The 54,766-nt window shown below is 66.9% G+C and carries 53 protein-coding genes (1 of these 53 cut by a window edge); 24 read left to right on the forward strand and 29 right to left on the reverse strand.

Annotated elements, in window-relative coordinates:
• Positions 1-131: 131 nt before the first annotated feature.
• The gene (locus TBU01S_RS07925) at positions 132-1,544 is read right to left on the reverse strand and encodes a nicotinate-nucleotide adenylyltransferase (protein WP_068636104.1); all 1,413 of its coding nucleotides are present in this window, start codon (positions 1,542-1,544) and stop codon (positions 132-134) included.
• 298 nt (positions 1,545-1,842) lie between these two features.
• On the opposite strand from TBU01S_RS07925, the gene dinB reads away from it, so the two are divergent.
• Positions 1,843-2,910, forward strand: a complete 1,068-nt coding sequence (gene dinB, locus TBU01S_RS07930) for a DNA polymerase IV (RefSeq protein WP_068636105.1) — start codon at positions 1,843-1,845, stop codon at positions 2,908-2,910.
• A 74-nt stretch (positions 2,911-2,984) separates the two neighbouring features.
• On the opposite strand, the gene TBU01S_RS07935 is transcribed toward dinB, so the two are convergent.
• Complete coding sequence (locus TBU01S_RS07935) at positions 2,985-3,536, reverse strand: cob(I)yrinic acid a,c-diamide adenosyltransferase (RefSeq protein WP_068636106.1); 552 nt, start codon at positions 3,534-3,536, stop codon at positions 2,985-2,987.
• A gap of 165 nt (positions 3,537-3,701) precedes the next feature.
• Here TBU01S_RS07935 and alaS point away from each other — a divergent pair, with 165 nt between their 5' ends.
• A complete protein-coding gene (alaS, locus tag TBU01S_RS07940) occupies positions 3,702-6,335 on the forward strand; it encodes an alanine--tRNA ligase (protein WP_068636107.1) in 2,634 nt (877 codons plus the stop codon).
• A 103-nt stretch (positions 6,336-6,438) separates the two neighbouring features.
• Here alaS and TBU01S_RS07945 read toward each other — a convergent pair whose 3' ends face one another.
• The 3 genes from TBU01S_RS07945 to TBU01S_RS07955 form a co-directional block, all read right to left on the reverse strand.
• Complete coding sequence (locus TBU01S_RS07945; RefSeq protein ID WP_068636108.1) at positions 6,439-7,836, reverse strand: phosphomannomutase/phosphoglucomutase; 1,398 nt, start codon at positions 7,834-7,836, stop codon at positions 6,439-6,441.
• Between the two features lie 210 nt (positions 7,837-8,046).
• Positions 8,047-8,247, reverse strand: coding sequence for a zinc-finger domain-containing protein (locus tag TBU01S_RS07950; RefSeq protein ID WP_068636109.1), 201 nt, complete (start codon positions 8,245-8,247; stop codon positions 8,047-8,049).
• Between the two features lie 25 nt (positions 8,248-8,272).
• The gene (locus TBU01S_RS07955; protein WP_068636110.1) at positions 8,273-9,193 is read right to left on the reverse strand and encodes a branched-chain amino acid transaminase; all 921 of its coding nucleotides are present in this window, start codon (positions 9,191-9,193) and stop codon (positions 8,273-8,275) included.
• Positions 9,194-9,374: 181 nt separating this feature from the next.
• Here TBU01S_RS07955 and TBU01S_RS07960 point away from each other — a divergent pair, with 181 nt between their 5' ends.
• The 3 genes from TBU01S_RS07960 to mnmA are packed head-to-tail and all read left to right on the forward strand — an operon-like array spanning position 9,375 to position 11,625.
• Complete coding sequence (locus TBU01S_RS07960) at positions 9,375-9,827, forward strand: NUDIX hydrolase (RefSeq protein ID WP_068636111.1); 453 nt, start codon at positions 9,375-9,377, stop codon at positions 9,825-9,827.
• A 9-nt stretch (positions 9,828-9,836) separates the two neighbouring features.
• A complete protein-coding gene (locus tag TBU01S_RS07965) occupies positions 9,837-10,511 on the forward strand; it encodes a hypothetical protein (protein ID WP_088178853.1) in 675 nt (224 codons plus the stop codon).
• A 16-nt stretch (positions 10,512-10,527) separates the two neighbouring features.
• The gene (mnmA, locus tag TBU01S_RS07970) at positions 10,528-11,625 is read left to right on the forward strand and encodes a tRNA 2-thiouridine(34) synthase MnmA (RefSeq protein ID WP_068636112.1); all 1,098 of its coding nucleotides are present in this window, start codon (positions 10,528-10,530) and stop codon (positions 11,623-11,625) included.
• 12 nt (positions 11,626-11,637) lie between these two features.
• On the opposite strand, the gene TBU01S_RS07975 is transcribed toward mnmA, so the two are convergent.
• The 4 genes from TBU01S_RS07975 to glnE all read right to left on the reverse strand — a co-directional run bounded on the left by TBU01S_RS07975 (position 11,638) and on the right by glnE (position 17,661).
• Positions 11,638-12,576: a hypothetical protein gene (locus TBU01S_RS07975; protein ID WP_068636113.1), complete on the reverse strand. Its 939-nt coding sequence runs from the start codon at positions 12,574-12,576 to the stop codon at positions 11,638-11,640.
• 157 nt (positions 12,577-12,733) lie between these two features.
• Positions 12,734-13,186 (reverse strand): phosphohistidine phosphatase SixA, encoded by a 453-nt coding sequence (sixA, locus tag TBU01S_RS07980; protein WP_068636209.1) that lies wholly within the window; start codon positions 13,184-13,186, stop codon positions 12,734-12,736.
• Between the two features lie 134 nt (positions 13,187-13,320).
• Positions 13,321-14,862, reverse strand: coding sequence for a CYTH and CHAD domain-containing protein (locus TBU01S_RS07985; protein ID WP_068636114.1), 1,542 nt, complete (start codon positions 14,860-14,862; stop codon positions 13,321-13,323).
• Between the two features lie 93 nt (positions 14,863-14,955).
• Positions 14,956-17,661 carry a bifunctional [glutamate--ammonia ligase]-adenylyl-L-tyrosine phosphorylase/[glutamate--ammonia-ligase] adenylyltransferase gene (glnE, locus tag TBU01S_RS07990; RefSeq protein WP_068636115.1) on the reverse strand — a complete coding sequence of 902 codons (2,706 nt, stop codon included), beginning with the start codon at positions 17,659-17,661 and terminating at the stop codon, positions 14,956-14,958.
• Positions 17,662-17,878: 217 nt separating this feature from the next.
• Here glnE and TBU01S_RS07995 point away from each other — a divergent pair, with 217 nt between their 5' ends.
• The 3 genes from TBU01S_RS07995 to tldD all read left to right on the forward strand — a co-directional run bounded on the left by TBU01S_RS07995 (position 17,879) and on the right by tldD (position 24,281).
• On the forward strand, positions 17,879-21,829 hold the full coding sequence (locus tag TBU01S_RS07995; protein WP_083953517.1) for a YhdP family protein: 3,951 nt from the start codon (positions 17,879-17,881) through the stop codon (positions 21,827-21,829).
• Between the two features lie 72 nt (positions 21,830-21,901).
• Positions 21,902-22,747 carry a carbon-nitrogen hydrolase family protein gene (locus TBU01S_RS08000; RefSeq protein ID WP_068636116.1) on the forward strand — a complete coding sequence of 282 codons (846 nt, stop codon included), beginning with the start codon at positions 21,902-21,904 and terminating at the stop codon, positions 22,745-22,747.
• A gap of 88 nt (positions 22,748-22,835) precedes the next feature.
• Entirely contained in the window at positions 22,836-24,281 is a 1,446-nt protein-coding gene (gene tldD, locus TBU01S_RS08005) for a metalloprotease TldD (protein ID WP_068636117.1), read from the forward strand.
• Positions 24,282-24,348: 67 nt separating this feature from the next.
• Here the strand turns inward: tldD and TBU01S_RS08010 are convergent, their stop codons facing one another.
• The 4 genes from TBU01S_RS08010 to TBU01S_RS08025 are packed head-to-tail and all read right to left on the reverse strand — an operon-like array spanning position 24,349 to position 27,884.
• Positions 24,349-24,534, reverse strand: a complete 186-nt coding sequence (locus TBU01S_RS08010) for a hypothetical protein (protein ID WP_083953518.1) — start codon at positions 24,532-24,534, stop codon at positions 24,349-24,351.
• Positions 24,535-24,554: 20 nt separating this feature from the next.
• On the reverse strand, positions 24,555-25,952 hold the full coding sequence (locus TBU01S_RS08015; protein WP_068636119.1) for a sigma 54-interacting transcriptional regulator: 1,398 nt from the start codon (positions 25,950-25,952) through the stop codon (positions 24,555-24,557).
• Positions 25,949-26,473: a hypothetical protein gene (locus TBU01S_RS08020; RefSeq protein WP_245650874.1), complete on the reverse strand. Its 525-nt coding sequence runs from the start codon at positions 26,471-26,473 to the stop codon at positions 25,949-25,951. Before TBU01S_RS08020 ends, TBU01S_RS08015 begins: the two co-directional genes overlap by 4 nt.
• Positions 26,463-27,884: a sensor histidine kinase gene (locus tag TBU01S_RS08025; protein ID WP_068636120.1), complete on the reverse strand. Its 1,422-nt coding sequence runs from the start codon at positions 27,882-27,884 to the stop codon at positions 26,463-26,465. The genes TBU01S_RS08020 and TBU01S_RS08025 overlap by 11 nt, the downstream gene beginning before the upstream one ends.
• A 347-nt stretch (positions 27,885-28,231) precedes the next feature.
• Here TBU01S_RS08025 and TBU01S_RS08030 point away from each other — a divergent pair, with 347 nt between their 5' ends.
• Positions 28,232-28,819 (forward strand): bactofilin family protein, encoded by a 588-nt coding sequence (locus TBU01S_RS08030; protein WP_068636121.1) that lies wholly within the window; start codon positions 28,232-28,234, stop codon positions 28,817-28,819.
• A gap of 40 nt (positions 28,820-28,859) precedes the next feature.
• Here the strand turns inward: TBU01S_RS08030 and TBU01S_RS08035 are convergent, their stop codons facing one another.
• Together TBU01S_RS08035 and TBU01S_RS08040 are read right to left on the reverse strand one after the other, a co-directional pair.
• Complete coding sequence (locus TBU01S_RS08035; protein WP_068636122.1) at positions 28,860-29,507, reverse strand: lytic transglycosylase domain-containing protein; 648 nt, start codon at positions 29,505-29,507, stop codon at positions 28,860-28,862.
• Positions 29,508-29,510: 3 nt separating this feature from the next.
• Entirely contained in the window at positions 29,511-31,259 is a 1,749-nt protein-coding gene (locus tag TBU01S_RS08040; RefSeq protein WP_068636123.1) for a proline--tRNA ligase, read from the reverse strand.
• Positions 31,260-31,429: 170 nt separating this feature from the next.
• Here TBU01S_RS08040 and TBU01S_RS08045 point away from each other — a divergent pair, with 170 nt between their 5' ends.
• The 3 genes from TBU01S_RS08045 to coq7 are packed head-to-tail and all read left to right on the forward strand — an operon-like array spanning position 31,430 to position 33,180.
• The gene (locus TBU01S_RS08045; RefSeq protein ID WP_068636124.1) at positions 31,430-31,987 is read left to right on the forward strand and encodes an RNA pyrophosphohydrolase; all 558 of its coding nucleotides are present in this window, start codon (positions 31,430-31,432) and stop codon (positions 31,985-31,987) included.
• Between the two features lie 42 nt (positions 31,988-32,029).
• The gene (locus TBU01S_RS08050; RefSeq protein WP_068636125.1) at positions 32,030-32,560 is read left to right on the forward strand and encodes a CNP1-like family protein; all 531 of its coding nucleotides are present in this window, start codon (positions 32,030-32,032) and stop codon (positions 32,558-32,560) included.
• The gene (gene coq7, locus TBU01S_RS08055; protein WP_068636126.1) at positions 32,560-33,180 is read left to right on the forward strand and encodes a 2-polyprenyl-3-methyl-6-methoxy-1,4-benzoquinone monooxygenase; all 621 of its coding nucleotides are present in this window, start codon (positions 32,560-32,562) and stop codon (positions 33,178-33,180) included. The genes TBU01S_RS08050 and coq7 overlap by 1 nt, the downstream gene beginning before the upstream one ends.
• A gap of 138 nt (positions 33,181-33,318) precedes the next feature.
• Here the strand turns inward: coq7 and TBU01S_RS08060 are convergent, their stop codons facing one another.
• Positions 33,319-33,738 (reverse strand): OsmC family protein, encoded by a 420-nt coding sequence (locus tag TBU01S_RS08060; protein ID WP_068636127.1) that lies wholly within the window; start codon positions 33,736-33,738, stop codon positions 33,319-33,321.
• Between the two features lie 592 nt (positions 33,739-34,330).
• Here TBU01S_RS08060 and rplM point away from each other — a divergent pair.
• The 4 genes from rplM to erpA all read left to right on the forward strand — a co-directional run bounded on the left by rplM (position 34,331) and on the right by erpA (position 36,839).
• Complete coding sequence (gene rplM, locus TBU01S_RS08065; protein WP_068636128.1) at positions 34,331-34,759, forward strand: 50S ribosomal protein L13; 429 nt, start codon at positions 34,331-34,333, stop codon at positions 34,757-34,759.
• Positions 34,760-34,772: 13 nt separating this feature from the next.
• Positions 34,773-35,165: a 30S ribosomal protein S9 gene (rpsI, locus tag TBU01S_RS08070; RefSeq protein ID WP_068636129.1), complete on the forward strand. Its 393-nt coding sequence runs from the start codon at positions 34,773-34,775 to the stop codon at positions 35,163-35,165.
• A 193-nt stretch (positions 35,166-35,358) separates the two neighbouring features.
• On the forward strand, positions 35,359-36,396 hold the full coding sequence (gene argC, locus TBU01S_RS08075) for an N-acetyl-gamma-glutamyl-phosphate reductase (RefSeq protein ID WP_068636130.1): 1,038 nt from the start codon (positions 35,359-35,361) through the stop codon (positions 36,394-36,396).
• Between the two features lie 92 nt (positions 36,397-36,488).
• Positions 36,489-36,839 carry an iron-sulfur cluster insertion protein ErpA gene (gene erpA / locus TBU01S_RS08080; RefSeq protein WP_068636131.1) on the forward strand — a complete coding sequence of 117 codons (351 nt, stop codon included), beginning with the start codon at positions 36,489-36,491 and terminating at the stop codon, positions 36,837-36,839.
• A 130-nt stretch (positions 36,840-36,969) separates the two neighbouring features.
• Here the strand turns inward: erpA and TBU01S_RS08085 are convergent, their stop codons facing one another.
• Entirely contained in the window at positions 36,970-38,262 is a 1,293-nt protein-coding gene (locus tag TBU01S_RS08085; RefSeq protein ID WP_369404199.1) for a peptidoglycan DD-metalloendopeptidase family protein, read from the reverse strand.
• 123 nt (positions 38,263-38,385) lie between these two features.
• Between TBU01S_RS08085 and tyrS the strand changes: the two genes are divergently transcribed.
• A complete protein-coding gene (gene tyrS, locus TBU01S_RS08090; RefSeq protein ID WP_068636133.1) occupies positions 38,386-39,585 on the forward strand; it encodes a tyrosine--tRNA ligase in 1,200 nt (399 codons plus the stop codon).
• Positions 39,586-39,616: 31 nt separating this feature from the next.
• Positions 39,617-40,429, forward strand: a complete 813-nt coding sequence (gene murI, locus TBU01S_RS08095) for a glutamate racemase (protein ID WP_068636134.1) — start codon at positions 39,617-39,619, stop codon at positions 40,427-40,429.
• 66 nt (positions 40,430-40,495) lie between these two features.
• Here murI and TBU01S_RS08100 read toward each other — a convergent pair whose 3' ends face one another.
• From TBU01S_RS08100 to TBU01S_RS08120, 5 genes are all read right to left on the reverse strand, one after another.
• Complete coding sequence (locus TBU01S_RS08100; protein WP_068636135.1) at positions 40,496-41,350, reverse strand: sulfurtransferase; 855 nt, start codon at positions 41,348-41,350, stop codon at positions 40,496-40,498.
• The gene (locus TBU01S_RS08105) at positions 41,347-41,709 is read right to left on the reverse strand and encodes a SpoIIAA family protein (RefSeq protein ID WP_068636136.1); all 363 of its coding nucleotides are present in this window, start codon (positions 41,707-41,709) and stop codon (positions 41,347-41,349) included. Before TBU01S_RS08105 ends, TBU01S_RS08100 begins: the two co-directional genes overlap by 4 nt.
• 91 nt (positions 41,710-41,800) lie before the next feature.
• Positions 41,801-42,643 carry a DMT family transporter gene (locus TBU01S_RS08110; protein WP_068636137.1) on the reverse strand — a complete coding sequence of 281 codons (843 nt, stop codon included), beginning with the start codon at positions 42,641-42,643 and terminating at the stop codon, positions 41,801-41,803.
• 87 nt (positions 42,644-42,730) lie between these two features.
• A complete protein-coding gene (locus TBU01S_RS08115; RefSeq protein ID WP_068636138.1) occupies positions 42,731-44,068 on the reverse strand; it encodes an ATP-binding protein in 1,338 nt (445 codons plus the stop codon).
• Positions 44,065-44,820 carry a response regulator gene (locus tag TBU01S_RS08120; protein WP_068636139.1) on the reverse strand — a complete coding sequence of 252 codons (756 nt, stop codon included), beginning with the start codon at positions 44,818-44,820 and terminating at the stop codon, positions 44,065-44,067. Before TBU01S_RS08120 ends, TBU01S_RS08115 begins: the two co-directional genes overlap by 4 nt.
• 204 nt (positions 44,821-45,024) lie before the next feature.
• Here TBU01S_RS08120 and TBU01S_RS08125 point away from each other — a divergent pair, with 204 nt between their 5' ends.
• Positions 45,025-45,567, forward strand: coding sequence for a Spy/CpxP family protein refolding chaperone (locus TBU01S_RS08125; RefSeq protein ID WP_068636140.1), 543 nt, complete (start codon positions 45,025-45,027; stop codon positions 45,565-45,567).
• 73 nt (positions 45,568-45,640) lie between these two features.
• Here TBU01S_RS08125 and aceA read toward each other — a convergent pair whose 3' ends face one another.
• From aceA to clpS, 4 genes are all read right to left on the reverse strand, one after another.
• Positions 45,641-46,954, reverse strand: a complete 1,314-nt coding sequence (gene aceA, locus TBU01S_RS08130) for an isocitrate lyase (RefSeq protein WP_068636141.1) — start codon at positions 46,952-46,954, stop codon at positions 45,641-45,643.
• A gap of 327 nt (positions 46,955-47,281) precedes the next feature.
• Positions 47,282-47,761, reverse strand: a complete 480-nt coding sequence (rraA, locus tag TBU01S_RS08135) for a ribonuclease E activity regulator RraA (RefSeq protein WP_068636142.1) — start codon at positions 47,759-47,761, stop codon at positions 47,282-47,284.
• 182 nt (positions 47,762-47,943) lie between these two features.
• On the reverse strand, positions 47,944-50,223 hold the full coding sequence (clpA, locus tag TBU01S_RS08140; RefSeq protein WP_068636143.1) for an ATP-dependent Clp protease ATP-binding subunit ClpA: 2,280 nt from the start codon (positions 50,221-50,223) through the stop codon (positions 47,944-47,946).
• Positions 50,224-50,532, reverse strand: a complete 309-nt coding sequence (gene clpS / locus TBU01S_RS08145; protein WP_068636212.1) for an ATP-dependent Clp protease adapter ClpS — start codon at positions 50,530-50,532, stop codon at positions 50,224-50,226. It lies immediately after the preceding gene.
• Positions 50,533-50,582: 50 nt separating this feature from the next.
• Here clpS and TBU01S_RS23810 point away from each other — a divergent pair, with 50 nt between their 5' ends.
• Together TBU01S_RS23810 and TBU01S_RS08150 are read left to right on the forward strand one after the other, a co-directional pair.
• Complete coding sequence (locus TBU01S_RS23810) at positions 50,583-50,810, forward strand: hypothetical protein (protein WP_157659112.1); 228 nt, start codon at positions 50,583-50,585, stop codon at positions 50,808-50,810.
• A gap of 163 nt (positions 50,811-50,973) precedes the next feature.
• A complete protein-coding gene (locus TBU01S_RS08150) occupies positions 50,974-51,177 on the forward strand; it encodes a cold-shock protein (RefSeq protein ID WP_002924494.1) in 204 nt (67 codons plus the stop codon).
• Between the two features lie 207 nt (positions 51,178-51,384).
• Here TBU01S_RS08150 and rpmG read toward each other — a convergent pair whose 3' ends face one another.
• From rpmG to radC, 3 genes are all read right to left on the reverse strand, one after another.
• Positions 51,385-51,552, reverse strand: coding sequence for a 50S ribosomal protein L33 (rpmG, locus tag TBU01S_RS08155; RefSeq protein WP_068636144.1), 168 nt, complete (start codon positions 51,550-51,552; stop codon positions 51,385-51,387).
• 25 nt (positions 51,553-51,577) lie between these two features.
• A complete protein-coding gene (gene rpmB / locus TBU01S_RS08160; protein WP_068636145.1) occupies positions 51,578-51,814 on the reverse strand; it encodes a 50S ribosomal protein L28 in 237 nt (78 codons plus the stop codon).
• 122 nt (positions 51,815-51,936) lie between these two features.
• A complete protein-coding gene (gene radC / locus TBU01S_RS08165; protein WP_068636146.1) occupies positions 51,937-52,614 on the reverse strand; it encodes a RadC family protein in 678 nt (225 codons plus the stop codon).
• 126 nt (positions 52,615-52,740) lie between these two features.
• On the opposite strand from radC, the gene coaBC reads away from it, so the two are divergent.
• The 3 genes in view from coaBC to TBU01S_RS08180 are tightly spaced (at most 52 nt apart) and all read left to right on the forward strand, a layout consistent with a single transcriptional unit that may run on beyond the window.
• The gene (gene coaBC / locus TBU01S_RS08170; protein WP_068636147.1) at positions 52,741-53,937 is read left to right on the forward strand and encodes a bifunctional phosphopantothenoylcysteine decarboxylase/phosphopantothenate--cysteine ligase CoaBC; all 1,197 of its coding nucleotides are present in this window, start codon (positions 52,741-52,743) and stop codon (positions 53,935-53,937) included.
• 52 nt (positions 53,938-53,989) lie between these two features.
• Positions 53,990-54,439, forward strand: coding sequence for a dUTP diphosphatase (gene dut / locus TBU01S_RS08175; RefSeq protein WP_068636148.1), 450 nt, complete (start codon positions 53,990-53,992; stop codon positions 54,437-54,439).
• Positions 54,439-54,766, forward strand: partial view of an NUDIX hydrolase gene (locus TBU01S_RS08180; protein WP_068636149.1) — the 5' portion only. Its footprint extends 137 nt past the window's final position; the window shows 328 of its 465 coding nt (coding positions 1-328); it begins with the start codon at positions 54,439-54,441; the stop codon falls past the right edge of the window. The genes dut and TBU01S_RS08180 overlap by 1 nt, the downstream gene beginning before the upstream one ends.

A 54,766-nucleotide genomic window follows, 5' to 3' on the forward strand; every position in this document is an offset into this window, starting at 1 on the left:
TGCCCCAGGGCGGCGAGGGGCCGATTTACCAGGGGATGTGACGGCGGAGCCCCATCGCCGGCTGCGCGCTTCCGGTTCGAGCATTGCAGTCCCCGGCTGGCCGTCTGTGCCTCTAGTCGATGGCGTCCGGCCTATGCGGTGTCGTAACCCAGCAGGCGCCCGTCGATGATGCGCTGCGCCACCGGTTCGGGCACGTCCTGCTCCCAGGCGCCGCGGCCGCGGCGCAGGCCCGCCAGCACTTCGGTGGAGTCGATGTGCAGATGGCTGTCGTCGAGCGGCTGCACGGCGAGCAGCTTGTCGTTGTCCATCAGGTGGGCGAGCAGGTGGCGGAGCTTGGCCGGCACCTGCACGTTGTCCAGCGTCACCAGTTCCGCGCCGCCGCCCCTGGGGCGCGAGGGATATACATAGACGTGGGTGTTGTCCGGGAACAGTTTGCCGAAGGCTTCGAGGATGCCGCCCTCGAGGCCTTCGTAGTATTTTTCGTCGAACAGGGAATCGAAGTCGCGCACCGACAGCACGATGCCGATCGGCTTCTGCGTGTAGCGCCGCAGGTAGGCGCGCAGGCGGAAGAAACGCACGTAGTCGGAAATCATGACCGTGTAGCCCTGCGAGGCGAGCAGCTCGATGCGGGCGAGGAAGTCGGTGCCGTCGATCCTGTCGCCGCTGATCAGCGAATTCATCGTGATCTCGGCCAGCGACACGATCTCGTCCTCGTCCACCGCGGCGAGCTGGCTGAACTGCTTGAGGCCAGCGGTCGTCATGTCCACGTTGACGCAGGTCACCGGCTTGAAGCTGCCGCGGATCACCATCACCGGCTTGCGATGGAACAGTTCGCCCGGCACCACCATCTCGCCCGCCGGGTTGAACACCACCGCCCGCGTCAGCCAGCTGCGGATCAGGTGCAGATTCATCAGCCGGTTGTCGACTTCCTCGAAATAGGGGCCGGAGAAATGGATCAGATCGACCTCGATGCGCTCCGAGCCCAGCGCGTCGGCCAGACCCTCGACCACCCATTCGGGATGGTGGTGATGGAAGAAGGCGCCGTGGATCAGGTTGACGCCGAGGATGCCGAGCGCCTCGGCCTGCTGCGCATTGTCATTGTCGAGCATGCGCACGTGCAGGATCACGTCGCTGGGCGCCGCGCCCGGATGCAGTTGCAGGCGGATGCCGACCCAGCCGTGGCATTCGTTCTTCTGCTTGAAGCTGCGCGCGGTGACGGTGGCGGCATAGGCGAAGAACGTGGTGTTCTTCGGCCGCAGATGGGCCAGCCGCGCCACCACCTGGTCGAACTCCTTTTCCAGCATCTGCAGCAGCCGTGCACGGCTGACGTAGCGGTCCACATGGCCGTAGATGTCGTCGCTCACCGCCATGTCGTAGGCCGACATGGTCTTGGCGATGGTACCTGCCGCCGCGCCGACCTGGAAAAAACGGCGCGCGACTTCCTGCCCGGCGCCGATCTCGACGATGGAGCCGTATTTGTACTTGTCGAGGTTGAGCTGCAGGGCCTTCTGATCGGTGGAGAGGGCGGTGTCGCGCGTATGCATGGACGAGGATCCGACGTGAGTGGGTGAGGCATGCCGGATGTATCGGGGGCGGCCCGGCCAGGCGGCCGTCCTGCCCGTGCGGCATCCGGAACGTGCCTGTCATTGTCTCGCATCGCGCACCCGGGCGCCAGAACCGGGCAGGTCCGGCGGACAGCGACCCGCCATCGCAGCGCATCTTGCCCGCCGGCGAAGCCGTCTGCTGGAAGGGCCGTCCGATTGCGTTGAATGGGTGAGGGCGGAAGTGCCCGTATACTTGCGGGCAGATTCCATTTTTCCCGAGCTGCGGGTTTCGGCCGAGATGCGCAAGATCATCCACTGCGATTGCGACTGCTTCTACGCCTCGGTCGAGATGCGCGACGACCCGTCGCTGCGCGGCCGGCCGCTCGCGGTCGGCGGGCGGCCGGAGACGCGCGGCGTGATCGCCACCTGCAACTACGAGGCGCGCGCCTTCGGCGTGCGCTCGGCGATGCCCACCGCGCGGGCGCTGCAACTGTGCCCGCAATTGCTGCTGCTGCCGCCCGACTTCGAGCGCTACCGCGTGGCGTCGCGGCAGATCCTCGCCATCTATCGCGACTACACGGCGCTGGTCGAGCCGCTGTCGCTGGACGAGGCCTATCTCGACGTCAGCGGCGTCGACCGCTGCAAGGGCTCGGCGACCTTGATGGCCGACGAGATTCGCGCCCGCATCCGTGCCGAAGTCGGCATCACCGCGTCGGCGGGCATCGCCCCCAGCAAGTTCGTCGCCAAGGTGGCGAGCGACTGGAACAAGCCGGACGGGCAGTTCGTGGTGCGGCCCGATGATGTCGATGCCTTCGTCGCCGCGCTGCCGGTGAAGAAGATCTTCGGCGTCGGCAAGGTGACGGCGGCGCGGCTGCAGCGGCTGGGCGTGCAGACCTGCGGCGACCTGCGCGCCTGGAGCCTGGCCGAGCTTGCGCAGGCCTTCGGCAGCTTCGGCGCCAGCCTCTACCGCCTGTGCCGCGGCATCGACGAGCGGCCGGTATGCCCCGACCGTATCCGCAAGTCGCTGTCGATCGAGACCACCTACGTCACCGATCTGCCCGACCTGGCGGCCTGCCGGGCCGAACTGCGGGTGCTGATCGAGGCTTTCCGCGAGCGCTTCGGCCGTGCACGCGAAACGCGGCCGGTGCATAAGGCGGTGGTCAAGATCAGGTTCTCGGATTTCACCCGGACCACCGCCGAGTGCGTCTGCGAGGCGCCGGACGAGCAGGTATGGCTGGCGCTGCTCGACGAGGCCCATGCGCGCAAGTCGCGGCCGGTGCGGCTGCTGGGCATCGGCGTGCGCTTTGCCGAGGACGAGGGCGCGGTGGCCGGGGCCGGGCAGATTTCGCTGGATTTCGCGGATTGAGCGCTCTCTCGCGACAAGAAAGCGCTCGATCCTGCGCATCGGCGAATGGCTCGATGCGGCCGGCCGGTACTGGTTCAGGCGTTCTTGCGCTTCTGCCACAGCACGTCGCCGCGCCCGCCGGCGCGGTTCAGCACGCGGCCGAGCACGAACAACAGGTCGGACAGGCGGTTGAGATACTGGCGCGGGCCGTCGTTGATCGTTTCTTCCAGCGCCACCGCCACCAGCGCGCGTTCGGCGCGGCGGCACACGGTACGGGCGTGGTGGGCCAGTGCAGCCGCGCGGGTGCCGCCGGGCAGGATGAAGTCCTTCAGCGCTTCGAGCGGCTCGTTGAAGCGGTCCAGCTCGTTTTCGAGATGGGTCACCTGCCTGTCGGTGATCATGCTCATGCCCGGGATGCACACTTCCCCGCCGAGGTCGAACAAGTCGTGCTGCACGTCGGTCAGCAGCGCGCGCACGTCCTCCGGCAGTTCCTCGCACAGCAGCAGGCCGACGACCGAGTTGGTCTCGTCGATTTCGCCCAGCGCGTGGATGCGCAGGCTGTCCTTGGAAACGCGCCTGCCGTCGCCCAGGCCGGTGGTGCCGGCGTCGCCGGTGCGGGTGTAGATCTTGGAAAGGCGGTTGCCCATGGCGTGTCGTGCCTCGCTATCGGTTGTGGTTAAGGTTGACGTTCGCGTCAATTATAGGCGAAGGCCCCGGCCGTGCGGGCCGGCTCATGGCCGGTTTAAGCTCATGATAAACTTGCACATTCGCCCGCAGCACGGGTCTATCGTCCAGAAAACACGCCAATCTCCATGAAAGCCGCCGAAATCCGCGAAAAATTCCTCAAGTTCTTCGAATCGAAAGGCCACCAGATCGTGCCTTCGTCTTCGCTGGTGCCGCACGACGATCCGACGCTGCTGTTCACCAATGCCGGCATGAACCAGTTCAAGGATGTTTTCCTCGGCTTCGACAAGCGCCCCTACAGCCGCGCCACCACCTCGCAGAAATGCGTGCGCGCCGGCGGCAAGCACAACGACCTGGAAAACGTCGGCTACACCGCGCGCCACCACACCTTCTTCGAGATGCTGGGCAACTTCAGCTTCGGCGACTACTTCAAGCGCGACGCCATTACTTACGCCTGGGAACTGCTGACCGAAGTCTTCAAGCTGCCGCAGGAAAAGCTGTGGGTCACGGTGTATGCCGAGGACGACGAAGCCTACGACATCTGGACCAAGGAAGTCGGCGTACCTTCTGATCGCGTGATCCGCATCGGCGACAACAAGGGCGCGCGCTACGCCTCGGACAACTTCTGGATGATGGGCGACACCGGCCCCTGCGGCCCTTGCACCGAGATCTTCTACGACCACGGCCCGGACATCTGGGGCGGCCCGCCGGGATCGGCCGAAGAGGACGGCGACCGCTACATCGAGATCTGGAACAACGTGTTCATGCAGTTCAACCGCGACGAGCAGGGCGTGATGCATCCGCTGCCCAAGCCCTCGGTGGACACCGGCATGGGCCTGGAGCGTGTTTCGGCGGTGCTGCAGGGCGTGCATGCCAACTACGAGATCGACCTGTTCCAGGCGCTGATCAAGGCCGCTTACCGTGAGGTGGGGGGCGAGACCTCCGGCGCCGACATGGATTCGCCGTCGCTGAAAGTGCTGGCCGACCACATCCGTGCCTGTGCCTTCCTGATCGCCGACGGCGTCATCCCGGGCAACGAAGGCCGCGGCTACGTGCTGCGCCGAATCATCCGCCGCGCCATCCGCCACGGCTACAAGCTCGGCGCGCGCGCCGCCTTCTTCCACCGCATGGTGCCCGACCTGGTGGCCGAGATGGGCGCCGCCTATCCCGAGCTGAAGGACGGCGAGCGCCGCATCACCGACGTGCTTCGCCAGGAAGAGGAACGCTTCTTCGCCACCATCGAAAACGGCATGGCCATCGTCGAAGCCGAACTCGCCGCGATGGAAAAGGCCGGCAACAAGGTCTTCGACGGCGACACCGCCTTCAAGCTGCACGACACCTACGGCTTCCCGCTCGACCTCACCGCCGACATCTGCCGCGAGCGCGAAGTGACGGTGGATGCCGCAGCCTTCGACGCCGCGATGGCGCGCCAGAAGGAGCAGGCGCGTGCCGCCGGCAAGTTCAAGATGGCGGCCAACCTCGACTACGACGGCCCCGCGACCGCCTTCCACGGCTACGACCGCCTGGAAGAAAAGGGCAACATCCTCGCGCTGTACAAGGATGGCGCCGCGGTCAATGAACTGCTCGAAGGCGACATGGGCGTGGTCGTGCTCGACCACACGCCCTTCTACGCCGAATCCGGCGGCCAGGCCGGCGACCGCGGCGAACTGCGCGCCGCCGGCGGCATCTTCGGCGTCGAGGACACGCAGAAGATCCAGGCCGCGGTGTTCGGCCACCATGGCGTGGTGCGCACCGGCAAGCTGTCGGTCGGGCAGGGCGTCGCCGCGCGCGTCGATGGCGCCGCCCGCGCCGCCACCGCGCGCAACCACTCCGTCACCCACATCATGCACAAGGCGCTGCGCCAGGTGCTCGGCGCCCACGTGCAGCAGAAAGGCTCGCTGGTCGACCCGGACAAGACCCGCTTCGACTTCGCCCATACCGCGCCGATGACGGCCGAGGAAATCCGCGAGGTCGAGGAAATCGTCAACCGCGAAATCCTCGCCAATACCGCGACCCAGGCCGAAGTGATGGCGCTGGAAGCCGCGCAGCAGTCCGGCGCGATGATGCTGTTCGGCGAGAAGTACGCCGACGAAGTGCGCGTGCTGTCGATCGGCAGTTCCAAGGAACTGTGCGGCGGCACCCACGTCGCGCGCACCGGTGACATCGGCCTGTTCAAGATCGTCGCCGAAGGCGGCGTCGCCGCCGGCATCCGCCGCGTCGAAGCGATCACTGGCGAGAACGCGCTGCACTACGCCCAGGAGCAGGAACGCCGCGTGCAGGGCATGTCGGCGCTGCTCAAGGTGCAGCCCGACGAGGTCGCCGAGCGCGTCGCCGGCATCCTCGACAACGTGCGCGCGCTGGAAAAGGAACTCGCCCGCCTCAAGGGCAAGCTCGCCGCCAGCCAGGGCGACGACCTGGTGAGCCAGGCGGTCGAAGTCGGCGGCATCAAGGTGCTGGCCGCCACGCTCGACGGCGCTGACGTGCCCACGCTGCGCGACACCATGGACAAGCTCAAGGACAAGCTCAAGACCGCCGCCATCGTGCTGGCCTCGGTGGCCGACGGCAAGGTCTCGCTGATCGCCGGCGTCACCGCCGACAGCACTTCCAGGGTCAAGGCCGGCGAACTGGTCAACTTCGTCGCCCAGCAGATCGGCGGCAAGGGCGGCGGCCGCCCCGACATGGCCCAGGCCGGCGGCACCCAGCCGGAAAACCTGCAGGCCGCCCTGGCGGGGGTCAGGGAGTGGGTGAGCGGCAAGCTCTGAGGCAGCGCCGGCTTTGCCGGTGTTCTGATGCACGAACGGCCGGAAAGGGGGATGCCCTTTCCGGCCGTTTTTCCATTCTGCCCGTCGCTGTACTGAACCGACCTCAGAACGGCAGTGCCACTCCCGGCCACACGCCTTCGATGGCGCGGCGGAAGTCGGCCTGGATGCGCGCGAGCGCTTCGGCGCTGTCGGCCTCGAAGCGCAGCACGACCACCGGCGTGGTGTTGGACGGCCGCGCCAGGCCGAAGCCGTCGGCGTATTCGACGCGCACGCCGTCGAGGGTGATGACGTCCTGCGCGTCGTCGAAGCGGGCGGCTTCCTTCAGCCGCTTGACCAGTTCGAAAGGCTCGCCTTCGTCCATCTTCAGGTTCAGCTCGGGGGTGCTGATGGAATCCGGCAGCGCCTTCAGCGCGGCGTTGGCGTCGGCGCGGGCGGACAGGATCTCCAGCAGGCGGGCGCCGGAATAGAGGCCGTCGTCGAAGCCGAACCAGCGCTCCTTGAAGAACATGTGGCCGCTCATCTCGCCGGCCAGCGGTGCGCCGGTTTCCTTGAGCTTGGCTTTCACCAGCGCGTGGCCGGTGTTCCACATCGTCGGCTTGCCGCCGCGCTCGCGGATCCAGGGCGCGAGCCTGCGCGTGCATTTGACGTCGAAGATGATCTCGCCGCCGGGCACGCGGCTCAGCACGTCCTCGGCGAACAGCATCAGCTGGCGGTCGGGGTAGATGATCTCGCCGTCCTTGGTCACCACGCCCAGGCGGTCGCCGTCGCCGTCGAAGGCGAAGCCGAGTTCGGCGTCGGTGTCGCGCAGCGCGCGGATCACGTCCTGCAGGTTCTCGGGCTTGGACGGGTCGGGATGGTGGTTGGGAAAGCTGCCATCGACTTCGCAGAACAGTTCGACCGGTTCGCAGCCGAGGCGGCGGAACAGCGCCGGTGCGATGTTGCCGGCGACGCCGTTGCCGCAGTCGATGACGATCTTCATCGGCCGCGCCAGCTTCACGTCGCCGACGATGCGGTCGACGTAGGCGTCGGCGACGTCCGCGGTACGCAGCGCGCCGGGCGCGGCGGCGCGGATGAGGTCGTCGTCGGCGATGCGGGTGCGCAGGGCCTGGATCATGTCGCCGTACAGGGTCTGGCCGCCGAGCACCATCTTCAGGCCGTTGTAGTCGGGCGGGTTGTGGCTGCCGGTGACCGAGACGCAGGAGCCGCAGCCGAGGTGGTGGGCGGCGAAGTAGGTCAGCGGCGTGGGCACGCAGCCGATGTCGATGACGTCCACGCCGGCGGCGCGGATGCCGTCGGCCAGCGCGCCGGCCAGCGCCGGGCCGGACAGGCGGCCGTCGCGGCCGACGGCGATGGCCTGCTGGCCGCGGGTGACGGCTTCGGAGCCGAGCGCGTGGCCGATGGCGCGCACGGCATCCGGCGTCAGCACGGTGTCGACGATGCCGCGGATGTCGTAGGCCTTGAAGATTTCCGGGGCGGGCAGGGCGTGGCGATTCGAGGTCATGGATGAGGCTGCGTGGATTGGACGAAAGCCGGCATTGTATGCCGGATGGGCTTGCCGGGCGGCCGCGGCCATTGCGGCAGGATGTTTCTGCGCCGCCGCAGGGCTGCAAAGGAACGGGGGCCGGATACCTGCCGGTATCGGCCCCCGCGTCATCCAGGCTGTGCGGACAGGACCGCGCGCTGGATGGGATCGGTGACTGGAGCCGGCGGCTCAGTGATGTCCCTTGGGATGTTCGCCGGTGAAGATGTAGTGCGCGCTGCAGTAAGGGCACACGGCTTCGCCGGTCTTCAGCACGTCGAGGAAGACGCGCGGGTGGCGCGCCCAAAGCGGCGCGCCCGGCGGCGGGCAGTGCAGCGGCAGGTCCTTGGCGGTGACTGCGACGGCCTGGGTCTTGTCGGTGTTCTCGACCATGGATGAAGTCCTTTGTGCGTGGATGTCAGACGTAGGCGAGCCAGTGCTCGTATTCCGGCGCGCGGCCATTGACGATGTCGAAGAAGCGGGCCTGGAGCCTGGTCGTGACCGGGCCGCGCCTGCCTTCGCCGATGATGCGGTCGTCGAGTTCGCGGATCGGCGTGACCTCGGCCGCGGTGCCGGTGAAGAAGGCTTCGTCGGCGAGATAGACGTCGTCGCGGGTCAGGCGCTTGGAGCTGAATTCGTAGCCGAATTCGCGCGCGACGGTGATGATCGAGTCGCGGGTGATGCCGGTCAGCGCCGAGGCGATCTCGGGTTCGTAGATCTTGCCGTCCTTGACGATGAACAGGTTCTCGCCCGCGCCTTCGGCGACGAAGCCCTGGTTGTCGAGCAGCAGCGCCTCGTCGTAGCCCATCTTGGTGACTTCGAGGTTGGCGAGGATGGAGTTGGGATAGGTCGCGGCGAGCTTGGCGCGCGGCATCGTCGAGTTGACGTGGTGGCGGGTGTAGGACGAGGTCTTGATGCGGATGCCCTTTTCCAGTCCTTCCTCGCCCAGGTAGGCGCCCCACGGCCAGGCGGCGATGGCCACATGCACGGTGGCGCCGCGGGTGGAGATGCCCATCTTTTCCGAGCCGTAGAAGGCCAGCGGGCGCAGGTAGCAGGATTCGAGCTTGTTGGCGCGCACGACCTCCTTCTGCGCTTCCATGAGTTCATCCTTGGAGTAGGGGATGTCCATCATGTAGATCTTGGCGGAATTGATCAGGCGCTGGGTGTGCTCGGCGAGGCGGAAGATGGCCGTGCCCTTGGCGGTGTTGTATGCGCGGACACCTTCGAAGACGGCCAGACCGTAGTGCAGGGAGTGGGTCAGCACGTGCGTGGTCGCTTCGCGCCACGGAACGAGCTTGCCGTCTTGCCAGATGAAACCGTCGCGATCAGCCATGGACATGATTGGGTTCTCCACCTCAGGAAAGTTGATTCGGCAGCCCGCGTCCGGCGGGCGGAACCCGTGGATTCTAGCGCAAAGGCAGGGTCTGCGAACGCCACTTCATGCGGGTGAAAGCCTTGCGGCGGTGGGGAAAGCCGCCGGCGCGCGCTAGAATGCCGGCCTGTCGTCGAAGGAGCAGGCCTTGATCGATCGCGAGTGGAAACCCAATGTCACCGTCGCCGCCGTCATCGAGCGGGACGGCCGCTTCCTGCTGGTCGAGGAACATACGCCCGACGGACTGCGTTTCAACCAGCCCGCAGGCCATCTGGAGCGCGGTGAATCGCTGCTGGAGGCGGTGGCGCGCGAGGCGCTGGAAGAGACCGCGCACCGTTTCGTGCCCGAGTACCTGGTCGGCATCTATCAATGGACGCGGCCGCAGGGCGACATCACCTATCTGCGCTTCGCCTACGGCGGACGGGTGGAGGGCGAGGAAGCCGGGCGCAGCCTCGACGACGGCATCGTGCGCGCGGTGTGGATGACGGTCGACGAGGTGCGCGCCACCGCCGGCCGCCATCGCAGCCCGCTGATTCTGCAGTGCATCGAGGACTGGCGGGCGGGGCAGCGCCACCCGCTGTCCTTGCTGCGGCACTACTGATCCGGCGGCATGCAGGGCATCTGCCTGGCGATCCTGCTGGCTGTCGCGGGCCTGGCGCAGGCCGGGACGGGCGCGCAGGAAGCGGGCGCGGAAGTCGGCATCTGCTACGGCTACGGCTGCGCGCACGAGGGCGTGGCGCGCTACGGCGCGGCCGATCTGGCGAATCTGGCCGGACGGCTGGACAAGGCGCGGAGCGCGGCTGAGGAGCGCGCCCTGCTCGGCGAGGCGGTGGGCCGCTTGTACCGCCTGGCCGGCCGGCAGTTGCCGGTGGGCGCGGATCGCGGCGGCAATTATCTGGATGGCGGCGTCGAAGGCCGCATGGACTGCATCGACCATTCGACCTCGACCACCCGTTTGCTGAAGCTGCTGGAGTCGCGCGGCGCGCTGCGCTTTCACCGGGTGCTGGAGCCCGAGCGGCGCACCCGCTTCATCTTCCAGCATTTCAGCGCGGTGATCGAGGAATTGACGCCGGCCGAGCGCATCGAGCGGCTGCCGCCGGGTTCGGCGCTGGCGCGCTGCAACTGCACGGAAGACGGAGCGATCGTCGAAGGCCCGGATGGTGCGGAACCGCCCAGTCCGGGCGAACGTTATGCGGTCGACAGCTGGTTCGTCGACAATGGCGAGCCGGCGGTGGTGCTGCCGCTCGCCGAATGGCTCAATGGAGGTGGACCGAATGTCCAGTAAGCAGGATGGAAACGGCATGAAAGTGGTCGTCGGCATGTCCGGCGGCGTGGATTCGTCGGTGACGGCGCTGCTGCTGAAGCAGCAGGGCTACGCGGTGACCGGCCTGTTCATGAAGAACTGGGAGGACGACGACGATTCCGACTACTGTTCGACGCGGCAGGACCTGGTCGACGTGGCTTCGGTCTGCGACGTGATCGGCATCGATCTGGAAGTCGTCAACTTCAGCGCCGAATACAAGGACCGGGTGTTCGTCGACTTCCTGCGCGAGTACGAGGCCGGGCGCACGCCGAATCCGGACGTGCTGTGCAACTCCGAGATCAAGTTCCGCTGCTTCCTCGACCACGCCATGCAGCTGGGCGCCGAGCGCATCGCCACCGGCCACTATGCCCAGGTGCGCGAATGGAACAACGACGGCCGCAGGGAATACCAGTTGCTGAAGGCCGAGGACGGCACCAAGGACCAGAGCTATTTCCTCTATCGCCTGAACCAGCAGCAACTGGCGAAAACCCTGTTTCCGCTCGGCACGCTGTACAAGCGCGAAGTGCGCCGCATCGCCGAGCAGGCGGGCCTGCACGTCGCCGCCAAGAAGGACTCGACCGGCATCTGCTTCATCGGCGAGCGGCCCTTCCGCGAGTTCCTGATGCGCTACCTGCCGACGCAGCCGGGCGAGATCCGCTCGCTCGACGACGATTCCGTGCTCGGCGAGCACCAGGGCCTGATGTACCACACCATCGGCCAGCGCAAGGGGCTGCACATCGGCGGCATCAAGGGCAACCAGGACGAGGCCGGCGAGCACGAGGCCTGGTACGTGGCGAAGAAGGACGTGAAGGCCAACGTGCTGTACGTGGTGCAGGGGCACGAGCACCCGGCGCTGCTGCGCGACCGCCTGGTGGCGACCGACCTCAACTGGATCGCCGGCCGCGATCCGCACACCAACTGGGTCTACACCGCCAAGCCGCGCTACCGCACGCCCGACATGCCGTGCGAGATCGACCGCATCGCCGACGGCTGCGCCGAGATCGCCTTCGCCCAGCCGCAGTGGGCGCTGACGCCGGGGCAGAGCGTGGTGGTCTACGAATCCAAGGTCTGCCTCGGCGGCGGCATCATCGTCTGACGCCGGCGGTGTTCAACAGGACATCGGCCCGGCCAGCCGCGGCCGGCCCCGCTGGTGCGCCCTGGCGGCGAAGGCTTCGCAGCGTTCGATGAACTCGCGTGTGCTCTTGGGCATCGGCACGCGTGCGCGGGTGATGTAGGTGACGAGATCGCGGCCCTGCAGCAGCAGGCTGCGTCCGTCGGTGGCCAGTTGCCGCTCGGCAGCGCTGATGCCGTGCGACAGCCGTGGCGAGAAGGCGGTGAGTTCCTCGGAGGCGACGACGAAGTCCGCCCACACGTCGAAGATGTCCGGGTCGGTACGAAGCGTCTCGCACTTGATCTTGGCGGCGTCGGCGAAGCGGGTGATGGCGGGCAGGATGCCTTCGTACAGCGGGGTGGCGGAAAGGGTGGCCGCCATCGTCTTGGCCAGGAGGTCGATGTCGCGCAGCGTCTGCGCGATCTTGATGACGCGGCTGTCGTAGAAGGCCTCGACCGGAATCGAGAAGGCGCGGAAGGGCTCGCCCCACAGTTCGTCGATGCCTTCTTCGCCGCTGCGGTGCAGCACCAGCTTGCCGAGGCTCAGTGCTTCCTGCAGGCAGAAGCCGCATTCGCGCATCAGCGCGTTGTCGGTCTCGATCTCGATGCCCAGTTCCTGCAGCTCGACCAGCTTGGTGAAGATGTCGGTGGCGCGGTTGAACAGCGCGCCGGCGAGCATCGCGCCCTTGACCCGCTTGCGCGCCGGGTCCTGCTCGGCTTCATAGGCCTTGCGGGCATCGTTCAGGCGCTTGCCGGGAATGTTGATGCCGTGCTCGACGTGGTTGAACAGCCTGCGCGTCAGCGCCTGGATGAGCTGCTTCTTGGTCTTGAGCGAATTGGCCGGCGGATCATAGACCTTGATCCAGTAGCCGTCGCAGAAGATGCGGCGGACACCGTCGATGATGGCGATGGTGCCGTTTTCGGTGGGAGCGTTCATGACCAGCCCGACCTTTTGGCTTGCGGATGGAAAAAACACGGCCTGCCGGGACGGGGGCGTCCGGGCAGGATGCGCAGTCTTGCGCAATGTGCTGCAAAGCACAAGCCTTGTCGCCGTGCGATGTGCTCGCAAGGGGGGGCCGGTCCCCGGGCAGGTGTCAGATGAGGTCGGCCGGGATGACCGCGCGCAGCACGGTCTGGGTCTCGTTCTCGCGCACGCGGTTGGTGAACCACCACAGCGCGCCTTTCTTGATCGTCCAGTCGGCTTCCTGGCCCGACAGCAGCAAGGCGGCGAGGCGGCCGAGCGCAGGCTGGTGGCCGACGACCAGGGCGGCGCCGCTGGAGTCCGGCCAGCCGGTGGCGGCGAGGATGTCGGCGACGTTGCCGTCCGGCCCGAGGCCGTTGACGATCTCGAAGTCGTCGGCAAAGGCGCTGGCGGTCTGGCGGGTGCGCACGGTCGGGCTCACCAGCACGCGCATGCGCTTGGGGTGGTTCTTCGCCAGCCATGCCGCCATGCGGCGGGCCTGCTTGTGGCCGCGCTGGGTCAGCTCTCGCGTGTGGTCGGGCGTACCGTCGGCCGCTTCGGCGTGGCGCCAGAGCAGGAGGTCCATTTGCTTCTCCATCGGATCGGGGGCCTGCATGATGTCCTCGTTCTGTTGCAGGCCGATGACGCGGCCCGGTGTCACGGAGGCCTGGCGGCGCAGCGTTTCGGCGGCTTCGCGGTCCGGCAGGCCGTCTGCGCCGCCTACCATGGCGTCTTGCCCCACAGCACGGGCTCGGCGGTCTGCAGCACGCCGTGCCGCAAGCCGGCGTAGCGCGGCGCATGCCAGCCCAGCACGAAGGCGACGGCGGCCTGCAGCGAGGCGTCGGCCGCGGCCCAGCCGAGCAGACGCGCGCGGGCGATGTCGACGTCCTGCAGGAAACCCAGCATGCCCAGCGCGTCGACCAGGCTCGTGCGGTAGCGTGCGGCGGCCTTGGCGGGGAGCAGGGGGGCGAAGAACTCGATGCCGTAGCGCAGTTGCTTGAGGCCGATGCGCAGCATGTGTAGCTGGGTGGGTTCGAGCGTCGATGCTGCTTCGAACTGGCGGCGTGCCCGCTTGCGCAGGCGCGCCAGGCGCAGGCGGACGAAGGTTCGCAGGTCGGCGGCGTCGACCAGGTTGTTGCCCTGCAGCCGCAGCAGTCCGGCGCTGAGTTCGAGCAGCAGGCGGCCCTGCGTGGCCATGTCGAGTGCCTGTTCCGCCGCCTGGTAGGCCGTGTCGCGGGCCTGCGCGGCGGTCTGCATCAGCCTGGCCATCGATACCTCGTCGGCCAGGCCTTCCGGCGTGACCGGTGCGAGCAGTTCGCCATGGAGGACGTCGAGGTCGCGCGCATCGCCGAAGCGCCTGGCATTGTCGCGCAGACGGGCGTTCCACTGTCCGGCGAATTCGGCCGGCAGGGCCGGAGCGAACAGCTTCAGCAGCGCACGCAAGCGGCGCTGGGCGACGCGGAGCTGGTGGATGAAGTCGGCGTGGGCGGTGTCCGCAGCGCCGGCCGCGCCGGCATCCGGCAGCAGGGCCGCGGCATTGGCCTGCCATTGGCGCACGCAGCCGAAAGCCAGGCGGCGGAAGGCGTCGACCACGTTGTCGCCGGGCCGGAGGTCGGAAGCCTCGGCCCGTGCCGCGCCGGGCGGCGTACCGAGGAACAGGCGGTAGCCGCGCTCGGCCTTGGAAACGTCGGCGGGCATCAGCGGCAGGGCCTGCGCCAGTTCGCAGGCCAGCGCGAACAGATCCTCGGCCTGGCCGTGCTCCAGTTCCAGCTCCAGTTCGCAGATCGGCGCTTGGCGTTCGATGCCTTCGGGCGTCGTCACCCGGACTTCGCCGGTGTCGATCATCAGCAGGATGCTCGTATCGTCACGCGGACTCAGGCGGCGCGTCTCGCGGCGGAAGCGGGTGGTGAACACCGGCACCAGCGCGCCGGCATGGCGGTTCAGCAGTTTCGCGGCGTCCGGAGCATCGACCTGCGAGAAGTCGAAGCTGCCCGAGTAGGGCTGCTCCCATTCGGGGCGCTGCGACAGGCCGCCGCTCGACACCGCGGCGCATTTCACCGTCTGCAGCCAGTCGCGGCCCTGGCGGCGGGTGCGCACGGCCACCTTGTGCGCCTTGAGCTGCAGCCGCGGGGTGTCGTAGTAGGTGTTGTCCAGGGTCACGGTGTTGCCGAGCTTCTCCGCGCCGGCGACCAGCGGATGGCGGCGCAGCGCGGCAAGCGCGCGCTTCGGCAAGGCAAGTTTCAGCTCGATTTCCTGGCTCATGGTGTTTTGTTCGGATGCAGACGTCCGGATTCTAGTCATCCGCCCGGAGGGCGTCATGCATGCTTCGATGACGTTTATGTTTCAAGTCGCCTGTCATTCGCCGAAGACGTGCCGCCACAGCGCGACGACCGGCGCGCGCGCGGCTTCGGCTTCGCCGGGCGGGACGCGCGAGGGCAGTTCGTTGAGCCGCTGGCGGTGCTGCAGGCGGCGCAGTTCGCGATAGCTGTCGGCGCAGGCGGCGGCGAGTTCGGCCAGGATCAGGCCGAGTTCGCCGGCGATGCGCAGCAGCGCGATGTTGCCGAGGTTGCCGGTGAGCCGGGGGTGGGCGTGGGAATGGCCCAGCACCAGGTACTGGATCAGGAACTCGACGTCGATCAGGCCGCCGCGGTCGTGCTTGAGGTCGAAGCGTTCGGGGTCCTTGCCGGCGTGGGCGTCGCGCATCTTGTGGCGCATCGCCAGCACTTCGGCGCGCAGCGTGTCGAGCTCGCGCGGCAGGCGCAGCACCTCGTCGCGGATGCGTTCGAAGGCGTCGCCGATGCGGCGGTCGCCGGCGGAGAAGCGGGCGCGGGTCAGCGCCTGGTGTTCCCACACCCAGGCCGATTCGAGCTGGTACTTGCGGAAGGATTCGAGCGACACCGCGATCATGCCGGCTTCGCCGTTGGGGCGCAGGCGCAGGTCGGTTTCGAACAGCAGGCCCGCGGCGGTCCGGCTCGACAGCCAGGTGTTGGTGCGCTGGGCGAGCCGGGTGTAGACCTCGGCGGCCTCGGGCGCGTCGTCGTCGTAGAGGAAGATGATGTCGAGGTCGGAGGCGTAGCCCAGTTCCTTGCCGCCGAGCTTGCCGTAGCTGATGACGGCGAAGGCCGGCTGCTCGCGATGGCGGATCTTGATCCGGCTCCAGCAGCGCGGCAGCGTCAGGTCGAGCATGATGTCGGCCAGTTCGGAGAGGTGGTCGGCGAGCTTTTCCACCGTCAGCAGGCCGGCGATGTCCTGTGTCAGCAGGCGGAAGACCTGGGCGTGGTGCTGTTCGCGCATCACGTCCATCTGCCGCTCCATGTCGGGTTCCAGCGCTTCCAGTTCGGCATCCAGGCTGGCACGGAAGGCCTGCCAGTCCGGCGTCGCTTCCAGGCTGTGGGTGTCGAGCATTTCGTCGAGCAGGATGGGGTGGCGCGTCAGGTACTGCGCGGCCCAGCGCGATGCGCTCATCAGGTCGGCGACGCGGCGCAGCGCCTGCGGGTATTGCTGCAGCAGTGCGAGGTAGGCGCCGCGGCGGCCGATGGCTTCCATCAGGTCGAGGCAGCGGGCGAGCGTGTCGTCCGGCCCGGAGGTGGCCGCGGCCGCTTCGAGGATGCGCGGGATCAGCGCGTCGAAGCGGCTCTTGATGTTGTTCGGCAACTGGCGGTAGCGCGGGCTGGCGTGGATCGAGGCCAGGCGTTCGGCGGCTTCGCGCGGCCGGCGATAGCCCAGTTCGCCCAGTTCCGGGGCGACGCCGTCCACATCCTCGGCGCCGGCCCAGGTGGCGTCCAGGCTGTGGTCCTCGTCGGAAGGATCGCCGAACACGCTGTCGAAATGCCGGCTGACCGCTGCGCGGTGGGCGTCGAGCGCCGTCAGCAGGGCCCCATGGTCGGCGAAGCCCATCGCCTGCGCGATCAGCGCCTGGTCGTCCTCGCTGGCGGGCAGGTCGTGGGTCTGGGCGTCGTCGAGGTATTGCAGGCGGTGCTCCAGCCGGCGCAGGAAGACGTAGGCGGCCGTCAGCTCGGCCACCGTTTCGGCCGCCAGGATGCCGCGTTCGGCGAGTTGCGCGAGCACGCCCAGCGTCGGGCGGATCTGCAGCGCGGTGTCGCGACCGCCGCGGATGAGCTGGAACACCTGGGCGATGAACTCGATCTCGCGGATGCCGCCGGGGCCGAGCTTGACGTTGTTGGCGCGGTCGCGGCGGGCGACTTCGCGCCGGATCTGCGCGTGCAGCTCGCGCATGGCGTTGATGGCGCCGAAGTCGAGGTATTTGCGGAACACGAAGGGGCGGGCGATGCCGCCCAGCTCGGTCCAGCGCTCGCCCAGCATCACCCGCGCCTTGATCCAGGCGTAGCGCTCCCATTCGCGCCCCTGGGTGACGAAGTAGTTCTCCAGCATGTCGAAGCTGCACACCAGCGGGCCCGAGTCGCCGTTGGGGCGCAGCCGCATGTCGACACGGAAGACCTGGCCGTGTTCGGTGATCTCGGCCAGCGCCCTGATCAACTGCTTGCCCAGGCGCTCGAAGAACTCGTAGTTGCTGATTACCTTGTTGCCGCCGGTGTCGCCGTCCTCGGGGTAGATGAAGATCAGGTCGATGTCGGAGGACACGTTCAGTTCGCGGCCGCCGAGCTTGCCCATGCCGATCACCAGCAGTTCCTGCTCCCAGCCGGTGGGCGACAGCGGCCGGCCGTAGCGTTCGACCAGCGCGGCGCGCAGCACGTCGTGGGCGTGGCGCACGGCGACTTCGGCCAGCGTCGTCATGGTTTCGGTGACTTCGGCCAGCGGCGCGCCGCAGCACAGGTCGCGCACGATCAGGTGGCACAGCACCCAGCTGCGGAGCTGGCGCAGGGCGGGGCGCAGCGCGCTGTCCGGATCGCCGAAGCCCGCTTCGCGGGCGGCGATGAAGGCTTCCATGCGGCGTGCGTCGATCGGGCCGCCGATGCTGGCTGCCAGCGCCTCGCCCAGCCAGGGCTGGCAGTCCAGCATGCGGCTCAGGTAGCGGGAGAAGCGGCGGGCGTCGTGCACCGCCTGTGGCAGTGCCGGCTGGGCGTCGGGGGAGGCGGACATGGCGGTTCCGGTGCCTTGGTCTGATCGTTGATAGAATGTCGGCCCCGCGGCGAATGGCGCTGGCGGGCGCCGGCTGCGCGGGCATGCGTAGTGTATCCGGGCGCCGCCGTCTCCGTGCGTGCCGGCGGGTGCCCGGGAGCGGGGCTGCGCGTGATCCTGCGTGCTGCGGCCGTCCGTTCTTCCCGAATTTCGGCTCGGCAAGCCGTTGCGATGCTGCATGAATCCGCTTTCCGAACCCCTTCCCGAATCGCCCGCGCCGGAGTCGCCTGCGGCGCGGCGCGCCCGGCGTTCGCGCGCGGTGCTGGGCCGGATCGGCAAGGTGCTGGTATTGGGCTGGATCGTCGTCGCCAGCGCGATGCTGTTGCTGAGGCATGTGGTGCTGCCCGCGGTCGGCGAGTTCCACAGCGAGATCGCCGGCATCGCCGGGCGTTCGCTCGGCCTGCCGGTGGCGATCGAGGCGATCGACGGCGACTGGGCCGGCTGGCGTCCGCGCCTGGTGCTGCAGCGTGTCACCCTGTCGGATGCCGAGGGCCGGCCGGCCCTGCATCTGCCCCGGGTCGACGCCACGCTCGCGTGGACCTCCCTGCTGCGCGGACAGGCGCATTTCCACCGGCTGGAGATCACGGCGCCGGAGCTGAGGCTGCGGCGCGATGCGGATGGGCGGGTGTTCGTCGCCGGCCTGCCGGTGGCGGACGGCGGCGGCGATGGCGGCGGGCTGGACTGGCTGCTGGCGCAGCGCCAGATCGTGATCCACGATGCCGTGCTGCGCTGGGATGATCGCCTGCGGGCGGCGCCGGAACTGGTGCTGGAAAACGTCGAGCTGCGCCTCGACCAGCGCTTCGGCCAGCGCCGTTTCGCGCTGCGTGCCCAGCCGCCGCAGGCGCTGGCGTCGACGCTGGACGTGCGCGGCGAACTGCAGCGCCTCGATGCCGATGCGCCGCTTTCGCTGGCCTCGGCCGGGCGGCTCTACGTTTCGCTCGACCGCGCCGACCTGGGGGGCTGGCAGCCGTGGCTGGATTATCCGCTGCCGCTGCAGGGCAACGGCGGCGTGCGCGCGTGGCTGGAGTCGCGGCAGGAGGGGCGCTTCGCATTGCCGAGCGGCCTGGGTCTCGGCCAGGCGGCCGGGCGCGGCTGGGCAGTGACGGCGGATCTGGCGCTGGACGGGGTGCGCACGCAACTCGGCAGCGGCTTGCCCGAGCTGCTGCTGGAACGCCTGGACGGGCGCCTGAGCGTCGAGCGCGTGGCCGACGAGTACCGCCTGAGCACACAGGGCCTGGCGCTGCGTACCGCCGATGGGCTGGCGCTGCCGCCGACCGATCTCGAACTGCAGTTCAGGGGCGAGGCGTCCGGCGAGCAGGGCGGGCGGCTGGCGGCCAACCGGCTCGATTTCGATACCCTGGCCCGCCTGGCCGCGTTCCTGCCGCTCGATGAGGCCGTGCGGGGCCGGCTCGCCGCGTTCGCGCCGCAGGGCCGGCTGGAGGCCTTGAGCTGGCGCTGGGACGGGGCACCGGCCGCGCCGCGGGCCTGGGCCGCGGCGGCACGCTTTGCCGGGCTGGGACTGCTGGCGGGAGAGGGCATGCCGGGCCTCGGCGGCCTGAGCGGCATGTTCGACGGCGACGAGCAGGGCGGTCGCTACCGGCTCGACAGCCGCGACGCCCACCTCGACCTGCCGGAGGTGTTCGAGTCCGGGCGCCTGCGGTTCGATCTGCTGCGTGCCGAGGGCGGCTGGCAGCGGCGTGGCGGGCGGCTCGAGATCACCCTCGATAGCGCCCAGTTCGACAACGCGGATGCGGCCGGCAATGCTTCCGGCGTCTACCGGCCGCAGGCCGGCAGCGCGGGGGAGATCGACCTGCAGGCCCGGCTGACGCGCGCCGAGGGCCGTGCGGTGTGGCGCTATCTGCCGCGCGTGGTGGGGAAGGAGACGCATGACTGGGTGCGTGATGCGATCCGCCGCGCCGACGTGCCGGAAGCCAGCTTGCGGCTGCGCGGCGCGCTCGACGATTTCCCGTTCCGCGACGGCAATGGCGAGTTTCGCGTTGCGATCCGGGTGGTCGATGGCGTGCTCGACTACGCCGATGGCTGGCCGCCGATCGAAGGCATCTTCGGCGAAGTGCGTTTCATCGGGCCGGGAATGCGTATCGAGGCACCGCGTGGCCGCATCTTCGGCGTGGCGCTGAGCGAAGTCGTCGTCGACATGCCCGAGCTGGACACGGCGCTCTCCGATCTGATGACCATCACCGGCAAGGCCGCCGGACCGACTGCCGAGTTCCTGCGTTTCGTCTCTCAGAGCCCGGTGTCGGCCCGCATCGGCGGCTTCACCGACGGCATGCGCGCCGAGGGCAGGGGGACGCTCGACCTGCGCCTGGAGATGCCGCTGGAGAAGGTCGATGAGAGCAGGGTCGCCGGCGAATACCGCTTCGGCGCCAACCGGCTGTGGCTGGTCGAAGGACTGCCGGTGCTCGAAGGCGCGGCGGGCCGGCTGCGCTTCACCGAGGACAGCCTGGCGATGCCCGAAGGGCGGGCGCAGTTCCTCGGCGCGCCCGCCCGCATCACGGCGCGCACGCTGGACGACGGCACCGTCCGCTTCGATGCCAGCGGCGTGGCGAGCGCCGCGGCGCTGGCGGCGGCCGGGAAGCTGCCGCTGGCGCATCTGTCGGGCAGCACGGCATGGAAGGCGCAGGTCGGTGTCGGCACTGGCGGCCTGCATGTGGGCGTGGAGTCGGACCTGACCGGGCTGGCGTCGAGCCTGCCTGCGCCCCTGAACAAGAACGCGGGCGAAAGCTGGCCCCTGAATGTCCGCTTCGATGCGCCGGGCGGAGCCGCGCCCCGGCGCTTGAAGCTGGAACTGGCGGAAGAAAGCGGCATGCCGCTGCGGGCCGAACTGCTCTGGCCGGCCGACGGGCCGATGCGCGGTGGCCTGGCGCTGAATGCCGCACGGACCGCCGTCCCGCGGCTGGCCGAGCGTGGCTTGCGGGTGGAGGGGCGTTTCGACGTGCTCGATGCCGACGCCTGGCGCAGGGTTTTCGATGGCGAAGCCGGCGGCGGCGATGGAACGGGGGAACTGCCCCTGTCGCTGGCCGACCTGTCGCTGCAGATCGGCCGCCTGCAGATTTTCGGCCAGACGCTGAGCGGCTTTGCCCTGCACAGCGTCAGCGATGCGGGGGGCTGGAAGGCCCGCATCGACAGCGACCGCGCCGTGGGCGAGTTCGACTGGCGCGACAGCGGCCCCGGCGCCCTGCGCGCACGCTTCGAGCGGCTGAGCATCGGCCAGGCGCGGGAAACGGAGGACGGCGGCGCCAGCGAGGCGACTGCCGCGAATGTGGAGACGGGGACGCCGCCGCGCCGGCTGCCGGCGCTCGACGTGGTCGCCGAGCAGTTCATGCTGGGCGGCAGGGATCTCGGCCGGCTCGAAGTGTCCGCGCGCAACCGCGCCGGGGTATGGCAGCTCGAGCGTCTCGGGCTGCGCAATGCGGACGGGCAACTGGACGGCAGTGGCGAATGGCGTACCACGGGCCAGCCGTCCACCCGCCTCGACTTCGAACTGCGGGTGGAGGACATCGGCCGCTTCTCGCAGCGGCTCGGCTACGACGACGTGGTGCGGGGCGGCAAGGCCACGCTGGGCGGACAACTGCGCTGGCAGGGCGCGCCGACCCGCATCCACTATCCGACGCTGGCCGGCCGCATGGAGCTGGCGGCGGAGGCGGGCCAGTTCAACAAGCTCGAACCCGGTGTCGGCCGCCTGCTGGGCATTCTCAGCCTGCAGGCCTTGCCGCGCCGGATCACGCTCGATTTCCGCGACGTGTTCTCGGCAGGATTCGCCTTCGATGGCATTTCCGGTAGCATCGACGTGGCCGATGGCGTGATGCGCACCGACGATCTCGAGATTCGCGGACCGGCGGCACGCGTGCGCATGCGGGGTTCGGCCGATGTCGAGGCCGAGACCCAGGACCTGCGCGTGGCGGTGCAGCCCACGCTGTCGGAATCGGTTGCGATCGGCGCCGCCGCGGGTCTGCTGAACCCGGTTGCGGGCGTGGTGACCTATCTGGCGCAGAAGGCGCTCAGCGACCCGATCGAAAGACTCTTTGCCTATGAATATGAAATCACCGGCACCTGGGCCGATCCCGCCGTCCGGCGCCTCGGCGCCGCGCAGCCGGCGCCGGCCGAATGAAATGCCGGACGGCCCGTCCGCGATCTGCCGCCCTTTCCAGCCTTGACCCCACCCGAGATTGCCAGGCACTGCATGAACAAACCGTCTGCTTCTTCCGTACCCGTATCCGCTTCCGGTGGCACGCGCATCGCTGCCATCCAGATGGTGTCCGGCCCCGACGTGGCCGCGAACCTCGAAACCGCCGCCGGCCTGGTGGCCGAGGCTGCCGCCGCCGGCGCACGCCTGGTGGCGCTGCCGGAGTATTTCCCGCTGATCAGCGCCGATGAGCAGGCCAAGGTCGGCATCCGCGAGGCCGATGGCAGCGGGCCCCTGCAGGACTTCCTCGCCGGACTGGCGAGCCGGCACGGCGTCTGGCTGGTGGGCGGCACGGTGCCGCTGGTGGCCGAGGCCGACGACAAGGTGCGCAACAGCACGCTGGTGTATGACGGCAGCGGCCGGCGCGTGGCGCGCTACGACAAGATCCACCTGTTCGGCTTCCGGCGCGGCGGCGAGCGCTACGACGAAGCGGCGACGATCGAGCCGGGTGCCACCGTGTGCAGCTTCGATTCTCCCGTCGGGCGCGTGGGGTTGTCGGTGTGCTACGACCTGCGTTTTCCGGAACTCTTTCGCGCCATGGGCGAGGCCGACCTGATCGTGCTGCCGGCCGCCTTCACCTGCACCACCGGCCGCGCGCACTGGGAAGTGCTGCTGCGTGCCCGTGCGATCGAGAACCAGTGCTACGTGATGGCGCCGGCCCAGGGCGGGCGCCATCCGAGCGGGCGCGTGACCTGGGGCCACAGCATGATCGTCGACCCCTGGGGCGACGTGCTCGCCTGCCGCGGCGAAGGCCCCGGCGTGGTGCTGGCGGAGGTCGATGCCGAGCGTATCGCGAGCGTGCGCGAAAGCCTGCCGGCGCTGCGCCACCGCTGCCTGGGCTGAACGCCCGCCGAACACTCCGAACCCGAATCGGGCGCGATCGTTTGTGCGCCCGGCCAGTCCAACCCGGCAATGCATCCAAGGACCCAGCATGAGCAAGAGCCAGAACCCGCTGAAAATCGCCGACCGCTACCTGTTGTCGCCCCATGGCCTGGGCGAGGCGGAGTTGGAGAAGACCTTCCGCAAGCTGATGCGCCACGACATCGACTTCGCCGACCTGTATTTCCAGTATCAGCGCTCCGAGGCCTGGAGCCTGGAAGAAGGCATCGTCAAGTCGGGCAGCTTCGACATCGAGCAGGGCGTGGGCGTGCGCGCCACCAGTGGCGAGAAGACGGCTTTTGCCTATTCGGACGACATCTCGCTCGATGCGCTGCTGGACGCGGCCACCGCCACCCGCGCGATCGCCGCCGCCGGCGAGCGCCGCAGCGTGGGCATCGTGCCGCACAAGCTCAAGACGCCGCTGTACCGTGCCGACGATCCGCTCGATTCGCTCGACGATACCGCCAAGGTCAGGCTGCTGGAGCGCCTCGAGGGCTTCGCCCGCGCCGAGGACCCGCGCGTCACCCAGGTCATGGCGCACATCGCCGGCAGTTGGGAAGTGGTGATGGTGGCGCGCAGCGACGGCCACCTGGCGGCCGACGTGCGGCCGCTGGTGCGGGTGTCGATCACCGTGATCATGGAGGAGGACGGCCGCCGCGAGCAGGGCAGCGGTGGCGGCGGCGGGCGCTACGACTACGGCTGGTTCAGCGACGAGCGCCTGCACGAGTATGCGCACGCCGCAGTGCATCAGGCGCGCGTCAACCTCGGTGCCGATCCGGCGCCGGCCGGCAGCATGCCGGTGGTGCTGGGGCCGGGCTGGCCCGGCATCCTGCTGCACGAAGCGATCGGCCACGGCCTGGAAGGCGATTTCAATCGCAAGGGCAGTTCGGCCTTTTCCGGCCGCATCGGCCAGCAGGTCGCGGCCAGGGGCGTCACCGTGGTCGATGACGGCACGCTGCCGGACCGCCGCGGCTCGCTGTCGATCGACGACGAAGGCAATCCGACCCGGCGCACGGTGCTGATCGAGGACGGCATCCTCACCGGCTACATGCAGGACATGATGAATGCCCGCCTGATGGGCATGGCGCCGACCGGCAACGGCCGGCGCGAGTCCTTCGCCCATCTGCCGCTGCCGCGCATGACCAACACCTACATGCTGAACGGCGACAAGGACCCGGAAGAGATCATCAAGTCGGTGAAGAAGGGCCTGTATGCGGTGAACTTCGGCGGCGGCCAGGTCGACATCACCTCGGGCAAGTTCGTGTTCTCCACCGCCGAGGCCTATCTGATCGAGGATGGCAAGGTGACTCGCCCGGTCAAGGGGGCGACGCTGATCGGCAACGGCCCGGATGCGCTGACCAAGGTGAAGCTGATCGGCAACGACATGCGGCTCGACCCCGGCGTCGGCACCTGCGGCAAGGACGGCCAGAGCGTGCCGGTGGGCGTCGGCCAGCCGACGCTGCGCATCGACGGGCTGACGGTGGGCGGCACGGCCTGATCCCGATCGTCGGGCGGGGAGAGTGGAGCGCTCGTCCCCGCTCCCCCATGCCCCGGATGAGCCGGGTTCAGCTCTGGACCGGCTTGCCGGTCTTGTCCTTGGTGCCGCCGGCGTCGTGCTTGTCGCCGCTGCAGTTGCTCGGCACGTCGATCTCCATGGTCGGCAGCAGGCTGGTGGCCTGGGCCGGCGTGCAGATGGCATAGGCCAGCGCGGTGGTGGTGATGAGGGTGGCGATGGTCTGGCGCTTGATCATGGCATGCTCCTTTGGTCTGTTCAGCGTTCTGCATCCGGACTGCCGCCGCGGAACAGGTCGGGCGTCAGGCCGTGGCGCTGCAGCAGGCGGTAGAACTCGGTGCGGTTGCGTTCGGCCAGCCGTGCAGCGTCCGAAACGTTACCCGCAGTCAGTTTCAGGAGCTGTATCAGGTAGTTTCGCTCGAAGCGGCGCTTGGCTTCGGCATAGTCGAGGGCCTCGATCGGCTGCACGCGCAGCGCGCGTTCGACCAGGCTGCGCGGAATCAGCGGCGTCGTCGCCAGTGCGCAGACCTGCTCGATGACGTTCTGCAACTGGCGCACGTTGCCGGGCCATCTGGCGATGGCCAGCGCCTCGAGCGCGTCCGGGGCGAAGCCGCTCAGTTCCTTGCCGTATTTCCGTGCCACCTGGCGCAGGAAATGCTCGGCCAGCAGCGGGATGTCCTCGCGGCGTTCGCCGAGCGTGGGCAGTTCCAGACTGACGACGTTGATGCGGTAGTAGAGGTCTTCGCGGAACTGGCCGGTGGCCAGCGCGGCATCGAGGTCGCGATGGGTTGCGGACAGGATGCGCAGATCGACCGGCTCGGCGCGGGTGGCACCGACCGGGCGCACTGCGCGTTCCTGCAGCACGCGCAGCAGCTTGACCTGGAGCGAAGGCGGCATGTCGCCGATCTCGTCGAGGAACAGCGTGCCGCCATGTGCAGCCTGCACCAGGCCGGTGCGGTGGCTGGTGGCACCGGTGAAGGCGCCGCGGAGGTGGCCGAACAGTTCGGATTCGAGCAGGGGTTCCGGGATCGCGCCGCAGTTGATGGCGACGAAAGGCGCGGCGGCACGCGGGCTGGCGCGGTGGATGGCGTGGGCGAGGAGTTCCTTGCCGGTGCCGCTATCGCCGCGGATCAGCACGCTGGCGTCCGATGCGGCAACCAGCCTGGCCTCGTCCAGCAGCGCGTGCATGCGTGTGCTGTGGCTGATGATGTCGGCCCGCCAGCCGTCGTCCGCGGCCTGGCCGGCGGCAGGGGCGGGAGCGCCGAGCTGCAGGGTCTGGGCGATGCGTGCCAGCAGCGCCTGGCTGTCGAAAGGCTTGGTCAGGTAGCCGGCGACGCCGCGTGAGGTGGCTTCGACCGCATCCGGAATCGTGCCGTGGGCGGTGATCAGGATGACGGGCAGGGCCGGGTGCTGCTGGCGGATTTCATCGAACAGGGCGAGGCCGTCGCCGTCGGGCAGGCGCACGTCGCTGAGCACCAGGTCGAAGCGCTCGGCGCCGAGCCGGCTGCGCGCTTCGACGGCGGATGCGGCCGTGGCGACACGATAGCCGCTGGCCTTCAGGCGCATCGACAGCAGCCGCAGCAGGTCGGCGTCGTCGTCGATCAGCAACACATGCTGTGCGCATGACGCCTCGACGGGCGGGGGGCGCCGGCTCACTGCGAACGCGTGCGCGGCGCGGCCGGCACGGGCGGCGCAAGGCTGCGCTCGATTTCGGCCAGTGCATCGAGCTTGCGCTGCAGCGCTTCGTTGCGCTGTTCGCTGTCCTTGAGTGCTCCGGCGCTTTGTTCGAGCTGCTGGCCGAGGCGTTCGTTGAGCCCGGCGAGGCGCTGGCGCTCCTGGATTTGCTCGAGCAGCGCGCGCGCGTATGGATGGAGCGCACGCGATTCGGCGTCTTCGGCGGCCAGCAGCCCCTGCAGCAGGCTTCGGGCGCGCGGCAGGTTGGACTGGCGCGGCCTGGCGGCGCGGATTGCCGCCTGCATGGTCTGCTCGGCGGTGCTGGCCTGCGTTTCGCCATGGTGTGCAGCTCCGCCTTCGGCGCCGTCGAGACGGGGTAGCGCGGCGCAGCTCGACAGCAGCAAGGCGCCCAGCAGCAGGAGCAGGGCGGCAGACGGGGCGCCGGACGGAGCGGCAGCTGCGGTGGCTCGCGGCATCGGGCTCGGACGGAGTTCAGGTCGCATGGGGGAGTTCGACTCGGAAATGGGCGCCGCGTTCGACTGGAAGCGCGGAAACCTTGCCGTGATGCGCGGCAATGAATTCCCGCACGATCGCCAGGCCGATGCCGGTGCCTTTGGAGGTGCGCTCATCGGGATGGCTGCCCTGGAAGAAGGGTTCGAAGATGCGTTCGGATTCTTCCGGCCGAATGCCGGGGCCGTCGTCGATACAGTCGATGAGCACTTTTTCGTCCTGCGCGGATAGCTCGACCCGCACCTTGCTGCCGGTCGGGCTGAAACCGACGGCGTTGGCGATCAGGTTCGACAAGGCGATGCGCAGCTTGCCGGGATCGGCGCGCACGAGCGGGGCATCGCCGACGATGTCGATCGCCACGCCGCGTGCCTGCGCCTGCAACTGCAGCTCGCTGGCGACTTCGCGCACCATCGGCAGCAAGGCGCTCGGCTGCAGGTCGAGGCGACGGGAGTCGAACTGGATGGCGTTGTAGTGCAGCAGCTGTTCGATGCGTTCCTGCAGGGCGCGCGTATTGTGCTCGAGGATGGCCGTGACTTCCTGCTGCTCGGGCGTGAGCCGGCCGAGCACGCCGTCCGCGAGCAGCGAGACGCCCTCGCGCAGCGAGGCGAGCGGTGTCTTGAGTTCATGGGAGACGTGGCGCAGCACGCGGTTCCGGTTTGCTTCCAGTTCGCTCAGGCGCACGCGCAGCCAATCGAGCTGCTTGCCGACCCGGCGCAGATCGGCCGGGCCGCCGATGCGGATGGCCTGGTTGAGGCGATTCTCGCCGAGGTCCGAGATGCTCCGCTCGATGTGGCGCAGAGGGCGAAGCAGCCACCAGCCGGTCAGTGCGGCAAGGACGACGGACAGTGCCAGCGCGCCGAGAATCTGCCAGGTCAGCTGTTCGCGGCGCTGGTCGAGGGTGTCGAGCGACTTGCCGTTGCTGTCAATGATGTGCGTGCGAACGGTCTGGGCCAGGCCATCGTTGAGCCGAGCCAGCTCCGCGAGGGCGGTGGCCGCAGTCCGGCTGCGCAGTTCGAGAGGGATGGCGGTGGTATCGCCCGCCACTGCGGCGTCGGCTGCTGCGGCCTGTTCGCGCCATCGGGAGGCGAGTGGGGCGGCATCGGCCAGTTGGGTCTCGATACGGGCCAGGGCGGCGAGGGCCTCGGCCCGGGCGCCATTGGAGCGTTCGAGGAAGGAGATCTCCTCATGCACCAGATACTGGCGGGCGCCGCGTTCGAAATCGACGGTACGTTCGGCGAGTTGCTGCATGTCGCTGTTGAGCTCGAGCAAGGCGGCTGCGCTGCGGCGGCTGTCGCGGGCGAAGCTTTCGAGGTCGAGCCAGCCGCTGACGGCTGCGGCGCCGAGGATGGCGACGATCGACAGGAAGCTCGCGAGCAGAGTCGAACTGAATGACGGACGCAACATTTTTAGGGCGCTCTGCGGAAAAGTGCGGACTTCATGATTCTAACGAGCCACGAGGTCGCTGGTGCGGGCAAATCGGCTCGGTTCGGGTAATTTCCGGTGCTTGTCGCTCCGATGTGACACTGAAAAATTTTTGAATAACAGCGAGTTGCAATGATATGTCCGAATCGCTGTCGGGATGAGGCGACAAAATCGGCGCCACCATGACGGTACGACCGCGGCATGTCGCCGTGACTTGGCTTTCAAGCATTTGAAATCACTCGGGAAAGAAATGGGTGGCATGAGGCTTGCGAATGCGCTGGAGGTTCAGCAACCGTGTCGGACGGTTGAAGCCAGTTCAAGGAGATGTCATGTTCAACAAGCCGAATCTTTTTCCGAAGCAGACCGAATCCGTTGGCCAGCGCTCCGCGCCGACGCGACCCGCAACGATGGGAAGCAGCGTTTCCCCGTCCAGCGCGGCGGCGTCCTCCGACCCGGTGCAGGAGGTGACCAAGGCGGATTCGGCGAAGTCCGAGTCCGCTGCGCCCGTGGAGACTGCGACGGGCGGCAGCCGCCTGATCGTCGGGCCCGACGTCAAACTGAAGGGCGCCGAGATCCTTGACTGCGATACCCTGGTCGTCGAAGGCCGGGTCGAGGCGACGATGGACAGCCGCGTCATCCGGATTGCCGAGAATGGTTCCTACGAAGGCACGGTCGGCATCGATGTCGCCGAGATCCACGGCCGTTTCGAAGGCGAGCTGACGGCCCGCCAGCAGTTGATCATCCACGCCACCGGCCGGGTCAGCGGCAAGATTCGCTACGGCAAGATCCTGATCGAGGAAGGCGGCGAAGTGTCCGGTGATGTGCAGTCGCTCACCAGGGCGGGAGCCAAGGAAGGGTTGCGCGCGGTCGAGAGCCGCGGCAACGACAGCAAGCCGATTGCGGCAGTGGCCGGTTGATGTCGCAGCGGGGGGGCGTGCCGCCCCCCGCGGATTCGATTTACTCCGTGGGAGTGAGCGTGGTGGAGCTGGCTGCGAGCCGTTGGGCCTGCCAGCTCCATTGCTTTTCCCACGCTGTGCGCACCAGGTTCGGGTAGCCCGGCTTGCCCAGGCTGCCGTTGTAGCGGCCGAGTGCGCGAAAGAGATCGCCTTTCTCGATGTCGAGATAGTGGCGCAGGATCGTGCAGCCGTAGCGCAGGTTGGTGCGAAGGTGGAACAGGTTGTCGTCCGGGCGCTCCATGACCTTGAGCCAGAACGGCATCACCTGCATGTAGCCGCGCGCGCCGGCCGACGAGATCGCGTATTTGCGGAAGTTGCTTTCGACCTGGATCAGGGCGAGCACCAGTTGCGGGTCCAGGCCGGCACGGGTGGCTTCGTAGTGGATGCTGGTCAGCAGTTCGTTGCGGTAGGCGGCGTCCGGAATCCGCTTCTGCAGCCGGCGCGACATTTCGGCCAGCCACTGCGCGCGCTCGCCGGCGTCGGGAATCGGCAACATCGGCGCCACTGCGTCGCTGACCGCTTCGTGCAGTGCCGCGCGCACGCTGGCAGCCAGCGGTTCGTACTGTTGCGCGCCGGCCTGCGCGGCATTGCCGGCCAGCGCGAACAGCAGCGCGGCAGCAGCATGGAGCAGGGCTGGCGGGGGGCGCACGGCTCAGGCCTTGCCGAGCAGGCCCAGGATGTGGGCTGCGATGTCGCCGGCAGCGAGCTTGCCGGCTTCGGCGTCGCGGCGCCCCTGGTATTCCACTAGACCCTCCTTCAGCCCGCGGTCGCCGATGGTGACGCGGTGCGGCACGCCGATCAGTTCCCAGTCGGCGAACATCACGCCGGGGCGTTCGTCGCGGTCGTCGAGAATGACGTCCACGCCCTGCGCCAGCAGGGTGTCGTAGAGCTTCTGCGCTTCGTCGCGCACGGCTTCCGACTTGCCCCAGCCGACCGGGCAGATCACGACTTCGAAAGGTGCGATCGCCACCGGCCAGACGATGCCGCGGGCGTCGTGGTTCTGCTCGATCGCAGCACCCAGGATGCGGGTCACGCCGATGCCGTAGCAGCCCATCTCGAAATGCTTGGGCTTGCCGTCCTCGTCGAGGAAGGTGGCGTTCATCGCCTTGGAATACTTGGTGCCGAGGTAGAAGACGTGGCCGACCTCGATGCCGCGCTGGATGGCCAGCACGCCCTTGCCGTCGGGCGAGGGGTCGCCTTCGACGACGTCGCGGATGTCGGCGACGAGGTCCGGCTCGGGCAGGTCGCGACCCCAGTTGACACCGGTGAAGTGATAGTCGGCTTCGTTGGCGCCGCAGATGAAGTCGGCCATGTCGGCGACCGTGCGGTCGGCGACGATCCTGACCGGCTTCTTCTGCCCGATCGGGCCGAGGTAGCCCGGCTTGCAGCCGAAGTGCTCGAGGATTTCCACCTCGGTGGCGAAGCGGAAGCCGGCCTTCAGGCCTTCCAGCTTGCCGGCCTTGACCTCGTTCAGGGCATGGTCGCCGCGCACCAGCAGCAGCCAGACGGTGACGCCGGCCGGCGCGCCCTTGTCATCGACGTCGTCGGTGGCCAGCACCAGCGACTTGACCGTGGTGGCGAGCGGCACGCCGAGTAGCTCGGCGACGTCCTCGCAGGTGGCCTTGCCGGGGGTCGGAGTTTTCTCCAGGGCTTGCTTTGCTTCGGCGCGGCCCGGCAGCAGCGACACGGCTTCGGCCAGCTCGATGTTGGCGGCGTAGCTGGAGTCCGGGCAGTAGACGATGGCGTCCTCGCCGGTGTCGGCGATGACCTGGAATTCGTGCGAGCGGTCGCCGCCGATGGCGCCGGTGTCGGCGGCGACGGCGCGGTACTGGAGGCCGAGGCGGTCGAAGATGCGCGTGTAGGCGGCGAACATGGCGTCGTAGCTGCGGCCGGCGGCTTCCTCGCTGCGGTCGAAGGAGTAGGCGTCCTTCATCGTGAATTCACGTCCGCGCATGATGCCGAAGCGCGGCCGGCGCTCGTCGCGGAACTTGGTCTGGATCTGGTAGAAGTTGCGCGGCAACTGACGGTAGCTCTTCAGTTCCTGGCGGGCGATGTCGGTGACGACTTCCTCGGACGTCGGCTGCATGGCGAAGTCGCGCTCGTGGCGGTCCTTCAGGCGCAGCAGCTCGGGGCCCATCTTGTCCCAGCGGCCGGTTTCCTGCCACAGCTCGGCGGGCTGCACCAGCGGCATGGTCAGCTCCATCGCGCCGGCGCGGTTCATTTCCTCGCGGATGATCGCCTCGACCTTGCGGATCGAGCGCAGCGCCATCGGCATGTAGCTGTAGATGCCGGCTGCGGCCTTGCGGATCATGCCGGCGCGCAGCATCAGCTTCTGGCTGACGACTTCGGCGTCGGAGGGAGCTTCCTTGAGGGTGAACAGATGGAACTGGCTGGCGCGCATGAGAGTCTTCTGTCTGGAAAGGTGTTGTCGAACGCGCGATTCTAGCGCAAGGCGCCGCCTGCAAAGGCTTGTATCGGGTGTGGCGGGTCGATGCACGCCGATGGTGCGCTTTCAAAGCGCACCCAAGTGTGAAAAAATCGATGTCAATCAACCGAATTTGAAGGTTAGTCATGCTTGATCGTGAAGGCTTTCGCCCGAACGTCGGCATCATTCTGGTAAATGCGCGCAACGAGGTTTTCTGGGGCAAGCGCATCCGCGAACATTCCTGGCAGTTTCCGCAAGGTGGCATCAAGCACGGCGAATCGCCGGAGCAGGCGATGTACCGGGAACTGTTCGAGGAAGTCGGATTGCGTCCGGAGCACGTCAAGATCCTCGGCCGCACGCGGGGCTGGCTGCGCTACGAAGTGCCGCGGCACTGGATACGGCGCGAATGGCGCAACACCTATCGTGGACAGAAGCAGATCTGGTTTCTGTTGCGCTTGGTGGGGCGCGATACCGACGTCTGCCTGCGTGCGAGCTCGCACCCGGAATTCGATGCCTGGCGATGGAGCAACTACTGGGTGCCGCTGGATGCGGTGATCGAGTTCAAGCGGCAGGTGTATCAGATGGCGCTCGTCGAACTGGCGCGCGTGCTGTTCCGGTCGCGCAACTTCGATCTGCCGGAAAGCTACCGCCTGCCCGAACCCGAGCAGCCGGTACCGGTGGTTCTCGGTGCGTCGCAGCGCTGATCGGCGGGCGGCGCCTTGTCATCTCCCTGGAGGCTGCTGGGATTGAATTCACGTGTACGTAGTGCCGTCGGCGCAGGGCTTGCCGCGCTGACCCTGGTTTCCGGCAGCGCCCTGGGCGGTTTGCTGTTCGACGAGGATCCCGACTGGCAGGAGGCCGAGGTGACGATGCCGCCGCCAGTGGACGATTCCCGCCTGCGGGCCTTCTTCGTCAGCAGTGCGTCGCCGAACAGCTTTTTCGTCGATGAAGGCAGCGTCAGCGTCGGTGAAGACCGCGTGGTCCGCTACACCCTGGTGGTGCGCACGCCCGGCGGTGCGGAGAACATCACATATGAAGGGTTGCGCTGCGCGACCGGCGAACGCAGGATCTACGCCAGCGGGCGCCGGAGTGGCGAATGGACGCCGATGAAGAAGAGCGACTGGCAGCCGATCAGCGACAATGCCTACAACCGCCCGCGGGCGGCGCTGGCATACGAGCATTTCTGCGACGGACCGGCTGCGCCGCGCGATCTCGAACATGCGCTGCGCCTGTTGCGCAATCCGCTCGACCCGTCCAGAACCTACGGAGTCCGATAATGATCGACACCGCCATCATCGAATTCGACAAGGCTTTGCGCACGGTCTTCGCGCCGGCGCGCAGCATTCGCGCAGTCCCGGGCGAAGGCCTGCCAGAGGCGGAGCTGGGCGAGGCGGAGCGCCGCCATGCCGCGGCGCTGATGCGGATCAACCATGTGGGCGAGATCTGCGCCCAGGCGCTGTACCAGGGGCAGGCGCTGATGTCGAGGGATCCGTCGCTGCGCGATGCGCTGAGGCAGGCGTCCCAGGAGGAAACCGAGCATCTCGCGTGGACCGAGCGCCGCATTGCCGAGCTCGGCGGTCGCAAGAGCCTGCTCAATCCGCTGTGGTACGGCGGGGCGCTGGGCCTCGGCCTGCTGGCGGGCCGTTTCGGTGACCGATGGAATCTGGGCTTCCTGGCCGAAACCGAACGCCAGGTCGAGAATCATCTGAAGGGGCATCTCGATACCTTGCCGGCAAACGACAAGAAATCGCGCGCGGTCGTCGAGCAGATGAAGATCGATGAGGCCGAGCATGCCGAAATGGCGATCCGGCTGGGTGGGCATGAACTGCCCGCGCCGGTGAAGGGGGCGATGAAGCTCGCCTCCAAGGTGATGACGACGCTGACCTACCGCATCTGAAGAAAACACCGTACCTGTAGGAGCGGCTTCTGCCGCGATCAGGGCTGCAAGGCTGCATTCGCGGTTGAAGCCGCTCCTACGGAAAAGCCGGGCTGTCGGCAGGACTATCCAAATCCAAAGAATGCTTGATTGATACGCTCAGTCGACTTCGACGATCTCGCACTCGTGTGTGATCTCGGCGGTCTTGCCGAGCATGATCGAGGCCGAGCAGTATTTTTCCGCGGACAGGTGGATGGCGCGTTCGACCGCCTCGCGCTTCAACTGGCGTCCGGTGATGGTGTAGATGAAGCGGATGCGGGTGAACACCTTGGGGTCGGCGTCTGCCCGCTCGGCTTCCAGGCGGACGCTGCAGCCGCGTATGTCGTGGCGGCCGCGCTTGAGGATCAGCACCACGTCGAAGGCCGTGCAGCCTCCCGCGCCGGCCAGCATCAGTTCCATCGGCCGCGGTGCCAGATTGCGGCCGCCTGCCTCCGGTGCGCCGTCCATCGTGACGAGGTGGCCGGAGCCGGTTTCGGCGATGAAGCTCATGCCGTCGGACCATCTGATCGTGCATTCCATGTGTTTCTTTCCTGTTCGAGAGCGGTGAGCCGCCGGGGAGGGCCGTGCGCTGCTGGCGCGGATTCTACCGGAGAGCAACCGGGTGAGGGCTTTCAGGGCGTGCGAGCCCGTCAGCGCGGCCGTCGTGCGGAACAATACGGAGCCGTATTCTTGCGGTGCACAAATCATGCTTCGGAAGATGGGGCGAGTACGTCGTCATCGAGAGCATTTGCCGTCTTCGAATTTTGAAAAATTGATTAAAATCAATGGAGTGATGTTTGATAAACCCGTCTTATCAAAAAATCAAAACATTTATAGTGCAATGCACAAAATTCTGCTTGCGGGAGCAGGGTGGAGTCTGGATAATGCACCTCAGTCGGATCGCTGACGCGGCAACAACGACGCGCCGATCCAAATGGTGTCTCCTCCACCCTCCTCCTTTGGTGTGGATTTAACGCAGTCCTCGCGGACTGCGTTTTTTTTCGCCTGCACTGCTCGAATGCCATCGGTGCTTCGTTTAGTGATTGACACGGGAGTAGTGCTCCCATTAAGCTTGCGAGCTTTCCGTTTGACGGCCTGAATGTGTCCGGCCTGACAAAAATCGAGGTTTTACATGAAGACGTTTTCTGCCAAGCCGCACGAGGTCAAGCGCGACTGGTTCGTTGTCGACGGCACGGACAAGGTGCTTGGCCGTCTTGCCGCCGAAGTCGCCCGCCGTCTGCGTGGCAAGCACAAGGCCATTTACACCCCGCACGTTGATACGGGCGACTTCATCGTCGTCGTCAACGTCGAAAAGCTGCGCGTGACCGGCAACAAGGCGCAGGACAAGAAGTACTACCGTCACTCGGGCTACCCGGGCGGTATCTACGAAACCAACTTCACCAAGCTCCAGCAGCGCTTCCCCGAGCGCGTGCTCGAGAAGGCGGTGAAGGGCATGCTGCCGAAGGGCCCGCTGGGCTACGCCATGCTGAAGAAGCTGAAGTGCTACGCGGGTCCGTCGCATCCGCATACCGCTCAGCAGCCGCAAATTCTCGAGATCTGACAGGAGCCGATAAATGGCTGTGACTTACAACTACGGAACCGGCCGCCGCAAGACCGCGGTTGCCCGTGTGTTCATCAAGCCGGGCACCGGCAGCATCGTCGTCAACGGCAAGCCGGTCGACGAGTTCTTCTCGCGTGAAACCGGCCGCATGATCGTGCGCCAGCCGCTGGTGCTGACCGGCAACGAAGGCAAGTTCGACATCATGGTGAATGTCACCGGTGGTGGCGAGTCCGGCCAGGCGGGTGCCGTGCGTCACGGCATCACCCGTGCGCTGGTCGACTACAACGCCGAGCTGAAGGGCGAACTGCGTGCCGCCGGCTTCGTGACCCGCGATGCCCGTGAAGTCGAGCGCAAGAAGGTCGGTCTGCGCAAGGCGCGCCGTGCCAAGCAGTTCTCGAAGCGCTGATCGCTTCTGGCTGCATGCGGAAAGCCGTCCCGAGGGGCGGCTTTTTGCTTTTTGCATTCCCCTGCCGCAGTCGAGGATATCCAGGGTGTTCGTGTGCCGGATACGGAGCTTCGGCTTCATCGCTTCTTCATTGTCCTTGGCCGCCGGGGTGAGATAATCGATGCCACGTCCTGACTCGCAAAAAGGAATCGAGATGATCAAGGTAGGTGTTGTCGGCGGTACCGGTTACACGGGCGTGGAGTTGCTGCGCCTGCTTTCGCGTCATCCGCAGGTGGAATTGACTGCGATCACGTCGCGCGGCGAAGCCGGCATGCCGGTCGCCGAGATGTTTCCGAGCCTGCGCCGCCGCGTCGATCTGAAGTTCGTCGCGCCGCAGGATGCCGCGCTCGAGAAGTGCGACGCGGTGTTCTTCGCCACGCCCAACGGCATTGCGATGAAGCAGGCGGCGGAACTCGTCGCCGCCGGTGTCCGCGTGATCGACCTGGCCGCCGATTTCCGCATTCGTGACGTGGCCGAGTGGCAGAAGTGGTACGGCATGGAGCATGCCGCGCCCGAACTGGTCGCCGAGGCAGTGTATGGCCTGCCCGAAGTGAACCGGGAGCAGATCCGCAAGGCGCGCGTGCTGGCAAACCCGGGCTGCTACCCGACCGCCGTCCAGCTCGGCTTCCTGCCCCTGGTCGAAGCCGGTCTGGTCGACACCGACCATCTGATCGCGGATGCCAAGTCCGGGGTGTCCGGTGCGGGGCGCAAGGCGGAAGTCCATACGCTGTTGCCCGAGGCAGCCGACAGCTTCAAGGCCTACGGCGTGCCGGGGCACCGCCACCTGCCGGAAATCCGCCAGGGTCTGTCGCTTGCGGCGGGGCGGGCGGTGGGCCTGACTTTCGTGCCTCACCTGACGCCGATGATCCGCGGCATCCATGCCACCCTGTATGGCCGGATCAAGCAGGGCGTCGAACTGCCCGACTTGCAGGCCTTGTTCGAGAAACGCTATGCGGGCGAGGCTTTCGTCGACGTGATGCCTGCCGGCAGCCACCCCGAGACGCGCTCCGTGCGCGCGTCGAATCTGTGCCGCATCGCCGTCCATCGTCCGCAGGGCGGAGACACCATCGTCGTGCTGTCGGTCATCGACAACCTCGTCAAGGGGGCTGCCGGGCAGGCGGTGCAGAACCTCAACATCATGTTCGGTTTCGATGAAGAGACCGGGCTGGACATCGTCCCGGTCAGTCCTTGACGGGAACCTCGGGCACGGAGCACGATCCGAACCTTTCAAGTGCAGAGCGGATGGGCCCATCATTCGCCGCATCCCCCTACAGAGGAGAAATCATGAGCGCAGAAGTCGCAACCCCCGACATCCTGGTCTTCACCGACAGCGCGGCCAACAAGGTGCGCGAACTGATCGAGGAAGAGGGCAATCCCGAACTGAAGCTGCGCGTGTTCGTCAGCGGCGGCGGCTGCTCGGGCTTCCAGTACGGCTTCACCTTCGACGAGGAGGTGAATGAGGACGATACGACCTACGAGAAGAATGGCGTGATGCTGCTGATCGACTCGATGAGCTACCAGTACCTGGTCGGCGCCGAGATCGATTACACCGAAGGTCTCGAGGGTTCGCAGTTCGTGATCCGCAACCCGAATGCCAGCAGCACGTGTGGCTGCGGTTCGTCGTTCTCGGCCTGAGCATTCTCCGGTCGCAGGAAAAGAACGGGGGCGCCTTGGCGCCCCCGTCTTGCTTTGCTGAGATCGGTGTCAGAACAGATGGCTGGCGGCTTGTAGCCGACTCGAACGGTGGGCAGCTGCCCACCGTGCTTCAGTCTGCTCTGGCCAGTTCGTAGTTGAGCAGCGCAAAGCGGTTGCGGAGGTCGGCCGTGTCGCGTTTGAACGCAGCCAGCTCCCTGGGGCTCAGCGAGTCCGCCATCGGCAGTGCGACCGTCATCGGGTTCTGGGCGACGTTGTTGATGCGGACTTCGTAGTGCAGGTGGGGGCCGGTCGCCCAGCCGGTCGAGCCGACGTAGCCGATGATGTCGCCCTGGCTGACTTCCTTGCCCTTGCGCATGCCGGTGGCGAAGCGGCTGAGGTGGGCGTAGGCGGTCGAGATGTTGCCGCGGTGCTTCAGGATGACGATGTTGCCGTAACCGCGCTGGGAGGCGGCAAGCTCGACGACGCCATCGGAGGTGGCCTTGATCGGCGTGCCGGTCGGGGCGGCGAAGTCGGTGCCCTTGTGTTCGCGCCAGTTGCGGTTGATCGGGTGCAGGCGGCGGCCGAAGCCCGAGCTGATGCGCGAGAACTCCAGCGGCGAACGCAGGAAGCCTTGCCGCAGGCTGCGGCCGTCGTCGGTGTAGTACTGTTCCTTGCCGCTCGGGCCGCGGTACATCACCACGGCGTGACGCTTGCCCTGGTTGATGAACTCGGCGGCCAGGATGCGGCCGGCACGGACGGCGTTGCCGTCCTGGTAGACCATTTCGTAGACGACGCTGAAGCGGTCGTCCTTGCGCAGGTCGGTATGAAAGTCGATCTCGGTGCCGAAGATATCGGCGAGCTGGGTCGCGACGCTGTCGGGTACGCCTGCGGCATCGGTTGCGCCGTACAGGGAGCTGCGGATCGTGCCCGAGCGCATCTCGACGAGCGTGCTCTGTGCGGCGGCTTCGGCCGCGCGCAGCTGGAGCGTGCCATCGTCCTTGCGCTCGACCACCAGGCGCTGTTCGCCATTGCCGACCGGCAGGCTGAACGAAGCCAGACGGCCATCGGCATGCACCATCGCCATGACCGACCGGCCGGCACGCAACTGCCGGACGGCCTGCTTGCCTTCGTCAGAGGTGCTCAGGAAAGACAGTGCTTCGCTGTCCTCGATGTTCAGGCGGCGGAACAGCGACGGCAAGGAATCACCGGGCTGGATGCGCTCGCTGTGCACGAAAGGCAGGTCGGTTTCGGTGTCGATCGCCACGCGGGGGGTGGGCAGGGTCTCGATCACCGGGCGCACGACGATGCCGGCGTCGTCGTTGCCGGGTGCGACCGCAGTCGCTGCCACGACGCCCATCATGGAGACGCCGACGATGCCTGCAAGCAGCCAGGGGCGGGGACGGGTGAGGAGTTGTGCCGGCAATTCGGCTAGAATTCTGGTCTTTCTCGCCTGCATGAGCTTACCTGGGCCGGGATGGGCAAAAAATTTCTGGAATTCTAGCAAATCTGCCCTTGCATTCGGGAATGTATTTTTGGAGAAATGAGAATGACTGATGTTCAGGCCGCCATGGAGCTGATCAAGCGCGGCTGCGACACATTGCTGATCGAGGCCGAACTGGCCGAGCGACTGAAGACCGGCCGGCCTCTGCGCGTGAAGGTGGGCTTTGACCCGACGGCGCCCGACCTGCATCTGGGCCACACGGTAGTGATCAACAAGATGCGCCATTTCCAGGAACTGGGGCATCACATCATGTTCCTGATCGGCGATTTCACCGGCATGATCGGCGATCCGAGCGGCAAGAACACCACCCGGCCACCCTTGTCGCGCGAACAGATCATGGAGAACGCGAGAACCTACCAGGATCAGGTGTTCAAGATTCTCGACCCCGAGAAGACCGAGATCTGCTTCAATTCCACCTGGATGGAAGGGCTGGGCAGCGCCGGCATGATCCGCCTGGCGGCGCAGCAGACCGTTGCCCGCATGCTCGAGCGCGACGATTTCGCCAAGCGCTACGGCAGCAACCAGCCGATCGCGATCCACGAGTTCCTCTACCCGCTGTGCCAGGGTTACGATTCGGTGGCGATGAAGGTGGACATCGAACTGGGTGGCACCGATCAGCGCTTCAATCTGCTGATGGGGCGCGAACTGCAGAAGCACTACGGCCAGCAACCGCAGTGCGTGCTGATGATGCCGCTGCTCGAAGGCCTGGACGGCGTCAACAAGATGTCGAAGTCGCTCGGCAACTACATCGGCATTTCGGAGGCGCCGAAGGAGATCTTCGGCAAGACGATGTCGGTGTCCGATACCCTGATGTGGCGCTACTACGATCTGCTGTCCTTCCGCTCCACGGCCGAGATCGAGGGCCTGAAGCGCGAAGTCGAGGGCGGCCGCAACCCGCGTGACGTCAAGGTGATGCTGGCGCAGGAACTGGTGGCGCGCTTCCATGGCGCGCAGGCCGCCGAGGAAGCGCAGGCCGACTTCGAGGCGCGTTTCCAGCGCAACGCGATCCCGGACGACATCCCGGAGGTGACGGTGCCCGCCGGCGCCGAAGGCATCGTGCTGTTCCAGGTGCTGAAGCAGGCCGGGCTGACCGGAAGCACGTCCGAGGCGATGCGCATGATCGATCAGGGGGCGGTCCGCATCAACGGCGAGCGCGCCGAAGACAAGGGCCTGCTGCTGCAGGCAGGCGAGAAGGTGGTGCTGCAGGTCGGCAAGCGCAAGTTCGCTTCGGTGGTGCTGGCTTGAACCGCGCCCTGCGCATGAAGGGCGGCGAGGCATGAAAGCTGCCGATGCTGCACGCCCGATCGGCGTGTTCGATTCCGGCGTCGGCGGCCTCACCGTCGTGCGGGCGCTGATGGAGCGCTTGCCGCTGGAGAACATCGTCTATTTCGGCGATACCGCGCGCGTGCCCTACGGCGTCAAGTCGGTGGCGACGATCGAGCAGTTCACCGCGCAGATCACCGATTACCTGCTGCGCTGCGACGTGAAGATGCTGATCATCGCCTGCAACACGATGGCGGCCGTCGCTGCCGACCTCGTCCACCGCCTGGCGCGCGGCGTTCCGGTGCTCGACGTGATCGAGGCGGGCGCGCGCGCCGCGGTGTCGCCCGCAGGCGGGCGGCGCATCGGCGTGATCGGCACGCCGACTACGATCAACAGCAATGCCTATGCCCGGCGCATGCACGAGCTCGATCCGTCGGTGCGGGTGTATTCCCAGGCCTGTCCCCTGTTCGTGCCACTGGTCGAGGAAGGCTGGCTCGATCACCCGGTGACGCGCCTGACGGCGCAGGAGTACCTGCGCCCGGTGCTGGCCGAGGAAGTCGACAGCCTGGTGCTGGGCTGCACCCACTATCCGCTGCTCAAGCCCTTGCTGCGCGACGTTGCGGGGCCGGACGTGAGGCTGATCGATTCGGCGGTGACGACGGCGGAATTCGCCGCACGGCGCCTGCAGCAGGCGGGGCTGGCGCGCGGCGCCGGCGCTGCGGCGCGCTACCGCTTCGTCGTCAGCGACGTGCCGCTGCGCTTCCAGACGATCGGCGAGCGTTTCCTCGGCCGTTCGCTGGGGCAGGTGGAAAAAATCGATTGGTGAGCGCCTGACGCGCGGTCTGCAGCGCGGGAGCGTTCAGGCCGGGCCCCGTTCAGGCTGGGTTGAGCCTTAGGCGGGGCCGGTCGCAACCGGCCGCCGGGGGTCGGCACACCATTCGCTCCACGAGCCGGCGTAGAGCAGCGAGCCGGACAGGCCGGCCGACTCCATCGCCAGCACGTTGACGCAGGCTGTCACGCCGGAGCCGCAGTGGTGTACGACTTGTTGCGGAGGATGATTCCCCAGCAGCGCGCCGAACTCCTCGCGCAGCACGGATGCCTGCTTGAAGCGGCCGTCGGGCTGCAGGTTGTCGCGGAAGAAGCGGTTGATGGCGCCGGGGATGTGGCCGCCCACCGGGTCAAGCATTTCGTTCTCGCCACGGAAGCGGTCCGGGCTGCGGGCGTCGATCAGCAGTATCTGCGGCTGGCCCAGATGACCGAGGACGAAATCCGCATCGACCCGATTCGCCCGCGGGGCCAGGGCATAGGTGGCGGGCTGCGCTTCGGGCTGGGCCGAGTCGAGCGGCAGACCGGCGCTGGACCAGGCTTGCAGGCCACCGTCCAGCACGGCGACGCGGTTATGCCCGAGCCAGCGCAGCAGCCACCATAGCCGTGCGGCGAACATGCCGCAGGCGTCGTCGTAGGCGACCACCTGGGTATGATGGCTGACGCCGCATGCTTCCAGGCGGGCGGCGAGCTTCGCAGGGTCGGGCAGGGGGTGGCGGCCGTTGACGCCCGTCCGGGGCGCCGAGAGGTCGGTTTCCAGATCCAGGAAGAAGGCGCCCGGAATGTGCTGCCCCAGATAGGCGTGCAGGCCGAAATCCGTATTGCACAGATCGAAGCGGCAGTCGAACACGACCCAGTCGGGCGAATGGAGCCGTTGTGCGAGCTCTACCGGGCCGATCAGCGTCGCGTAGGAAGCGTTCACTCGGCAGCCTCGGCCGTCATGTCCAGCCAGCTACGGGCTTCGGTTTCGTCGTCGAATACCTGGACTTCGGCATCGACGAACAGCTGTGACACCCAGGCGCTCCAGGTCAGCCACTGGTCGTCGGTCAGCACGGCGATACGGCGGAAATCATGGGCATGCTGGCGCGAGAACTTGATTTCCTCCCACGCCACGTCGAGCGTGAAGCCCACCATTTCGCGCAGGTCGAAAAACAGGTCGATCGATCCGGCGAACTGGATCTTGTAATTGACCAGTTCCTCGAACTCCTTGTAGTCGGCCAGCGCGAATTCACCGAAAACGGTGATAGCGACCAGGTTGTCGCGGTGCTCGATGCTGATCATTGCGGCCTCCGTCGTCTTGGACTGGTTGCCTACTACTATAGCCTTCGCATCGATCCGGCTCAATCAGTGGGGGGGCGCCTCAGCCGCCGTTTCAGCTGCTGCGGCGCGGGCGCAGCGAGATCATGATCGCGCTGGCGACGATGCAGGCGATGCCGATCCAGCTCATCCAAGGCATGATCTCGTCCCACAACAGGGCGCCGAACAGGCTGGCGAAGACGACGGTGGCGTAGCTGAGGTTGGCCGACAGCATGGTGTGGCCGTAGCTGTAGGAACGGGTCATGGCGAGCTGGGCAAGGCCGCCGAAGACGCCGATGCCGAGCAGGATGACGAGCTCCTGCAGATCGGGCAGGTGCGGGCCGGCATACAGTGCGCCGGCAAGACCGAACAGCATCGTGACCAGCGAGAACCAGAACACCGTGCGCACTTCCGGCTCGCCGGCCTTCCCCAGTTCGCGCACGCTGATGTAGGCGATGCTGGCGATCGCGCCGGAACCGAGGCCGACGGCCGCCCCCAGCCACTGCTCGGCGGCCAGCGTCGGGCGCAGCAGCAGCACGACGCCGGCAAAGCCGATCGCCAGCGAAAGCATGCCGGTCCAGCGCAGCTTCTCGCGGAAGACCAGCGCCAGCAGCAGGGCGACGAAGATCGGCGAGGTGTAGTTGAGCGTCACCGCAGTCGCGAGCGGGAGGCTGCCGATGGCGAAGAAGTAGCAGCTCAGCGCAGTCGACCCGGACACGCTGCGCGACACGTGCATGCGCCAGTGGGGGGTGCGCAGCCGGATGCCCTTGAGCCTGGCGATCACGACCATCATCGCAACGCTGACGATGCCGCGGTAGAACACGACTTCGCCGGTCGAGAACGTGCTCGAGCCGAGCTTGACGCAGACGCCCATGCAGGCGAACAGCAGGCAGGAAACGAGCATCCAGAAAGCAGGCATGAAATGTTGCGGTGCAGCGACAGAGCCCGGCATTGAACCACATCGGCACGCCGCGTGCGCGGAATCCGGATCAGGCCTGTGCGGAAATCACTGCTGCGCTGCAGCTTCGCCTGAGCGCGGCAGCAGGACCGTGGCTTCCAGTCCGCCTGCGGCGGCATTGCGCAGCTGTACTTCGCCACGCTGACGGCGCAGCAGGTTGCGGGTGATGGCAAGGCCCAGGCCGGTGCCGCCGGTTTCCCGGTTGCGCGAGGTTTCGAGCCGGTAGAAGGGCTCGAAGACTTTTTCCAGCTGATCTTCCGGCAGGCCGGGGCCACGGTCGCGGATGCGGATCTCGAAGGCGCCCGGCCTGGCGGCGACGGCGATGTCGACTTCGCCGCCGAACTTGACGCCGTTCTCGATCAGGTTCCACAGCGCGCGCCGCAAGGCCGTCGGCTGGGCGACCAGCGGTGCATCGGCACGGCCGTCGAGCCGGACTTTCCAGCCCATGTCGGTGGCGTCGTCGCGCAGGGCTTCGAGCAGCCGGTCGAGGTCGATCGGCTGCGCAGGCGTGGCGTCGTCCAGGCTGCGGGCATAGGCGAGCCCTTCCTTGACCAGTGCCTGCATGCTGTCGAGATCGGCCTGGATGCGGCTGCGAAGCTCATCGTCGTCGACCAGCTCCGCGCGCAGCCGCAGCCGCGTGATCGGCGTCTGCAGATCGTGCGAGATGGCGGCCAGGATGCGGGTGCGCTCGCTGACATAGTCGCGGATGCGCTGCTGCATCTGGTTGAAGGCTTGAGCGGCCTGGCTGACTTCGGTCGGACCCTGGGTGTCGAGCGGCGCGCGCTCCGGATCCTCGCCGAGCGCACGGGCGGCTTCGGTCATGCGCGACAGCGGGCGGGTCGCCAGCCGGACCGCGAACCAGGTCAGCAGGCCGACGCCGCCGACCAGCGCGGCCAGCGCGGCGATCAACTGATCCGGCTCGGGTGGACGGATCGGGGGTGAAGGCGGGATGCCGGGCAGGCGGACCTGCAGCGGGATGCCGTCGGCGAGCTCGACCACGGCGACCACCACGGCATGCGGCATGCCGGGACGGTTCTGGGCATAGGCCGCGGTGGTCCGCTCCGGCATCGCGGCACGCAGCGCCGTGGGCAGTGGGTGGCCGGCGGGCAGCGGCTGCAGGCGTTCGGACGGCTGGCGCAGTGCCAGCCGCAGCCGGCGGCGGCCGAGTTCGTCGATCCAGCGCGCGCGCTCGGCGGGGCCGAGGCGATCGAGCACGTCCGCGGCGGCGGCGATCTCCTGGGCCACGCTCTCGAACAGCGCGCTGCGCCCGATGCGCTCGCGTTCGCTGACGAAGAGCGCGACGCTGACCGCGATGACGACCAGGACGCCGACCAGCAGGATCAGCATCAGGCGGGCGAACAGGCTGCGGGGCCAGGGCAGTTTCATGAGGCGTCCGGAGCGACGACGCTGACCTCGGTGGCCAGCACGTAGCCTTCGTTGCGCACCGTCTTGATGATCGCCGGTTCGCGCGCGTTGTCGCCGAGGCGCTGGCGCAGGCGGCTGACCTGCAGGTCGATCGAGCGGTCGAAGACGTCCGCTTCGCGCCCCTGGGTCAGTTCCATCAACTGGTCGCGCGACAGGACTTTCTGCGGGTGCGACAGGAAGATCGACAGCATGCGGTATTCCGCGCCCGACAGGGCGACGACGGTGCCGGCCGTGTCGATCAGGTGGCGGTTGACGGTGTCCAGCCGCCATTGGGCGAAGCGCAGCTCGCGCGCATTGGCCGGCGGCGCGGCGTCGAGGTTGGGCGGCAGCGCGCGCGTGCGGCGCAGCACGGCGCGGATGCGCGCGTACAGTTCGCGCGGCACGAAGGGCTTGGTCAGATAGTCGTCCGCACCCATTTCCAAGCCGAGGATGCGGTCCATGTCGTCGCCGCGGGCGGTGAGCATCAGGATCGGGATGTTCGACGGCGGGCCGCCGGCCGCGCGCAGGTTGCGGCACAGGGTCAGGCCGTCCTCGCCCGGCATCATCACGTCGAGCACGATCAGGTCGATGCGGTGCTGCTCCAGTGCGGCTTTCATCTCGCGCCCGTCGGCTGCGGTGGTGCAGCGCAGGCCCTGCTTTTCGAGGTAGTCGGCGAGCAGGTTGCGGATGTCGCGGTCGTCATCGACGATCAGGATGTGGTCTTGCTGGCTCATCGCATCGGTGCCGGTGTTTTCGATGGGGCGAATCTTAAGCCTCCGCCCACCTGCTTTTGTATCCCAGCGTATCAATCCGGGGGTGGGAGACACGAGGCTGCAAACCGGGGGGATACGGACAAACGCGGCTTACATCAAGGTGTTGAAATGACTCCGTCGCCCGAACGGACGGGCACGACGAACCAAACCGAAAGGAGAAGCACCATGAAGACCTGGATGAAGACCTCGATCGCCGCCGCCGTCATCGCCACCGCCGGTCTCGGCACCACGGCCGCGCTTGCCTGGGGCGGACATGGCTACGGCCCGCATGGCGGCAAGGCCAGCTGCGCACAGATGGAGCCGGCACAGGTGAAGCAGCGCATGGCCCAGCGCGTCGAACTGCAGATGGCCCGGCTGGAGCTGGCGCTTGCCTTGAGTGCGGAGCAGAAACCGGCTTTCGAGACCTTCAAGAATACGATGAAGGCACGCGCCGAGCGCATGGCGGAGACCATGGCCGCAGGTCGCGCGGGAGCCAGGCCGGCGACCGCGATCGAGCGCATGCAGCGCATGGAGGAAGCCGGCAAGCTGCGCCTGGCCGATATGGCGGAAACCCGCAAGGCGGTCGAAACCTTCTATGCCACGCTCGGCAGCGCGCAGAAGACGGTGTTCGACGCCGAGTTCCAGAAGGCGGGGCGCCATGATTTCGGCAAGAAGGGTGACAGGGGCCCCGGCAAGGGCGAACGCGGCATGCGTGAGCCGCGCGGCTGATCGGCGCGCTGCCCGAATGGAAAAAGGCCATCCCGCGGGATGGCCTTTCGTCTCGATGGGAGAGCAGTCCGGCTTAGTGGAACTGCTCTTCCTCGGTCGAGCCGGTCAGCGCCTTGACGCTGGACGAACCGCCCTGGATCACGGTGGTCACGTCGTCGAAGTAGCCGGCACCGACTTCCTGCTGGTGCGACACGAAAGTGTAGCCTTGTTCGCGGGCGGCGAACTCGGGTTCCTGCACCATTTCGACGTAGTGCTTCATGCCTTGGCCGCGGGCGTAGGCGTGGGCGAACTTGAAGGTGTTGAACCAGTTGACGTGGATGCCGGCCAGGGTGATGAACTGGTACTTGTAGCCCAGCGCCGACAGTTCGTCCTGGAACTTGGCGATGGTGGCGTCGTCGAGGTTCTTCTTCCAGTTGAAGGACGGCGAGCAGTTGTAGGACAGCAGCTTGCCCGGGCAGGCGGCATGCACGGCCTGCGCGAACTCGCGGGCAAAGCCCAGATCAGGGGTGCCGGTTTCGCACCAGACCAGGTCGGCATACGGCGCGTAGGCGATGCCGCGGCTGATGGCCTGCTCCAGGCCGTTCTTGACGCGGTAGAAGCCTTCCTGGGTGCGTTCGCCGGTGAGGAAGGGCTTGTCGTTGGCGTCGTGGTCCGAGGTGATCAGGTTGGCTGCTTCGGCGTCGGTACGGGCCAGGATGATGGTCGGCACGCCCATGACGTCGGCGGCGAAGCGGGCGGAGATCAGCTTCTCGACCGCTTCCTGGGTCGGCACCAGCACCTTGCCGCCCATGTGGCCGCACTTCTTCACCGCTGCCAGCTGGTCTTCGAAGTGCACGCCGGCGGCACCGGCGGCAATCATGTTCTTCATCAGTTCGAAGGCGTTCAGCACGCCGCCGAAGCCGGCTTCGGCGTCAGCCACGATCGGCAGGAAGTAGTCGATGAACTCCTTGTCGCCGGGGTTGATGCCGCGCGACCACTGGATTTCGTCGGCGCGCTTGAAGGTGTTGTTGATGCGGCGAACCATGGTCGGCACCGAGTCGTAGGCGTACAGCGACTGGTCCGGGTACATGGTCTCGGAGGTATTGCCGTCGGCGGCGACCTGCCAGCCGGACAGATACACGGCCTCGAGGCCGGCCTTGGCCTGCTGCATGGCCTGGCCCGCGGTGATGGCGCCGAAGGCATTCACGTAGCCTTTCTTGGCGCCGCCATTGACACGCTCCCACAGCAGCTTGGCGCCGCGCTGGGCCAGCGTGTATTCGGGCTGCAGGCTGCCGCGCAGGCGGACGACGTCGGCGGCGGAGTAGCCGCGCTTGATGCCTTTCCAACGGGGGTTCTCGGCCCAGTCCTTTTCCAGAGCGGCGATTTGCTGTTCGCGGGTCAGCGTCATGATGCTTCCTTTTCAGTGCAGAAGGGTGTCAACCATCGCGGCCGGTTCGGGCGTCGGTCGCGGTGTATCCGTCGCAAGGGCATTCGAGGGAAAAACGCCTTGTCGATGGGAAAGAAGTATAGGAGGGTTTCCGCTTAGCAGCAATATGTCTTATATAAGACATAAGAAAGAATTTTTATCAATGAAAACATTGATTTGTTTTTCTGATTTCGGAAGGTGAAACGAAAGTGAGCCTTGTGAAATGGATTTCCACACTTCGGTGCTGCACTGCGGTGTCCGTGCTCGTGCGGAGCCCGCGTCCCGCAGCGGTTCCGTGCACGCGATGCGTCAGAGCAGGGCGGTTTCCGACACGACGACGCCGTCCTCGTCGGCATAGACGTGGTGGCCCGGCACGAAGCTCACGCCGCCGAAGCTCACGGGCACATCGACTTCACCGACATTGCGCTTGACCGTCTTGCGCGGATGGGTGCCGAGGGCGAAGACGCCGAGGTCCATGCCGCCGATGGCCTTCGAGTCGCGGATGCAGCCGTAGACGATGATTCCGGCCCAGCCGTTCCTGACGGCCAGTTCGGCGAGCTGGTCGCCCACCAGCGCGCAGCGCATCGAGGCGCCGCCGTCGATGACCAGTACCCGGCCGTTGCCGGCGGATTCGACCGCCTTGCGCACGAAGGAGTTGTCTTCGAAGAGCTTCAGCGTGCTGATCGGGCCGCCGAAGGCGCTGCGTCCGCCGTAGCTGCGGAACATGGGGCTGACGACGGCGAGCTTGTCGTCGTGGGCGTCGCACAGATCGGCTGTCTGGATGTTCATGTCTGCTCCTTGTCGATGGGGTGGCTTGTCGCCGGCAGCGCGCATGATAGTCCAGCGTCCTGTGCCGTGGCATGCAGGAGGCGGGGGATATGTGCCCAGGTCGCGCCGATGCTGAGATACGGACAGCGCAAGAAAACGGCGCCTCCCGCAAAGGGGAGGCGCCGTCCGGCGGTGAGAGGATGTCAGGCGGTCGCGGCGGTTTCCGCTTCCTCGAAGACCAGCGTGACCTTCTCGTCCTCGTCGAGCTCGATGCTGACCTTGCCGCCATTGGCCAGGCGGCCGAACAGCAGTTCGTCGGCCAGCGCGGAGCGGATCGTGTCCTGGATCAGGCGTGCCATCGGACGGGCGCCCATCAACGGATCGAAACCCTTTTCGGTCAGCCAGGCCTTCAGTTCGTCGCTGAAGTGCGCCTCGACCTTCTTCTCGTGCAACTGGGCTTCGAGCTGCATCAGGAACTTGTCGACCACGCGCAGGATGACTTCGTTGTCGAGCGCCTTGAACGAGATCATCGCATCCAGCCGGTTGCGGAACTCGGGCGTGAACAGGCGCTTGATGTCGGCCATCTCGTCACCGGCCTCGCGCTTGGCCGAGAAGCCGATCACCGCCTTCTGCATCGATTCGGCGCCCGCATTGGTCGTCATGATGATGATGACGTTGCGGAAATCCGCCTGCCGGCCGTTGTTGTCGGTCAGCGTGCCGTGGTCCATGACCTGCAGCAGGATGTTGTAGATGTCCGGATGGGCTTTCTCGATCTCGTCGAGCAGCAGCACGCAATGCGGCTTCTTGGTGATCTGCTCGGTCAGTAGGCCGCCCTGGTCGAAGCCGACGTAGCCTGGCGGCGCGCCGATCAGGCGACTGACCGCATGGCGCTCCATGTATTCGGACATGTCGAAGCGCACCAGTTCGATGCCCAGCGTGTAGGCGAGCTGGCGTGCGACTTCGGTCTTGCCGACGCCGGTGGGACCGGAGAACAGGAAGGAGCCGATCGGCTTCTGCGGGTTGCCGAGGCCCGAGCGCGACATCTTGATCGCCTTCGCCAGTGCTTCGATCGCGGCGTTCTGGCCGAACACCACGTTCTTCAGGTCGCGATCGAGCGTCTTCAGTGCAGCCTTGTCGTCGTTGGACACCGTGCGCGGCGGGATGCGGGCGATCTTGGCGACGATCTCCTCGATCTCGTTCTTGCCGATGGTCTTCTTCTGCCTCGACTTGGGCAGGATGCGCTGCGCGGCGCCGGCCTCGTCGATGACGTCGATCGCCTTGTCCGGCAGATGGCGGTCATTGATGTACTTGGCCGACAGTTCGGCGGCGCTCGACAGCGCCGAATTGCTGTACTTGATGCCGTGATGCTCCTCGAAGCGGCTCTTGAGCCCCTTCAGGATCTCGACCGTTTCGGCCACCGAGGGCTCGACGACGTCGATCTTCTGGAAGCGCCGCGACAGGGCGTGATCCTTCTCGAAGATCTGGCGGAATTCGTTGTAGGTGGTCGCGCCGATACACTTCAGCTGGCCCGAGGACAGCGCCGGCTTCAGCAGGTTGGAAGCATCCAGCGTGCCGCCCGATGCCGCGCCCGCACCGATCAGGGTATGGATCTCGTCGATGAACAGGATGGCGTTCGGATTCTCGGTGAGCTGCTTCAGCACGGCCTTCAGGCGCTGCTCGAAATCGCCGCGGTACTTGGTGCCGGCGAGCAGGGCACCCATGTCGAGGGCGAACACCTGGGCATTCTCGAGGATTTCCGGCACGCGGCCTTCGATGATTCGGCGTGCCAGGCCTTCGGCGATCGCCGTCTTGCCGACGCCGGCCTCGCCGACCAGCAGCGGGTTGTTCTTGCGCCGCCGGCACAGGGTCTGGATGACGCGCTCGACTTCCTTCTCGCGTCCGATCAGCGGGTCGATCTTGCCCACCAGTGCCTGCTGGTTCAGGTTCTGGGTGTAGCTTTCGAGCGCGCCGCCGGCCGACTTCTCGTCCTGTTCCTGGTCGGCATTCTGATCCGATTCGCTGCGGTTCTGCGCGCCGCTGCCCTGCGGCGGGCTCTTGGCGATGCCGTGCGAGATGAAGTTGACGACGTCCAGGCGCGAGATGTTCTGGCGCTGCAGGTAATAGACGGCGTGCGAGTCCTTCTCGCCGAAGATCGCCACCAGCACGTTCGCGCCGGTGACTTCCTTCTTGCCCGACGACTGCACGTGCAGGATGGCGCGCTGGATGACACGCTGGAAGCCGAGTGTCGGCTGGGTGTCGATCTCGTCGCTGCCTTCGATGCGCGGCGTGTGCTCATTGACGAAATTGCCCAGTTCCTGGCGCAGCTCGTCGATGTTGGCCGAACACGCGCGCAGCACTTCGGCCGCCGACGGGTTGTCCAGCAGGGCGAGCAGCAGGTGCTCGACGGTGATGAATTCGTGACGCTTCTGACGTGCCTCCACGAAGGCCATGTGCAGGCTCACTTCAAGCTCTTGCGCGATCATTCAATTTTCCTCCATCACGCATGCCAGCGGATGTTGATGCTGACGAGCAAACGAGGCGACCTGCTCGACCTTGGTCGATGCGATGTCCCGGGGAAAGACGCCGCACACCCCCATGCCCTCTCTGTGAACTTGGAGCATGACTCGCGTGGCACGTTCGCGATCCATGCCGAAATATTTCTGCAGAACGACGATGACGAAATCCATCGGCGTGTAGTCGTCGTTGAGCAGAAGCACCTTGTACATCGGTGGTGGACGGGTGCGCGTCCGCTTCGCCTCGAGGACGAATTCATCTTGTTTCCGGGTACCCATGAAAACCATTCTAATGAAGTCATTGCGGAGTGCAACACAGGAGAAACACGATGAGCGAACTTTCTGACGCCTTTCGTGGCTGGTGCGAATCCGGCCGTGCCCTTGCCGGTGCCGTCGCGCAGGGATGGAGTGCCGATCGTGCGCTGCGAAAAAACCTGGAGCCCTTGCCGCTCAAGACAACTGGGTTGTTTTCCGCGAATTTCAAGGGGTTCGGCTGTTGCGCCGCCGCAAAAAAATGCCGTGGTCAGACCGTTGACGCTCTTCGGGCAACTGCGTAAAAACGAGGCCGTGCGCAGTCTTGGCTTGATACGACGCTTTCCCGGAGCGTTCCCGGAATCCGGTTTCGGGGTGCTTTCCGTCGATGCTTCTTCAAGTTGCTGGCGGCGCCGATATACCGGCCGGAGATGGCCGCATCAAGCAACCTTGAAGGAACGAAGCAATATGGCAACTGGTACCGTGAAGTGGTTCAACGATTCCAAGGGTTTCGGTTTCATCACGCCCGATGATGGCAGCGAGGATCTGTTCGCGCACTTCTCCGCCATCAACATGAGCGGTTTCAAGAGTCTGAAGGAAGGCGAGAAGGTTTCCTTCGAGGTTACGCAGGGACCCAAGGGCAAGCAGGCATCCAACATCCAGCGCGCCTGAGTCCAGCGTACCTGAAGCCGGAGACACCGGAGCCGTATCCGGCGGACATCATGTCTGCTTCATCGTACGTTCGATTTGAAGCAGCGCCGGATGCAAAAGGCAGAAGGGCCATCGATCACTCGATGGCCCTTCTGCCTTGGTTCGCTTGCTCTGCTAGCCTGTGCCCTTGGTGCTTCCGGGGCGCTTGCCGTGCCGGCTTCGGCGAGCTTACTTCAGCTTGATTTCCTTGTACGGCACGTGCTTGCGAGCAACGGGATCGTACTTGTTGAATTCGAGCTTTTCCGGGGTGGTGCGCTTGTTCTTCGACGTGGTGTAGAAGTGCCCCGTACCGGCGGTGGATTCGAGCTTGATCTTTTCGCGGATGCCCTTGGCCATGGCGTTCTCCGTTTAGTGTTGTTGCTTACAGCTTCTCGCCGCGGGCGCGAAGCTCGGCAACGACGACGTCGATGCCCTTCTTGTCGATGGTGCGCAGGCCGGCATTGGAAACGCGCAGGCGGATCCAGCGGTTTTCGCCCTCGCTCCAGAACCGGCGGTTTTGCAGGTTGGGCAGGAAGCGGCGCTTGGTTTTGTTGTTGGCGTGGGAAACGTTATTTCCCACCATCGGTGCTTTACCGGTCACTTGGCAGACGCGAGCCATACGATGCTCCAGGGGATTCTGATTGCGGAAAACGCACGAGGATACTGCATCCTGGGTCAGGAAGGCAAGTGCCGGGTGCGGGAAATTGCTCGTGGGGCCGGCATTGGAACCGATTTCCCGCCTCAAAGCAAGCCGCGTTCGGCAAACGAGACCGGCTTGCCGTGCGCGGGGACGACGAAGTGGTCGAGAACGCGGACGTCGATGAGGGCAAGCGCATCCTTGAGCGTGCGGGTCAGCACTTCGTCGGCCGTGCTCGGTTCGGCGGCGCCGGACGGATGGTTGTGGGCGAGGATCACCGAAGCGGCGTTGCGCGACAGCACGAGCTTGACGACTTCGCGCGGGTAGACGCTGGTCTGCGTCAAGGTGCCGCGGAACAGGTCCACCGCCTCGATCAGGCGATGGCGGGCGTCGAGCAGCATGATGCAGAAGGTTTCGTGCGGCAGATGGCCGAGCCGCAGGCCCAGCCAGTCGCGCACGGCCTGGGGCGAATCGAACAGCGCACGCTCGGACAGCGTTTCGCCCAGCGCGCGCCGCGCCAGTTCCATGACGGCCTGCAGTTGGGCATACTTCGCCAGCCCCATGCCGGGCAGGGCGGCGAAGTCGCTCGCGCTGGCCGAGCACAGCCGGGTCAGGGAGCCGAAATGGCTGATCAACTGCCGTGCGAGATCGACCGCGGTATGGCCCCGGATGCCGACGCGCAGGAACAGGGCGAGGAGCTCGGCGTCGGACAGGGCGCCCGCACCGCGGGCGAGGAGTTTTTCGCGGGGGCGTTCGTCTGCGGGCCAGTCGGTGATTGCCATGGGCGCGGGTTCCTTCAGGCTGGCGGGGAAGGCTGATTGCCGAAGATGCAGGCTCTCCGGCAGGCTGCTTCCGCCCGGGATTGTCGTCGAATGCAGCGCGGTGCTGCGGGATTATAAGCTGATGTCATGAATACACTACAGGGCAGGAAGATCGTCGTCGGTGTGACGGGCGGCGTGGCGGCCTACAAGGCGGCGGAGCTGGTGCGGCTGCTGGGCAAGGCGGGAGCGGACGTACACGTCGTGCTGACCGAGGCGGGCGCGCGCTTCGTGACCGCGGTCACGTTCCAGGCGCTGTCGGGCAACCCGGTCTGGAGCGACCTGTGGGATGCGCGCATGCCGAACAACATGGCGCACATCGATCTCGGCCGCGACGTGGATGCCATCCTGGTGGCGCCGGCCACGGCCGACTTCATCGCCCGGCTCGCCCAGGGGCGGGCGGACGATCTGCTGACCACGCTGTGCCTGGCCCGGGACGTGCCGCTGATCGTCGCCCCGGCGATGAACCGGCAGATGTGGGAGGCGCCGGCCACCCAGCGCAACGTGGCATTGGTGCGCGGCGATGGCGTCACGCTGTTCGGCCCGGCGGCAGGCGAGCAGGCCTGCGGCGAGGTCGGCATGGGGCGGATGCTCGAAGCCGAGGAACTGCTCGAACACCTGGAAGCGTATTTCGTCGCCAAGCGCCTGGCCGGCCGCAAGGTCGTGCTGACCGCCGGCCCGACTTTCGAGGCGATCGATCCGGTGCGCGGCATCACCAACATCAGTTCGGGCAAGATGGGCTATGCGCTGGCGCGCGCCTGCGCCCAGGCGGGCGCCGAGGTCGTGCTGGTGAGCGGGCCGGTCGCGCTGCCGGTGCCGGCCGGCGTCCGGCGGATCGGCGTGGCGGGCGCGCGCGACATGCGCGACGCGGTGCATGCGGCGCTGCCGGGGGCGGACGTGTTCATCGGCGTCGCCGCGGTGGCCGACTACCGGCCGCTGGAAGTCGCCGAGCACAAGATGAAAAAAAAGGATGGCATCCTGACGCTGGAACTGACCCAGAATCCGGACATCCTGGCCGAAGTCGCGGCCTTGCCGGATGCGCCTTTCTGCGTCGGTTTCGCTGCCGAGAGCCGGGATCTCGACGCCTACGCCGAAGGCAAGCGGCAGAAGAAGCGCCTGCCGATGCTGGTGGGCAACCTGGTGCAGGACGGCATGGGTTCGGACGACAACGTGGTCGTGCTGTACGACGATGCGGGCCGCCATCCGCTGCCGCGGGCGCCGAAAACCGAGCTCGCCCGCGGCATCGTCGAGCACCTGGCCGGCCTGCTGGAAGCGGCGGGGCGCTGAGGCCTGCCCCGAACACCGGACGTGCGCTGCGGCGCCGGCCAAGGAGATGAAAATGCATCGCATCGACGTGAAACTGCTCGACGAACGGCTCAAGGCGCATCCGCCGGCCTATGCCACCAGCGGGGCCGCCGGCCTCGACCTGCGGGCCTGCCTGCCGGCGCCGATCACCCTGCATCCGGGGGAAACCACGCTGGTGCCCAGCGGGCTGGCGATCCATCTGGCCGATCCGGGCCTGGCGGCGATGGTGCTGCCGCGTTCCGGGCTGGGCCACAAGCACGGCATCGTGCTGGGCAACCTGGTCGGCCTGATCGATTCGGATTACCAGGGGCAGATCTTCGTTTCGGTGTGGAACCGCGGGCGCGCCAGTTTCACCATCCAGCCGATGGAGCGGATCGCACAGCTGGTGGTGGTGCCGGTACTGCAGGTCGGCTTCAACGTCGTCGACGATTTCGATGCCAGCGAGCGCGGCGCCGGCGGTTTCGGCAGCACCGGCAAGCACTGATGCAGCATCCGGGCATTCCGACCGGCGTGCACGTCGTCTGCGAGCGCGAAGGCCGGGTGCTGCTGATGCGCCGTGCCGGCACGGGCTTCTTCGACGGGCGCTACAGCCTGCCCGGCGGGCACGTCGAGCCGGGCGAATCGGTCCTTGCCGCTGCAGTGCGCGAACTGCGCGAGGAAACCGGCCTGTCGGTGCTCGAGCGCGATCTCGAATGGCTGGGGGTGGTGCATCGCCTGTCGGACACCAATCGCATCGACTTCTTCGTGCGTGCGGCCCGCTGGAGCGGCGAGCCGGAGAACCTCGAGCCCGGCAAATGCGACGACATGGTGT

The sequence above is a fragment of the Thauera butanivorans NBRC 103042 genome, assembly GCF_001591165.1.
Taxonomy (GTDB): Bacteria; Pseudomonadota; Gammaproteobacteria; order Burkholderiales; family Rhodocyclaceae; genus Thauera; species Thauera butanivorans.

Bases quoted from the DNA above. Each gene is read 5' to 3' on its own strand.
- TBU01S_RS07925 (WP_068636104.1), bottom strand. From the start codon at position 1,544: ATGCATACGCGCGACACCGCCCTCTCCACCGATCAGAAGGCCCTGCAG.
- murI (WP_068636134.1), top strand. From the start codon at position 39,617: ATGAAAGCTGCCGATGCTGCACGCCCGATCGGCGTGTTCGATTCCGGC.
- TBU01S_RS07965 (WP_088178853.1), top strand. From the start codon at position 9,837: ATGCAGGGCATCTGCCTGGCGATCCTGCTGGCTGTCGCGGGCCTGGCG.
- rpmB (WP_068636145.1), bottom strand. From the start codon at position 51,814: ATGGCTCGCGTCTGCCAAGTGACCGGTAAAGCACCGATGGTGGGAAAT.
- TBU01S_RS08105 (WP_068636136.1), bottom strand. From the start codon at position 41,709: ATGATCAGCATCGAGCACCGCGACAACCTGGTCGCTATCACCGTTTTC.
- clpA (WP_068636143.1), bottom strand. From the start codon at position 50,223: ATGATCGCGCAAGAGCTTGAAGTGAGCCTGCACATGGCCTTCGTGGAG.
- TBU01S_RS07955 (WP_068636110.1), bottom strand. From the start codon at position 9,193: ATGTCCATGGCTGATCGCGACGGTTTCATCTGGCAAGACGGCAAGCTC.
- argC (WP_068636130.1), top strand. From the start codon at position 35,359: ATGATCAAGGTAGGTGTTGTCGGCGGTACCGGTTACACGGGCGTGGAG.
- rplM (WP_068636128.1), top strand. From the start codon at position 34,331: ATGAAGACGTTTTCTGCCAAGCCGCACGAGGTCAAGCGCGACTGGTTC.
- mnmA (WP_068636112.1), top strand. From the start codon at position 10,528: ATGAAAGTGGTCGTCGGCATGTCCGGCGGCGTGGATTCGTCGGTGACG.
- TBU01S_RS07950 (WP_068636109.1), bottom strand. From the start codon at position 8,247: ATGGTCGAGAACACCGACAAGACCCAGGCCGTCGCAGTCACCGCCAAG.
- erpA (WP_068636131.1), top strand. From the start codon at position 36,489: ATGAGCGCAGAAGTCGCAACCCCCGACATCCTGGTCTTCACCGACAGC.
- TBU01S_RS08010 (WP_083953518.1), bottom strand. From the start codon at position 24,534: ATGATCAAGCGCCAGACCATCGCCACCCTCATCACCACCACCGCGCTG.
- TBU01S_RS07995 (WP_083953517.1), top strand. From the start codon at position 17,879: ATGAATCCGCTTTCCGAACCCCTTCCCGAATCGCCCGCGCCGGAGTCG.
- TBU01S_RS08150 (WP_002924494.1), top strand. From the start codon at position 50,974: ATGGCAACTGGTACCGTGAAGTGGTTCAACGATTCCAAGGGTTTCGGT.
- glnE (WP_068636115.1), bottom strand. From the start codon at position 17,661: ATGTCCGCCTCCCCCGACGCCCAGCCGGCACTGCCACAGGCGGTGCAC.
- clpS (WP_068636212.1), bottom strand. From the start codon at position 50,532: ATGGGTACCCGGAAACAAGATGAATTCGTCCTCGAGGCGAAGCGGACG.
- alaS (WP_068636107.1), top strand. From the start codon at position 3,702: ATGAAAGCCGCCGAAATCCGCGAAAAATTCCTCAAGTTCTTCGAATCG.
- aceA (WP_068636141.1), bottom strand. From the start codon at position 46,954: ATGACGCTGACCCGCGAACAGCAAATCGCCGCTCTGGAAAAGGACTGG.
- TBU01S_RS08020 (WP_245650874.1), bottom strand. From the start codon at position 26,473: ATGCGACCTGAACTCCGTCCGAGCCCGATGCCGCGAGCCACCGCAGCT.
- TBU01S_RS08060 (WP_068636127.1), bottom strand. From the start codon at position 33,738: ATGGAATGCACGATCAGATGGTCCGACGGCATGAGCTTCATCGCCGAA.
- tyrS (WP_068636133.1), top strand. From the start codon at position 38,386: ATGACTGATGTTCAGGCCGCCATGGAGCTGATCAAGCGCGGCTGCGAC.
- TBU01S_RS08110 (WP_068636137.1), bottom strand. From the start codon at position 42,643: ATGCCTGCTTTCTGGATGCTCGTTTCCTGCCTGCTGTTCGCCTGCATG.
- rraA (WP_068636142.1), bottom strand. From the start codon at position 47,761: ATGAACATCCAGACAGCCGATCTGTGCGACGCCCACGACGACAAGCTC.
- dinB (WP_068636105.1), top strand. From the start codon at position 1,843: ATGCGCAAGATCATCCACTGCGATTGCGACTGCTTCTACGCCTCGGTC.
- radC (WP_068636146.1), bottom strand. From the start codon at position 52,614: ATGGCAATCACCGACTGGCCCGCAGACGAACGCCCCCGCGAAAAACTC.
- TBU01S_RS23810 (WP_157659112.1), top strand. From the start codon at position 50,583: ATGAGCGAACTTTCTGACGCCTTTCGTGGCTGGTGCGAATCCGGCCGT.
- TBU01S_RS08115 (WP_068636138.1), bottom strand. From the start codon at position 44,068: ATGAAACTGCCCTGGCCCCGCAGCCTGTTCGCCCGCCTGATGCTGATC.
- TBU01S_RS08025 (WP_068636120.1), bottom strand. From the start codon at position 27,884: ATGTTGCGTCCGTCATTCAGTTCGACTCTGCTCGCGAGCTTCCTGTCG.
- coaBC (WP_068636147.1), top strand. From the start codon at position 52,741: ATGAATACACTACAGGGCAGGAAGATCGTCGTCGGTGTGACGGGCGGC.
- TBU01S_RS08000 (WP_068636116.1), top strand. From the start codon at position 21,902: ATGAACAAACCGTCTGCTTCTTCCGTACCCGTATCCGCTTCCGGTGGC.
- TBU01S_RS07945 (WP_068636108.1), bottom strand. From the start codon at position 7,836: ATGACCTCGAATCGCCACGCCCTGCCCGCCCCGGAAATCTTCAAGGCC.
- rpsI (WP_068636129.1), top strand. From the start codon at position 34,773: ATGGCTGTGACTTACAACTACGGAACCGGCCGCCGCAAGACCGCGGTT.
- rpmG (WP_068636144.1), bottom strand. From the start codon at position 51,552: ATGGCCAAGGGCATCCGCGAAAAGATCAAGCTCGAATCCACCGCCGGT.
- dut (WP_068636148.1), top strand. From the start codon at position 53,990: ATGCATCGCATCGACGTGAAACTGCTCGACGAACGGCTCAAGGCGCAT.
- TBU01S_RS08030 (WP_068636121.1), top strand. From the start codon at position 28,232: ATGTTCAACAAGCCGAATCTTTTTCCGAAGCAGACCGAATCCGTTGGC.
- TBU01S_RS08045 (WP_068636124.1), top strand. From the start codon at position 31,430: ATGCTTGATCGTGAAGGCTTTCGCCCGAACGTCGGCATCATTCTGGTA.
- TBU01S_RS08125 (WP_068636140.1), top strand. From the start codon at position 45,025: ATGAAGACCTGGATGAAGACCTCGATCGCCGCCGCCGTCATCGCCACC.
- TBU01S_RS07975 (WP_068636113.1), bottom strand. From the start codon at position 12,576: ATGAACGCTCCCACCGAAAACGGCACCATCGCCATCATCGACGGTGTC.
- sixA (WP_068636209.1), bottom strand. From the start codon at position 13,186: ATGGACCTCCTGCTCTGGCGCCACGCCGAAGCGGCCGACGGTACGCCC.
- TBU01S_RS08040 (WP_068636123.1), bottom strand. From the start codon at position 31,259: ATGCGCGCCAGCCAGTTCCATCTGTTCACCCTCAAGGAAGCTCCCTCC.
- TBU01S_RS07935 (WP_068636106.1), bottom strand. From the start codon at position 3,536: ATGGGCAACCGCCTTTCCAAGATCTACACCCGCACCGGCGACGCCGGC.
- TBU01S_RS08120 (WP_068636139.1), bottom strand. From the start codon at position 44,820: ATGAGCCAGCAAGACCACATCCTGATCGTCGATGACGACCGCGACATC.
- tldD (WP_068636117.1), top strand. From the start codon at position 22,836: ATGAGCAAGAGCCAGAACCCGCTGAAAATCGCCGACCGCTACCTGTTG.
- coq7 (WP_068636126.1), top strand. From the start codon at position 32,560: ATGATCGACACCGCCATCATCGAATTCGACAAGGCTTTGCGCACGGTC.
- TBU01S_RS07985 (WP_068636114.1), bottom strand. From the start codon at position 14,862: ATGAGCCAGGAAATCGAGCTGAAACTTGCCTTGCCGAAGCGCGCGCTT.